Source organism: Ideonella sp. (assembly GCF_041918995.1).
In the GTDB taxonomy this organism is placed as follows: domain Bacteria; phylum Pseudomonadota; class Gammaproteobacteria; order Burkholderiales; family Burkholderiaceae_C; genus Ideonella.
Window position 1 is genome coordinate 1 of record NZ_JAYRUN010000019.1, and the last position, 54525, is coordinate 54525.

At 69.6% G+C, this 54525-nt stretch carries 55 protein-coding genes and 2 tRNA genes (1 of these 57 only partly in view); 21 read left to right on the forward strand and 36 right to left on the reverse strand.

Features of this window, described 5'->3' with window-relative positions; genetic code table 11:
* Positions 1-263, forward strand: a 263-nt coding sequence (locus ACE3UN_RS16080; protein ID WP_374675991.1) for a transposase, incomplete at its 5' end; no start/stop codon positions are given.
* A 64-nt stretch (positions 264-327) separates the two neighbouring features.
* On the opposite strand, the gene ACE3UN_RS16085 is transcribed toward ACE3UN_RS16080, so the two are convergent.
* Positions 328-807, reverse strand: a complete 480-nt coding sequence (locus tag ACE3UN_RS16085; RefSeq protein ID WP_374675992.1) for a hypothetical protein — start codon at positions 805-807, stop codon at positions 328-330.
* A gap of 153 nt (positions 808-960) precedes the next feature.
* On the opposite strand from ACE3UN_RS16085, the gene ACE3UN_RS16090 reads away from it, so the two are divergent.
* The 3 genes from ACE3UN_RS16090 (at position 961) to ACE3UN_RS16100 (ending at position 3325) form a co-directional block, all read left to right on the forward strand.
* The gene (locus tag ACE3UN_RS16090; RefSeq protein WP_374675993.1) at positions 961-1200 is read left to right on the forward strand and encodes a helix-turn-helix domain-containing protein; all 240 of its coding nucleotides are present in this window, start codon (positions 961-963) and stop codon (positions 1198-1200) included.
* 211 nt (positions 1201-1411) lie between these two features.
* A complete protein-coding gene (locus ACE3UN_RS16095; RefSeq protein WP_374675994.1) occupies positions 1412-2455 on the forward strand; it encodes a hypothetical protein in 1044 nt (347 codons plus the stop codon).
* Positions 2456-2764: 309 nt separating this feature from the next.
* Positions 2765-3325, forward strand: coding sequence for an MltR family transcriptional regulator (locus ACE3UN_RS16100; RefSeq protein ID WP_374675995.1), 561 nt, complete (start codon positions 2765-2767; stop codon positions 3323-3325).
* Positions 3326-3444: 119 nt separating this feature from the next.
* Here ACE3UN_RS16100 and ACE3UN_RS16105 read toward each other — a convergent pair whose 3' ends face one another.
* From ACE3UN_RS16105 to tolB, 10 genes are all read right to left on the reverse strand, one after another.
* Complete coding sequence (locus tag ACE3UN_RS16105) at positions 3445-4149, reverse strand: hypothetical protein (protein ID WP_374675996.1); 705 nt, start codon at positions 4147-4149, stop codon at positions 3445-3447.
* Between the two features lie 7 nt (positions 4150-4156).
* Positions 4157-5242: a DUF262 domain-containing protein gene (locus ACE3UN_RS16110; RefSeq protein ID WP_374675997.1), complete on the reverse strand. Its 1086-nt coding sequence runs from the start codon at positions 5240-5242 to the stop codon at positions 4157-4159.
* A 33-nt stretch (positions 5243-5275) separates the two neighbouring features.
* Positions 5276-5983, reverse strand: a complete 708-nt coding sequence (locus ACE3UN_RS16115; protein WP_374675998.1) for a hypothetical protein — start codon at positions 5981-5983, stop codon at positions 5276-5278.
* A 6-nt stretch (positions 5984-5989) separates the two neighbouring features.
* Complete coding sequence (locus ACE3UN_RS16120) at positions 5990-6973, reverse strand: site-specific DNA-methyltransferase (protein WP_374675999.1); 984 nt, start codon at positions 6971-6973, stop codon at positions 5990-5992.
* Between the two features lie 155 nt (positions 6974-7128).
* Positions 7129-7204 (reverse strand) — tRNA-Lys (locus tag ACE3UN_RS16125).
* 90 nt (positions 7205-7294) lie between these two features.
* Positions 7295-7370 (reverse strand) — tRNA-Lys (locus ACE3UN_RS16130).
* 61 nt (positions 7371-7431) lie between these two features.
* On the reverse strand, positions 7432-8241 hold the full coding sequence (locus ACE3UN_RS16135) for a ThiF family adenylyltransferase (protein ID WP_374676000.1): 810 nt from the start codon (positions 8239-8241) through the stop codon (positions 7432-7434).
* Positions 8242-8264: 23 nt separating this feature from the next.
* On the reverse strand, positions 8265-9065 hold the full coding sequence (ybgF, locus tag ACE3UN_RS16140) for a tol-pal system protein YbgF (RefSeq protein WP_374676001.1): 801 nt from the start codon (positions 9063-9065) through the stop codon (positions 8265-8267).
* A 4-nt stretch (positions 9066-9069) separates the two neighbouring features.
* Positions 9070-9612 carry a peptidoglycan-associated lipoprotein Pal gene (gene pal, locus ACE3UN_RS16145; protein WP_374676002.1) on the reverse strand — a complete coding sequence of 181 codons (543 nt, stop codon included), beginning with the start codon at positions 9610-9612 and terminating at the stop codon, positions 9070-9072.
* 41 nt (positions 9613-9653) lie between these two features.
* A complete protein-coding gene (tolB, locus tag ACE3UN_RS16150; protein ID WP_374676003.1) occupies positions 9654-10913 on the reverse strand; it encodes a Tol-Pal system beta propeller repeat protein TolB in 1260 nt (419 codons plus the stop codon).
* Between the two features lie 154 nt (positions 10914-11067).
* Between tolB and ACE3UN_RS16155 the strand changes: the two genes are divergently transcribed.
* The 3 genes from ACE3UN_RS16155 (at position 11068) to ACE3UN_RS16165 (ending at position 13075) form a co-directional block, all read left to right on the forward strand.
* Entirely contained in the window at positions 11068-11673 is a 606-nt protein-coding gene (locus tag ACE3UN_RS16155) for a peroxidase-related enzyme (RefSeq protein ID WP_374676004.1), read from the forward strand.
* Positions 11673-12569, forward strand: coding sequence for an aldo/keto reductase family oxidoreductase (locus ACE3UN_RS16160; RefSeq protein WP_374676005.1), 897 nt, complete (start codon positions 11673-11675; stop codon positions 12567-12569). Before ACE3UN_RS16155 ends, ACE3UN_RS16160 begins: the two co-directional genes overlap by 1 nt.
* Before the next feature lie 92 nt (positions 12570-12661).
* Complete coding sequence (locus ACE3UN_RS16165) at positions 12662-13075, forward strand: VOC family protein (protein WP_374676006.1); 414 nt, start codon at positions 12662-12664, stop codon at positions 13073-13075.
* A 28-nt stretch (positions 13076-13103) separates the two neighbouring features.
* Here the strand turns inward: ACE3UN_RS16165 and rng are convergent, their stop codons facing one another.
* From rng to ACE3UN_RS16210, 9 genes are read right to left on the reverse strand one after another with little or no spacing between them, the layout of a single operon-like run.
* Positions 13104-14585, reverse strand: a complete 1482-nt coding sequence (gene rng, locus ACE3UN_RS16170) for a ribonuclease G (RefSeq protein ID WP_374676007.1) — start codon at positions 14583-14585, stop codon at positions 13104-13106.
* A 44-nt stretch (positions 14586-14629) separates the two neighbouring features.
* Positions 14630-15250: a nucleoside triphosphate pyrophosphatase gene (locus ACE3UN_RS16175; protein ID WP_374676008.1), complete on the reverse strand. Its 621-nt coding sequence runs from the start codon at positions 15248-15250 to the stop codon at positions 14630-14632.
* Positions 15247-15717 carry a 23S rRNA (pseudouridine(1915)-N(3))-methyltransferase RlmH gene (rlmH, locus tag ACE3UN_RS16180; protein ID WP_374676009.1) on the reverse strand — a complete coding sequence of 157 codons (471 nt, stop codon included), beginning with the start codon at positions 15715-15717 and terminating at the stop codon, positions 15247-15249. Before rlmH ends, ACE3UN_RS16175 begins: the two co-directional genes overlap by 4 nt.
* Positions 15718-15743: 26 nt before the next feature.
* Positions 15744-16541 carry a ribosome silencing factor gene (rsfS, locus tag ACE3UN_RS16185; RefSeq protein WP_374676010.1) on the reverse strand — a complete coding sequence of 266 codons (798 nt, stop codon included), beginning with the start codon at positions 16539-16541 and terminating at the stop codon, positions 15744-15746.
* On the reverse strand, positions 16542-17177 hold the full coding sequence (gene nadD / locus ACE3UN_RS16190) for a nicotinate-nucleotide adenylyltransferase (RefSeq protein ID WP_374676011.1): 636 nt from the start codon (positions 17175-17177) through the stop codon (positions 16542-16544). It abuts the gene before it with no gap.
* Positions 17177-18133, reverse strand: a complete 957-nt coding sequence (hemF, locus tag ACE3UN_RS16195; RefSeq protein ID WP_374676012.1) for an oxygen-dependent coproporphyrinogen oxidase — start codon at positions 18131-18133, stop codon at positions 17177-17179. The genes nadD and hemF overlap by 1 nt, the downstream gene beginning before the upstream one ends.
* Positions 18130-18759, reverse strand: a complete 630-nt coding sequence (locus ACE3UN_RS16200) for a 1-acyl-sn-glycerol-3-phosphate acyltransferase (protein WP_374676013.1) — start codon at positions 18757-18759, stop codon at positions 18130-18132. The genes hemF and ACE3UN_RS16200 overlap by 4 nt, the downstream gene beginning before the upstream one ends.
* The gene (gene purD / locus ACE3UN_RS16205; RefSeq protein WP_374676014.1) at positions 18743-20032 is read right to left on the reverse strand and encodes a phosphoribosylamine--glycine ligase; all 1290 of its coding nucleotides are present in this window, start codon (positions 20030-20032) and stop codon (positions 18743-18745) included. Before purD ends, ACE3UN_RS16200 begins: the two co-directional genes overlap by 17 nt.
* An 11-nt stretch (positions 20033-20043) precedes the next feature.
* A complete protein-coding gene (locus ACE3UN_RS16210; RefSeq protein ID WP_374676015.1) occupies positions 20044-20769 on the reverse strand; it encodes a YebC/PmpR family DNA-binding transcriptional regulator in 726 nt (241 codons plus the stop codon).
* A gap of 202 nt (positions 20770-20971) precedes the next feature.
* Here ACE3UN_RS16210 and ACE3UN_RS16215 point away from each other — a divergent pair, with 202 nt between their 5' ends.
* The 4 genes from ACE3UN_RS16215 to ACE3UN_RS16230 all read left to right on the forward strand — a co-directional run bounded on the left by ACE3UN_RS16215 (position 20972) and on the right by ACE3UN_RS16230 (position 25130).
* Positions 20972-22525, forward strand: coding sequence for a helicase HerA-like C-terminal domain-containing protein (locus ACE3UN_RS16215; RefSeq protein WP_374676016.1), 1554 nt, complete (start codon positions 20972-20974; stop codon positions 22523-22525).
* A gap of 78 nt (positions 22526-22603) precedes the next feature.
* Positions 22604-23794, forward strand: coding sequence for a sensor histidine kinase (locus tag ACE3UN_RS16220; protein ID WP_374676017.1), 1191 nt, complete (start codon positions 22604-22606; stop codon positions 23792-23794).
* Positions 23795-23802: 8 nt separating this feature from the next.
* Entirely contained in the window at positions 23803-24693 is an 891-nt protein-coding gene (locus ACE3UN_RS16225) for a LytR/AlgR family response regulator transcription factor (RefSeq protein ID WP_374676018.1), read from the forward strand.
* A gap of 143 nt (positions 24694-24836) precedes the next feature.
* Complete coding sequence (locus ACE3UN_RS16230) at positions 24837-25130, forward strand: 2TM domain-containing protein (RefSeq protein ID WP_374676019.1); 294 nt, start codon at positions 24837-24839, stop codon at positions 25128-25130.
* On the opposite strand, the gene ACE3UN_RS16235 is transcribed toward ACE3UN_RS16230, so the two are convergent.
* From ACE3UN_RS16235 to ACE3UN_RS16245, 3 genes are all read right to left on the reverse strand, one after another.
* Entirely contained in the window at positions 25131-25727 is a 597-nt protein-coding gene (locus tag ACE3UN_RS16235; RefSeq protein ID WP_374676020.1) for a chalcone isomerase family protein, read from the reverse strand. It abuts the gene before it with no gap.
* A gap of 107 nt (positions 25728-25834) precedes the next feature.
* Positions 25835-27385: a methyl-accepting chemotaxis protein gene (locus ACE3UN_RS16240; protein WP_374676021.1), complete on the reverse strand. Its 1551-nt coding sequence runs from the start codon at positions 27383-27385 to the stop codon at positions 25835-25837.
* 169 nt (positions 27386-27554) lie between these two features.
* Entirely contained in the window at positions 27555-28025 is a 471-nt protein-coding gene (locus ACE3UN_RS16245; protein WP_374676022.1) for a hypothetical protein, read from the reverse strand.
* A 127-nt stretch (positions 28026-28152) separates the two neighbouring features.
* Between ACE3UN_RS16245 and ACE3UN_RS16250 the strand changes: the two genes are divergently transcribed.
* The 4 genes from ACE3UN_RS16250 (at position 28153) to ACE3UN_RS16265 (ending at position 34696) form a co-directional block, all read left to right on the forward strand.
* The gene (locus ACE3UN_RS16250) at positions 28153-29973 is read left to right on the forward strand and encodes a glutamine--tRNA ligase/YqeY domain fusion protein (protein ID WP_374676023.1); all 1821 of its coding nucleotides are present in this window, start codon (positions 28153-28155) and stop codon (positions 29971-29973) included.
* A 151-nt stretch (positions 29974-30124) separates the two neighbouring features.
* Positions 30125-31681 carry a methyl-accepting chemotaxis protein gene (locus ACE3UN_RS16255; protein WP_374676024.1) on the forward strand — a complete coding sequence of 519 codons (1557 nt, stop codon included), beginning with the start codon at positions 30125-30127 and terminating at the stop codon, positions 31679-31681.
* 87 nt (positions 31682-31768) lie between these two features.
* Positions 31769-33712 carry an NAD(P)-binding protein gene (locus tag ACE3UN_RS16260; protein ID WP_374676025.1) on the forward strand — a complete coding sequence of 648 codons (1944 nt, stop codon included), beginning with the start codon at positions 31769-31771 and terminating at the stop codon, positions 33710-33712.
* Positions 33713-33739: 27 nt separating this feature from the next.
* Positions 33740-34696 carry a MipA/OmpV family protein gene (locus ACE3UN_RS16265; protein WP_374676026.1) on the forward strand — a complete coding sequence of 319 codons (957 nt, stop codon included), beginning with the start codon at positions 33740-33742 and terminating at the stop codon, positions 34694-34696.
* Between the two features lie 65 nt (positions 34697-34761).
* Here the strand turns inward: ACE3UN_RS16265 and gltA are convergent, their stop codons facing one another.
* The 7 genes from gltA to ACE3UN_RS16300 form a co-directional block, all read right to left on the reverse strand.
* Positions 34762-36072 carry a citrate synthase gene (gene gltA, locus ACE3UN_RS16270; protein WP_374676027.1) on the reverse strand — a complete coding sequence of 437 codons (1311 nt, stop codon included), beginning with the start codon at positions 36070-36072 and terminating at the stop codon, positions 34762-34764.
* Positions 36073-36115: 43 nt separating this feature from the next.
* Entirely contained in the window at positions 36116-36385 is a 270-nt protein-coding gene (locus tag ACE3UN_RS16275; RefSeq protein ID WP_374676028.1) for a succinate dehydrogenase assembly factor 2, read from the reverse strand.
* Positions 36386-36404: 19 nt separating this feature from the next.
* A complete protein-coding gene (locus ACE3UN_RS16280; RefSeq protein ID WP_374676029.1) occupies positions 36405-37112 on the reverse strand; it encodes a succinate dehydrogenase iron-sulfur subunit in 708 nt (235 codons plus the stop codon).
* Between the two features lie 25 nt (positions 37113-37137).
* Complete coding sequence (gene sdhA, locus ACE3UN_RS16285; RefSeq protein WP_374676062.1) at positions 37138-38844, reverse strand: succinate dehydrogenase flavoprotein subunit; 1707 nt, start codon at positions 38842-38844, stop codon at positions 37138-37140.
* 65 nt (positions 38845-38909) lie between these two features.
* Positions 38910-39272 carry a succinate dehydrogenase, hydrophobic membrane anchor protein gene (gene sdhD / locus ACE3UN_RS16290; RefSeq protein ID WP_374676030.1) on the reverse strand — a complete coding sequence of 121 codons (363 nt, stop codon included), beginning with the start codon at positions 39270-39272 and terminating at the stop codon, positions 38910-38912.
* A gap of 23 nt (positions 39273-39295) precedes the next feature.
* Positions 39296-39748: a succinate dehydrogenase, cytochrome b556 subunit gene (gene sdhC / locus ACE3UN_RS16295; RefSeq protein WP_374676031.1), complete on the reverse strand. Its 453-nt coding sequence runs from the start codon at positions 39746-39748 to the stop codon at positions 39296-39298.
* Positions 39749-39890: 142 nt separating this feature from the next.
* The gene (locus ACE3UN_RS16300; protein ID WP_374676032.1) at positions 39891-40664 is read right to left on the reverse strand and encodes a GntR family transcriptional regulator; all 774 of its coding nucleotides are present in this window, start codon (positions 40662-40664) and stop codon (positions 39891-39893) included.
* A gap of 194 nt (positions 40665-40858) precedes the next feature.
* Here ACE3UN_RS16300 and ACE3UN_RS16305 point away from each other — a divergent pair, with 194 nt between their 5' ends.
* The 4 genes from ACE3UN_RS16305 (at position 40859) to acnB (ending at position 46564) form a co-directional block, all read left to right on the forward strand.
* The gene (locus ACE3UN_RS16305; protein WP_374676033.1) at positions 40859-41845 is read left to right on the forward strand and encodes a malate dehydrogenase; all 987 of its coding nucleotides are present in this window, start codon (positions 40859-40861) and stop codon (positions 41843-41845) included.
* A gap of 103 nt (positions 41846-41948) precedes the next feature.
* Positions 41949-42977 carry a CoA ester lyase gene (locus ACE3UN_RS16310; RefSeq protein WP_374676034.1) on the forward strand — a complete coding sequence of 343 codons (1029 nt, stop codon included), beginning with the start codon at positions 41949-41951 and terminating at the stop codon, positions 42975-42977.
* A 127-nt stretch (positions 42978-43104) separates the two neighbouring features.
* Entirely contained in the window at positions 43105-43686 is a 582-nt protein-coding gene (locus ACE3UN_RS16315; protein WP_374676035.1) for a hypothetical protein, read from the forward strand.
* Positions 43687-43972: 286 nt separating this feature from the next.
* Positions 43973-46564 carry a bifunctional aconitate hydratase 2/2-methylisocitrate dehydratase gene (gene acnB / locus ACE3UN_RS16320; RefSeq protein WP_374676036.1) on the forward strand — a complete coding sequence of 864 codons (2592 nt, stop codon included), beginning with the start codon at positions 43973-43975 and terminating at the stop codon, positions 46562-46564.
* An 81-nt stretch (positions 46565-46645) separates the two neighbouring features.
* On the opposite strand, the gene ACE3UN_RS16325 is transcribed toward acnB, so the two are convergent.
* Complete coding sequence (locus ACE3UN_RS16325; RefSeq protein WP_374676037.1) at positions 46646-47353, reverse strand: hypothetical protein; 708 nt, start codon at positions 47351-47353, stop codon at positions 46646-46648.
* 149 nt (positions 47354-47502) lie between these two features.
* Between ACE3UN_RS16325 and ACE3UN_RS16330 the strand changes: the two genes are divergently transcribed.
* Together ACE3UN_RS16330 and ACE3UN_RS16335 are read left to right on the forward strand one after the other, a co-directional pair.
* Positions 47503-48459 carry an aminotransferase class IV gene (locus ACE3UN_RS16330; RefSeq protein WP_374676038.1) on the forward strand — a complete coding sequence of 319 codons (957 nt, stop codon included), beginning with the start codon at positions 47503-47505 and terminating at the stop codon, positions 48457-48459.
* Entirely contained in the window at positions 48456-49238 is a 783-nt protein-coding gene (locus ACE3UN_RS16335; protein WP_374676039.1) for an HAD family hydrolase, read from the forward strand. Before ACE3UN_RS16330 ends, ACE3UN_RS16335 begins: the two co-directional genes overlap by 4 nt.
* A gap of 4 nt (positions 49239-49242) precedes the next feature.
* Here ACE3UN_RS16335 and ACE3UN_RS16340 read toward each other — a convergent pair whose 3' ends face one another.
* The 5 genes from ACE3UN_RS16340 to ACE3UN_RS16360 form a co-directional block, all read right to left on the reverse strand.
* A complete protein-coding gene (locus ACE3UN_RS16340; protein WP_374676040.1) occupies positions 49243-51201 on the reverse strand; it encodes a response regulator in 1959 nt (652 codons plus the stop codon).
* Positions 51194-51652 carry a response regulator gene (locus tag ACE3UN_RS16345; protein WP_374676041.1) on the reverse strand — a complete coding sequence of 153 codons (459 nt, stop codon included), beginning with the start codon at positions 51650-51652 and terminating at the stop codon, positions 51194-51196. Before ACE3UN_RS16345 ends, ACE3UN_RS16340 begins: the two co-directional genes overlap by 8 nt.
* Positions 51652-53859 carry an ATP-binding protein gene (locus tag ACE3UN_RS16350; protein ID WP_374676042.1) on the reverse strand — a complete coding sequence of 736 codons (2208 nt, stop codon included), beginning with the start codon at positions 53857-53859 and terminating at the stop codon, positions 51652-51654. Before ACE3UN_RS16350 ends, ACE3UN_RS16345 begins: the two co-directional genes overlap by 1 nt.
* Complete coding sequence (locus ACE3UN_RS16355; RefSeq protein ID WP_374676043.1) at positions 53840-54445, reverse strand: biliverdin-producing heme oxygenase; 606 nt, start codon at positions 54443-54445, stop codon at positions 53840-53842. The genes ACE3UN_RS16350 and ACE3UN_RS16355 overlap by 20 nt, the downstream gene beginning before the upstream one ends.
* Before the next feature lie 74 nt (positions 54446-54519).
* Positions 54520-54525 carry the 3' portion of a beta-ketoacyl-ACP synthase III gene (locus ACE3UN_RS16360; protein WP_374676044.1) on the reverse strand. 1119 nt of this gene lie beyond the right edge of the window, so 6 of the gene's 1125 nt are visible here — the last part of the coding sequence; its start codon lies beyond the right edge, outside the window; the stop codon is at positions 54520-54522.

The window sequence follows — 54525 nt, forward strand, 5'->3', positions numbered from 1 at the left end:
ACATCCTCATCGAGCCAGGGCGCCCCATGCAGAACGGCTACATCGAGAGCTTCAACGGCAAATTCCGCGACGAGTGCCTCAACGAGCACTGGTTCCAGAACCTCAGGCAAGCCAGGACCGAGATCGCGGCATGGCGCCGAGACTACAACGAGGTCCGGCCACACGGCAGCATCGGGCGGATACCGCCGGCCAAGTATGCCGAGGCGCTACGTCAACAAGGCAGTGACGCGGCGAGGCACTCCACCCCCACCCAGATCCATTAACCTTCAACCCCAGGACCCCTGCCGAATCACTGGTACGGCTGAAGGGGGCAGGTCACGGGAGCGCTTAGGCTGACGTCCGTCTTCCCCTGAAGATCCAACCGATGACCGCGCCGATCGCGTAGATGACTAGCAGCGGTACGACGAACCGGACTGCGAGGTTGAAGAGGTCGCCCAGCGTGTCGTAGATCGCGTTTCTACTGCGTTCCACAGCAGCGTCGAACGAGTCTTGACGAGGCGCATGGATGGTGAAGAACCCATAGGTCTTCATGCTCACCACCGAATGGCATGGCCCGTCGGACGTTAGCTCTGTGCCCCGGAATGCAGACCGCGAGCCGGACTTCGAGTAGGCAGACTCAGGTGCATCAACGTACTCCCTGCACTCAGGTGTATGCACGGCCACCCAAAGTTCGCCTCTGACCTTGTGCTTGTAGCGGATCAAGTTGATCTCCTCCGGCACGAGCACCAGGAGCCAGACCACGCTGATGACCAGCATGAAGCGCTGGAACGCGGTGGTTCGTTGGATCAGTTCCCTCAGTTTCGACACAGTCAGTTCTCTCCTATGGTTTGACAGTTGTGGTGGTGGATGAGGTGGACGCCGGCGGTCCACGGGTAGCTCCTTTCAGATGATTCTGCTGCATATGTACGGAATTCAGGACGGGGGTGGGGCGGAAGCTTGCTCAACTTATTGGGCAGGGCTTTGGAACCAGATCAGGCGTTCGGGCAGGCTCTCCGCAGCCTCCGGACCAAATGCGGATGGACACAGACCGACCTGGCTCTTAGGGCCGAGGTGGATCGCAACTACGTGTCCCTGATTGAGCTGGGGCGGAACAGTCCTAGTGTGCGGATGGTGTTCCGGCTCTGTGATGCCCTGGACGTGACGGCCTCGGATCTGCTCAAGGATGTTGAGCGGCGGATGAAGCTTCAGGCGAAAGGGTGACCCTGCACGCCGCCGAGGTGATGCGGGGCATTTTTGAGGCTCTGATTGCTCGTTGCGATGTACCGCATGACCTGCTGGACGGTTTCAGGGGTGCGGCTTTCCAGGTAGCAGCCCAGGGCTGAACTGGCGCGGCTGACCCGCGGGTAAACACCCGTCTTGGTCTTGTCGGGTTTCGCGCTCGAATCTCGTACTACGAGGTGGAGGTGGACCGATGAGAACGATGCTTTGCGGCGCAGTGATCGCCATGGCTCTATTCGCAGGTGGCGATGCGGCAGCTACAACGACCTATTCGCTGACCATCCTTGAGAACCACGGGAACATCGAAGGGCAACGATCCTCTGCCCTCGGGATCAGCCGTAAGGGTGTTGCAGTCGGTCAGTCCATTGCGAGCGACGAGGACCAAATAGTAGCCGTCAGGTGGTCCGCGAGCGGTGTTGCTGAGGCGCTTCCCAGAATTGGCACCGGGAACAATGCAGCGATTGCCGCCAATGATCGGGGTCAGGTCCTTGGTGTAGTCGATCCAACGCCTGGAGCGAATGGCGTCCCGGTCCTGTGGGAGAGCGACGGCTCATGGGCCTACCTGACACCACTAGTTGAGGGCGGGCTGTCTACCGCGAGCGGCATCAACAAGAAGGGACAGATCGTCGGCTCTAGCCAGCGCGAACCCCGGGGGCCCTATCTGGCGGTGAACTGGCGGAAAGGAGCCCCGCCGAACCCTTACCCGAATGTCCCCGGCGCATACGGATCTGCCGCGACAGCTGTGGCACTCAACGGCTGGGTTGGCGGGTACACCATGTTCAGCCTGAGCGAGCAGCGCGCCACGGTCTGGAAGGATCGCGTCCCGACCGACCTTGGCACCCTGGGCGGAACCTCATCGGCAGTCACCGCCATCAACGACGTGGGGTACGCAGTGGGCTGGTCTCGGGGCTTCGGCAACAACAACACTCGCCCGTTCATCTTGAAGGGCGGCAACTCCCTTGTCGAACTGCCGACGCTCGACGGCACGGATGCCTGGGCATACGGCATCAACAACAAGGGTGTCGCGGTGGGCTACGGCATGTCCGCTGGCACTACCCGAGCAGTGATGTGGAAGGACGGCGGGGCGATTGACCTGAATGACAAGCTCAGCGTCGCAGACAAGAGCGCGGGCTGGGTGCTTCGGTATGCGATTGGAATTGATGACCGCGGGCGCGTGCTCGGGGTTGCGTTCAACTCGACTACCCAGCACAGCCAGCCGTTCCAGCTCTCGCCGTGACATGCAGTGGCGTCGGCGGTACCCCAAGGAACTTCCTGTGCTGGCTGTCTGGCATTACTTTCTCCTGGTGACCAAGCGTTGAAACGTGGTCGTGGGCGAATCGTGAAAGCTTGAGAGTCAGGCGACGCGTGCCAGTTTTGCTGCAACTCGTTTGATATCAGACCGAGTGCTCGTGCCCTACTTCGTGCGTCAATATGGTAAACACCTTTCCTGCCGAATATCGTATCCGTATCACGAGGAACGCGTATTGAATGTTTGGCTGCGCATTTATCGGGAACGACTTCGACAACAGTACTACGAGAGGAAAACATGAACGCAAAGCATCGAGAACCACTCACCCTTGATCAATACCAAGACATGGGAGAGATGTTCTCGACCGAATCTGACAGAGGAGCCGCCGTTCTTGCAGGGAGCTTCTTGGAAGCGTATGTGGGTGACTACTTGATGAGCCTCATCGCACAAGAGAAGAAGAGTAAACAGTTTGTTGATCAGCTAACGGGTGCAAACGGAGCCTTAGCCACCTTTAGCCAAAGGTCTGCGGTCGCATACGCCTTTGGACTCATTGACAAACAAACCTTTAGCGATCTTTCACTGATTCGGAAAGTTCGCAACCATTTCGCCCACCACCCGACCGAAGCCACGTTCGATGATGACGATGCCGGCCCAGCTATCAACAAGCTGTCAGCTGCGCAGATGATCAAAACGGAGGCTATTGGGACAGAAGCAGAGAAAAATAGGTTCTGCTATCTCACCGCCTGCGGAATGACCGTCATCAACATCGAGCAGCATCGATTCCAGTTCAAGGTGTTCCAGCAACTTACAAGCAAAGGTAATGCGGCAACACAGCATCCAACAAACGATAATGCTTAGGGCGCCACGAAGGGGCGTGGAAGTTATATCTTGGACGCTCAGTTCCTGAGGTCAGGAGCGGATCATTTGCTATCAATCACGCCCGCGCGCACCATCTTTCAGCAGAAAATTGGTGCCGTTTATGCCGTCGCCGCCGCCGGCGCGAAGGCAGCGCTCATCCAACAGCTAACTGCAGCACAGTACGCATCTATCATTTGCTGCGTGAAAGCCCAAAGCTCAACGAAGGTTTCATTTGATGGAGGTTCAATCACACCACCATGACCAATTTCGTTTCTTCTCCCCACCAAGTCGTGCAGCTTTCCAAGCCTCAACGACTGAAACAATGGCGTGTCGTAAAGTCCGATTGCTTTGGCGTTAATCTCCACAACGTCAGGATTGACGTTTGACATAGTCATAACCATACTTTCGGTAGAGACAGTTGGATCGAGCGCCTTAGTTGACCAAGCATCGAGCTCTGCCAAAAAATCGCATAGTGACGCGAATTGACCTCTTTTCGGCCTCTCTGAGTCGGACACTTGAGTCTTTAGTTTGTCTGCCATACTTTTATAGAATGGCGTATGCAATAGCCAGACGGCTCTAGTGGAGCACGGTAACGCCATTGGATGTGGGGTGTTGTCGCGAACGAGACGTAGGGCGACCTCATGGCAGAGGCTAAAGCACCGTTCCCAAGCCGAGTAAAGCATCGGTGTGGCTATTAGTCTAAATGTAGGGTCGTAGGGCTCGCCTTCAGCCGGCGTGTGAAAGTCACCCATTCTTTTCAAGAGACTCAAGCATTCCACACGATTTGCTTCAATCTCTTTCTGCGCATCGGCAAGACTTAGCATGGGATTCTCACTTAAACCATGCTTTGCCCAGTTCGATTCGCCCCTGTAATTTTTTCCGCGTGTTCGAGCCAGCCCCAATAAGCGGCTTAAGCTCCGGACCTCCCACCAGTGCCTTGAGCCGGATGGCAAAAAATTCCGGGGTCAGTGATTCGATATTCTGGTACACACCCGTGGCGACGACATCAAAGAGATTTGTACTAAATCCGTGGCTCAATAGTCGAAATGCTCGACCGTCGGGAACTGCCTGATTTATCAATTCAAAGGATTTAATGACCCTTGCTTTGATATCCTCCGTCAGCTTAAATTTTCCCTCAGCGGCAAACTCCATAAAGTCATCAAGGTATTCCCGCACCTGATGCTTCAGCTTCTGCTCACTGTAGATAAGCGCTAGAAGTCTAAGGAGCATTTCCTCTACCCCCATCCTGCGGATCGACTCATCGCTTAATCCCAGACACGCTACGATAACAGGTGATTCTGCCAACTGGCGAAGTGCGTCAGGAAATTCATGACCAAGAAGGCGCGCTGTACAGTTTCTTATCTCTTGATCACCCAGGGGCGATCCAAACTTATTAAGGCGGCGAAATACCTCGTATCTAGCGTTCTTGGTGGACTCCTTCTCAAGGAGGATAACAGGAACTCGGGCGTATCGGATTGTTCTAGCCAACGTGTCAGGTAGCGTAGCTGCAGCGAACCCTTCTAGCGAGTTAACAATTCTTCCCGCAACGAGTTTGATAGGCCTCGAAATGTCGTTTTGGTCGAGTTCATTCACCTCGTCATCACCGACGTCTTTGAACCCGGGGAAATCTGCAGCGAAAAACTTCAAAACCGTACTAATGCGTTGTAACCCATCAATGACCTCCGAGCGGCCATCGTCGTTTTTCGCCAAGAACAACGGTGGTGACGGAATCGAGAGGAGAATCGATTCGATATATTGAGTTTGTTGGTCTAGATCCCACCGAAAAAGGCGTTGATAATCTGGGTTTATAACCAGATCACCGTCTTTGTACTGACCTAACAGTTCTCGCCAGGTCACAGTATAGTTGTCGGTGACGAGTTCATGTCTATACTTGTTTACGTCATCTAGAACGCTCATCATTCCTCCAATTGCTGGCAACTTCCTGCAGTACTACAGCCGTCTTTCAAAGTAGGCTGATATACGAACAAGGGCGGCTCCGTACTGCTTCTTCGTCTCAGACGCGTCGAGCCAAGCAAATGGAAACGGCTCTACATTCGTTGCAATGAAACGAAGGCAAACGATCTCATCGAATTTACCCGAGATCCGGCTGAGCAGGCGGCCTTCGGCAGCCGCCGCTTCTTGGTTTGGGTGTTTGTGTTTCTTCCCGTCGGTTGGCCACGCGCGCTCGCCCTCGAAACTGGTGTAGCTTTGCGCATAGTTGACGGCGACGATGCCCACACAGATTGGCTCGCTACCGTGTTTGCGAAACTCCTGTGCCTGGTTTTCCATATCGGAACCAACCCGGTCAAGTTGCTTAATCATGGCCTTAGCCAAGATCTTTACTTCTGCACCCAAGTGAATGTTTGCCACCTCACCTATGCTGACTATGTAGGCAGAGATCTTTGAGGGAGTTTCGCCCGGGACGATAGTGCCGAATGTCCCATCTCCTCGCCGATGCTTAAGCCCGACTGTCTTGTTAGCTGTGTTTAATACTAGATCACCAGTGTCGACTGCCACGTTGAGCTTCGGGGAGCGGCCGAGCGCCCGGAGATCATCAACGATGAATGACGCTACGTAATCGCCTTGAGTCGAATTGCGATGGAGATAGGGCTGCCCGACAAACAGCGACTCGAACGCCTTGAGGAGCTTGTAGTCCACGGTGCCTTACACAGCGTCGCGGAGGATCGTGCCTTTGATGGCGCCCATGATGGGACGCTGAGCAACGGCAGCCTGAAGAGCGTCGAGGCCCAGTCCCAAGTATGTCGGATCAATCTCGTTCGATACTGAATGACGCCCTGTTCTGTACGCCGCAATCGCCGTGGAGCAGGTACCTGCAAAAGGATCGAGCACGATGTCGCCAGCGAAGGAGAACATACGGATCAAGCGCTCAGCAAGCACCACTGGGTAGGGGGCGGGGTGTCCATTGCGTGTTGAAGCCCCGCGAACGTCAGTCCAAATCGGCTGGAACCAAGTCTGCATTTCGTCCTTGGTCAACATCGACAGCGCCTTCTGTAGCGCGGAAGGACGCCGATACTCTCCGCCCTTGCGGAGGAACAGGATGAACTCAACGTCGTTCTTAACGATGCCGCCAGGCTGATACGGCTTTCCATAGAAGCCCGCACCATTCCCCGCGGCCTCAGTCACACCGTTCGCGATCTTGTTCCAGTAGATAGGCGATAGGACATCAAGGCCTAGCTTGCGCGCCCGTACCTGTATGTCAGCGTGCAGTGGCACCACATGGTGGCGTCCAGCCTTCCTTCGCGGGAGGCAGACATCACCCACAACGCAGCAGACTCTGCCGCCAGGGGCTAGGACACGGGCACACTCAGCCCACGCCTTGTCTAGCTCCGCCAGGAAGTGCTCGTAGTCAGCAATGTGCCCCATCTGGTCGGGATGGTCCCTGTAGTCTTTCAGTGTCCAATAAGGAGGGGACGTGACAACCAAGTGCACACTCTCATCGGGCACCCACGACAGGTCTCGTGCATCGCCCAGATGAACTTTATGAGTGGTCTCGTCGAATGGAGACGGCCAAGGGACCGTACGCAGCACTGCGTTGATCTCGCGCAATCGCTGCAGATCTGCCGAGGTGTTGTCGGAAGCCGGCAGATCGTTCAAAAAATAGTAGCTATCCAGCCGCTCAGGTCTCAAGACCGCCTCCTTGTATTTGATCGCTGGGAGCCTATCACGCAGCAATCGCCGCCGACGTAGGGCTGACGCGCACTTCTCGACAGCACGCGACCATCCAAAAGCAAAAGGCACCTGACGCTTTCGCATCAAGTGCCTCGCCCCCGTGAGGGGTGTGTTGGTGGGCCCTGTAGGATTCGAACCTACGACCAACGGATTAAGAGTCCGCTGCTCTACCAACTGAGCTAAGAGCCCGGAAATCATTCGCCGCAGCTGCGCTGCGACAAGCCTTGCATTCTAGCCCAGGCTTTCGCCTCTTGGCTACACCCGCAGGGCGTGGTGTGGTGGTGGGTTGTGCAGGATTCGAACCTGCGACCAACGGATTAAAAGTCCGCTGCTCTACCGACTGAGCTAACAACCCCCCGCTCTCACGAAAGGGTCGATGGTTGAGCTCTCACCCCTCGGCAGAGCCCGCAATCATATCATTGCCTTTTCGGCTTCGGCAAGGGCTGCAGGCCCAAACCGAGCGCGATGGCCTCGGACGCCGCCGCGAAGCCGAACGGGGCCGTCACCGTGACGGCCGAGCCGTAGCCGTGGCAGTTGAGCGTGCCGTCGGGCGCCGCATCGCACGAGGCCGCGTCCTGCGGTTTGGCCACGCTTTCGCGTGAGTAGACGCAGCGCACGCCGATGGCGCCCTGCCCGGCCGGCGTGGCGCCATGCTCGCGGCGCAGCCGGTTGCGCAGCGACGCGAGCAGCGGGTCGTGCGTGGTCTCGGCCAGGTCGGCGATGGCGATGCGGTCGGGGTGGCGCTTGCCGCCGGCCGCGCCGCAGCACACGTGCGCCACCCGCTCGCGGATCGCCCAGGCCGCCATGGCCGTCTTGGCACGCACCTGGTCGCAGGCGTCGATGAGCACGTCCACCGGCCCGGGCAGCAGCGCGGGCCAGTTGCCCGCCTCCACGAACTCCTCCACCACCTGCACGGCACAGCCGGGGTGGATGTCGGCCACGCGCTGCGCCAGCGCCTGCGCCTTGGCCATGCCGAGCGTGGCACCCAGCGCCTGCACCTGGCGGTTCACGTTGGACTCCGCCACGTGGTCCATGTCGATCAGCGTCAACTCGGCCACGCCGCAGCGGGCCAGCGCTTCCACCGCCCAGGAACCCACGCCGCCCAGGCCCACCACGGCCACGCGCAGCGCGCGCAGCCGGGTGTAGGCCTCGTCGCCGTACAGCCGCCGCAGGCCGCCGAAGCGGCGCTCGAGGTCGGCGTCGTCGATGGCGGCGGGGGCGGACACGGGAGCGCCGGGCGGCGTGTGCGTCACTTCAGCGTGGCGAGCCGGTCACGCCCCGCCTGGGCCGCCTCCGAGCGCGGGTAGGTCTTCACCAGCTCGGCGATGGTGGCGCGGGCCCCCTTGGTGTCCTTCAGCTCGGCCTGGCAGTTCGCCAGCGCCAGCATGGCCTCGGGCGCACGCGGGTGGTTGGGCGAGGCCGCCACGAAGGCGCGGAAGGTGGCCACGGCCTCCTTGTACTGGCGCACGCCGTACTGGGCGTTGCCCAGCCAGTAACGCGCCGATTCCGCGTAGCCGCTCTGCGGGTAGCGCTTGAGCAGGGCGTTGAGCTGGGCCACGGCGCGGTCGAACTCGCCGGCCCGCAGCGTGGCCATGGCGTCGTCCCACATGCGCTTTTCCTCGGGCTCGGCGGTGAAGTCCTTGCCGTCCACCGACACGGGTTGCGGCTCGAAACGCCGCATGCGCTCGTCCACCCCCTGGGCGATGTCCTTCTGCCGCCGCTGCACCTCGGACAGGTCGCGCAGCATCTGCTCGTCCTGGCCGCGCAGGCGGGCCACCTCCGCGCGCAGCTGCTCGTTCTGGTTGTTCAGCTCGAGCAGGCTGCGCTGCAGGGCCTGCATCTGGTCCTGCAGCTGGCGGATCTGCGTGGTGCTCTCGGTGCGCTGCTGCTCGAGCTTGGTGCGCAGGTCGAGGATGGCCTTGCGCGCCTCGTCGTCTTCCAGGATGCCGGCGTGCGCGGCACCGGCGCAGGCCAGCAGCGCGCCGACGGCCACCGCCTGCCAGCGCGGCAGGCGGGTGCGGCTCATCGCCCGAAGGGGGTGCGTGGCCATGGGCTCAGCGGTCCTTCAGCTCGGCACGGCGGTTCTTGGCCCAGGCGGATTCGTCCGCGCCCTGCGCGGCGGGGCGCTCCTCGCCGAAGCTCACGGCCTCGAGCTGGGCTTCACCGGCGCCCACCAGCACCATGGCGCGCACCACGGCCTCGGCGCGCTTCTGGCCGAGCGCCAGGTTGTACTCGCGGCTGCCGCGTTCGTCGGTGTGGCCCTCCACCAGCATGCGCTTGGCCTTGTTGGCGGACAGGAAGCGGGCGTAGCCCTCCACCACCGGGCGGAACTCGTCCTTGACCACGAAGCTGTCGTAGTCGAAGTAGACGGTGCGGCCCAGGCCCGCGGGCGGCTGGGCGTTCTTGCCCAGGTCCACCGAGGCCACGCTGCTCTCCGCCGCGGGCTGGCCGGTGCCGGTGCCCACCGCCGCGCCGGTGTCGGGCGAGCGGGTCTCCACCGGGGCGGGCTGGTCCAGCTTGGTCGAGCTGCAGCCGGCCATCACGGCCAGCATCAGCGCCGACAGGGCGGCGGTCCCAACGTGTTTCCTCAGCGTCATGGTGATCTCTCCTTCTTCGAGGTGGTGGAATGCGCGAGTGCTCAGCGGCCCCAGGGGCCCCAGGCCGGCTCGCGGATATCGAGGCCGCTGGTCAGCAGCCGGGATTTGATGCGCCCGTCGAGGGTGCTGGTCATCAGCGTCTCGCGGCCGCCCGAGCGGGTGGCGTAGACGATGAGCCGGCCGTTGGGCGCGAAGCTCGGGCTCTCGTCGTCGGCGGTGTCGCTGATCACCTGCACGGCGCCACTGGCGAGGTCCATGGTGGTCACCTTGAACGCACCACCCTGGCGCTGCACGTACACGAGCGTGCGGCCATCGGGACTGAGCGCGGGGCTCACGTTGTAGCTGCCCTGGAAGGTGACGCGCTCCGCGCTGCCCCCGCCCACCGGCTGGCGGTAGATCTGCGGGCTGCCGCCGCGGTCGCTGACGAAGTACAGCGTGCGGCCGTCCGGGCTGAAGGCCGGCTCGGTGTCGATCGCCTGGCTCTGCGTGATGCGCCGCGGGTTGCTGCCGTCCTTGCCGATCATGAACAGCTGGGAGCCGCCGTCGCGCGAGAGCGTCACCGCGAGCTGCCCGCCGTCGGGTGACCAGGCGGGCGCGCTGTTGCTGCCCTTGAAGTTGGCCACGCGGCGGCGCGCGCCGGTCTGCAGGTTCTGCACCCACACCACCGGCTTGCGGTCCTCGTAGAAGGAGACGTAGGCCAGCTCCTTGCCGTCGGGCGACCACGCCGGCGAGATGATGGGCTCGGGGCTGGCCAGCGGCTCCTGCCCGCCCTCGCCATCGGCGTCGGCCACACGCAGCGTGTAGCGGCCACCGCCCTTGGTCACGTAGGCGATGCGGGTGGCGAACACGCCCTTCTCGCCGGTGAGCTTCTCGTACACGTAGTCGGCCAGGCGGTGGGCCGCCAGGCGCAGGTCCGCCGCCGGGACGGCCAGGCTCTGGCCGCCCAGGTCGGTGCCCTTGACGGCATCCCACAGCTTGAAGCGCACGTCGTAGCGGCCATCGGCCAGGCGGGTCACCGAGCCCGCCACCAGCGCGTTGGTGTTACGGCTGCGCAGCTCGGGGAACGAGGGCACCCCCGTCTCGTCGAGCCGCAGCGGCGCATCGACCATGCGGAAGGCGCCGCTGCGCTCCAGGTCGGCGCGCACGATGGCCGAGACGCGGTTCGCACCGCCCTGCTCCTCGTCACGCAGCGGCAGCACCGTCACCGGCACCTGGCTCGCGCCCACGCCGGAGATGTCGACGCGGAACTCCGCCCGCAACGGCCAGGCGGCCGTTGCACCCAGGGTGCCGAGCGCACCCATCCAATGTCGTCGGGACCACATAAGCGCAGATCGAGTCATGTCAGCAGACGAAGGTTCCACGGAGGACGCGGACAGGGGAAGCCAAGCCGCGGGATTCTAGGCGGCCCTACCATGGGCGGCTGTCCACACGCCCCCGACCGAGGAGACGAGCCGCATGAGCGCCCCCGCCACCCCCTCCCCCGCCCCGGCGATCAGCCGGTTCCCGGTGCCCGCCCTGCCGGATCTGCCCGACGACCTGCGCGAGCGCATCCTCGCCGTGCAGGAGAAGGCCGGCTTCGTCCCGAACGTGTTCCTGGCGCTGGCGCACCGGCCGGACGAGCTGCGCGCGTTCCTGGCCTACCACGACGCGCTGCTGCTCAAGGAGGGCGGGCTGACGAAGGGGGAGCGCGAGATGGTCATCGTGGCCACCTCGGGCGTGAACCGCTGCCTGTACTGCGTGGTGGCCCATGGCGCGATCCTGCGCGTCTACGAGAAGAAGCCGCTGCTGGCCGACCAGCTCGCCACCAACCACCGCAAGGCGGACATCTCCCCGCGCCAACGCGCGATGCTGGATTTCGCGATGAAGGTGTGCCGGCATGCGGATGAGATCGAGGAGAGCGATTACGAGGCCTTGCGTGCCCACGGTTTCACGGACGAGGACGCCTGGGACATCGGCGCGATCACGGCCTTCTTCGGCCTGTCCAACCGCATGGCCAACCTGATGGCCTTGCGGCCCAACGACGAGTTCTACCTGATGGGCCGCGTGCCTAGGCAAAAGTGATGCCCACCCCGGCTGTCCCGACCCTCTCGCCGCTGGTGGCGGGCGCCTGGCGCCTGGCCGACTGGGACTGGCGCCCGGCGCAGCGCCTGGCCTGGATCGAAGGGCTGGTCGAGCGTGGCCTGACCACCTTCGACCATGCGGACATCTACGGCGGCTACCGGGTGGAGTCGCTGTTCGGCGACGCACTGGCGCTCGCCCCCGGGCTGCGCGAGCGCCTGCAGATCGTCACCAAGTGCGGCATCGTGCTGCCGGGCGCCGGCCGGCCGGCGCACGTGGTGCCGCAGACGCACTGCTACGACACCTCGGCCGCGCACCTGACCGCCTCGGTGGAGCACAGCCTGCGCGCGCTGCGCACCGACCGCATCGACCTGCTGCTGATCCACCGGCCCGACGTCCTGATGGACGCCGACGAGGTGGCCAGCTGCTTCGAGAGCCTGCGCCGGGACGGCAAGGTGCTGCACTTCGGCGCCTCCAACTTCACGCCCGCCCAGTTCGAGCTGCTGCACAGCCGCATCGCCCTGGCCACGCACCAGGTGGAGTGCTCGCCGCTGCAGCGGGCCGCCCTGCACGACGGCAGCTTCGACCAGGCGCAGCGGCTGCGCCTGCGGCCCATGGTGTGGTCGCCCCTGGCGGGAGGCCGTCTCTTCCACGAGGACTCGCCGGCCGCCCACCGCGTGCGCTGGGTGATGGGCGAGATCGGCGCCCGGCTGGGTGGCGTGAGCGCCACCACCCTGGCCATCGCCTGGCTGCTGCGCCTGCCCTGCCGGCCCCATCCCGTCATCGGCTCGCGCCGGCTGGAGGCGGCCGACGAGGCGCGCGCCGCCCTCGACCTGCGGCTGTCCGCGGACGACTGGTACCGCATCTGGACGGCCGCCGCGGGCCACGAGGTGCCCTGAGGGCACGCCTGCCCCTGTCTGGCGCAGGGGCTTGAGCGCGGCCCGCTGCGGGCGTATGGTGACCGCCCGCCCCACCCCCACAGGAGATGACCATGAGCCTGGAGGCCTACCTGTTCTTCCCCGGCACCTGCGAGCAGGCCGTGCGCTTCTACGAGCGCGCGCTCGGCGCCGAGGTGGAATCGCTCATGCGCATGTCCGACAGCCCGGAGCCCGCGCCCCCCGACTGCGCCGACATGCCGGGCGATGCGATCATGCACGCCAGCCTGCGCATCGGCGACCGTCGGCTCATGGCGTCCGACGGGCCGCCTGGCGACGGCGCGGCGTTCAAGGGCTTCTCGCTGTCGGTCACTGCGCCGGACGACGCCGGCGCGCGCCGCATGTTCGACGCGCTCGCCGAGGGCGGCCAGGTGCAGATGCCGCTCGGCAAGACCTTCTGGTCGTCCTGCTTCGGCATGCTCACCGACCGCTTCGGCGTCGGCTGGATGGTCAGCGTCGACGAGGGCTGAGCGCCCCGCCGGCGCGGGGCCGCGCGCCTCACATCAGCACGATGTCGTACTGCTCCGGGCTGAACGACGGCTCGGCGGACAGCGAGATCGGCTTGCCGATGAAGGCGGACAGGTCGGCCAGGTGCGAGCTCTCCTCGTCGAGCAGCATCTCGACCACCGCGGCGCTGGCGACGACGCGAAACTCCTTCGGGTTGAACTGCCGCGCCTCGCGCAGGATCTCGCGCAGCACGTCGTAGCAGACGCTGCGCGCGGTCTTCACCTGGCCCCGGCCCTGGCAGGTGGGGCACGGCTCGCACAGCATGTGCGCCAGCGACTCACGGGTGCGCTTGCGCGTCATCTCCACCAGGCCCAGGCCGGTGAAGCCGCTCACGGTGGTCTTGGTGCGGTCGCGCGCCAGCTGCTTGCGGAACTCGGCCAGCACGGCCTGCTGGTGGTCCTCGCGGGCCATGTCGATGAAGTCGACGATGATGATGCCGCCCAGGTTGCGCAACCGCAGCTGCCGGGCGATGGCCTGCGCCGCCTCCAGGTTGGTCTTGAAGATCGTGTCGTCGAAATTGCGCGCGCCGACGTAGCCGCCGGTGTTCACGTCGATGGTGGTCAGCGCCTCGGTCTGGTCGACGATGAGGTAGCCGCCGCTCTTGAGCTCGACCCGGCGGGCCAGGGCGCGGGCGATCTCCTCTTCCACGCCGTACAGGTCGAAGATGGGGCGCTCGCCGCGGTAGTGCTCGAGCTTGGCCGCCGAGGTGGGCGTGTACACCGCACCGAAGGCCTTGAGCCGGTCGTACTGCAGGCGCGAGTCGATGCGGATGGACTGCGTGGACTCGGTGGCCATGTCGCGCAGCACACGCTCGGTGAGGCCCAGGTCCTGGTGCAGCAGCGTGCCGGCCGGCTGCGCCAGCGCGCGCTGGCGGATCTGCGCCCAGGTCTTGCGCAGGTAGTCGATGTCGTCGGCCAGCTCGGCGTCGCTGGCTTCCTCGGCGTTGGTGCGCAGGATGAAGCCGCCCCCGCCGCCGTCCTCCGGCCGGCCGACGAGCGCCTGCATGCGCTGGCGCAGCTGCTCGCGGGCCTCGACCGAGCCGATTTTCTGCGAGATGCCGATGTGGTTGTCCTGCGGCAGGAACACCAGCATGCGGCCGGCGATGCTCACCTGCGTGGACAGCCGCGCGCCCTTGGTGCCGATCGGGTCCTTCACCACCTGCACGGTGAGCGTCTGGCCTTCGAACACCTGCTTCTCGATGGGCAGCAGCGGGCCGTGGTCATGGCCCGGGTTGCGTGGGTGCTGGCCGGCGGTGTGCAGGTCGGCCACGTGCAGGAACGCGGCGCGCTCCAGGCCGATGTCGATGAAGGCGCTCTGCATGCCGGGCAGCACGCGGGCCACCTTGCCGAGGTAGATGTTGCCCACCAGCCCACGCTCCAGCGTGCGCTCGATGTGCAGCTCCTGGACGGCGCCGTTCTCGATGAGGGCCACCCGCGTCTCCTGCGGGGACCAGTTGATCAGGATGTCGTGCATGGGGCGGTGCAGCGCCCCTGCGCCATCGTGGGGTGGGCCGCGCGTCAGGCGCGCCAACCGGCGCGGCGCAGCAGCTGGGTGGTCTCGTAGAGGGGCAAACCCATGATACCGGAGTAACTTCCGGCGATGCGCTCGATCCAGCCCGCCAGCGCACTCTGGATGGCATAGGCGCCGGCCTTGCCAAAGGGCTCGCCGCTGGCCACATAGGCCGTGATGACGTCCTCCGGCAAAGGCGCGAATCGCACAGTGGACGCGCTCACGGCCACATGGGAGCGGCGTCCGTCCCACACCGCCACGGCCGTCATCACGCGGTGGCTGCGGCCGGACAGGCGGCGCAGCGTGTCGGCCGCCTCGGTGCTGTCGGCCGGCTTGCCGAGGATGCGGCGGCCGAGCGCCACGGTGGTGTCGGCGCAGAGGATGGGCGCGGCGGGCCAGGCACGTGCCGTGAGCCGTGCGCGGGCCGCCGCCAGCTTGGCGCGGGTGACACGCTCCACGTACTCGCGCGGCGGCTCACCGGCCTGCGTGGCCTCCAGCGCCTCGGCGTCCTCGTCGTCGCCGGGCAGCAGCAGCGCGTGGCGCACGCCGATCTGCGCCAGCAGCTGGCGCCGGCGCGGGCTCTGCGAGGCAAGCCAGATGCCGCCGGGCGGCAACACGGTGTCGTTCATTCGCGGTGGTAGGGGTGGCCGATGGCGAGCGACCAGGCGCGGTACAGGGCCTCGGCCAGCAGCACGCGCACGAAGGCGTGCGGCAGCGTCAGGTCGGACAGGCGCAGGCTGTCGTCGGCGCTGGCCTTCAGGGCCGGGTCCAGGCCGTCCGGGCCGCCGATGAGGAACACCACGTCCCTGCCCTCCCCGCGCCAGGCCGCGAGGCGCTCCGCCAGCTGGGTGGTCGTCAGGCGCGTGCCGCGCTCGTCCAGCAGCACGCGGCGCGCGCCCTTGGGGCAGGCGGCCTCCAGCCGCTGCGCCTCGGCGGCCATGAGCTGGGCGGCGGTCTTGCCACCACTGCGCGGCTCGGCCTTCACCGCCTTGAGCTCCAGCCGCATCTCGGGCGGGAAGCGCTTGGCGAAATCGTCGTAGGCCGCGTCGGCCCAGGCCGGCTGGCGCTGGCCGACGGCGGCGATCAGCAGGCGCACCGGGCGGGCCTGTCAGCGCCGCCCGCTCAGGCGCCGCGGGTCTTGCGGGCAGGCGCGGCCTTCTTGGCCGGTGCCGCCTTCTTCGCGGGCGCGGCCCGCTTGGCAGGCGCCGCCTTCTTCGCCGCCACGGTCTTCACCGGGGCCGCCTTCTTCGCGGGCGCGGCACGCCTGGCCGGGGCCGCCGGGCTGGCGGCCGCCGGGCGGGCAGGTGCCTTGGCCGCCGCCTTCTTGGCCGGGGCGGTCTTGGCCGGCGCTTTCTTGGCCGGCGCTTGCTTGGCCGCCGGGGCCAGGCCGCCGCTGCTCACCTTGCGCGCCTTGGGCGCCGGCTTGGCGAGCGCAGCCTGCCCGGCGCCGGAGCTGGCCGTCGCGGCGGCCTTCTTCGCCGGCGCCTTGGCCGCCGACTTGCGCGCCGGCTTGGCGGGGGCCTCGTCCTCGTCGTCGTCACTCACCTCGCTGGCCTTGGGCAGCGAGGTCTTGGCACCCGCCAGCTTGAGCTTCACCGGCTTCTCGCCCCAGATCTCCTCCAGGCGGTAGTAGTCGCGGATGGCCGGCTGCATGATGTGGGCGACGGCGGCGCCGCAGTCCACGATGATCCACTCGCCGTTGTCCTCGCCCTCGGTGCGCAGCACCTGCATGCCGCTGGCCTTCACCGCGTCGCGCACGCTGGCCGCCAGGGCCTTGGTCTGGCGGTTGCTGGTGCCGGAGGCGACGATCACGCGCTCGAACAGCGGCGACAGGTGCTCGGTGTTGAAGACCACGATGTGCTGGGCCTTCACGTCCTCGAGGCCATCGACGATGGCGCGTTGCAGTTTGCGGATGTCCATTCAGGGGCGGCCGGGATCGGCGCGGTAGAGCTGGTGTTGGTCAATATAGCCCGCGACCGCCTCCCCCACCAGCGGGGAAACGGGTTCGCCGGCGGCCACGCGGGCACGCACGTCGGACGACGAGATGTCCATCCGGGGCAAGGGAATCGCCTGCCAGGCGATGGAACGGCCGGCCCAGGCCGCGGGCGGCTCGGGCGGCTGCCCGGCACGCGCCGCCACGGCCAGCGTGGCCAGCCCAGGCAGGTCGTCGGCCTGGTGCCAGGTGTCCAGGCGCGCGAAGGGGTCGGCACCGAGGACGAGGAAGAGCTGGGCGCCCGGGCACTCGGCAGCCAGCTCGCGCAGGGTGTCCACCGTGTAGCTGGGGCCGGTGCGGTGCAGCTCGCGGGGGTCCACCACCAGCCGGGGCTGGCCCTCGATGAGGCGGGCCAGCATGGCGGCCCGGTGCGCGCCAGGCGCCAGCGTGCGGTGGGCCTTCTGCCAGGGCTGGCCGGCGGGCACCAGGCGCAGCTCGTCCAGGCCGAGGGCGTCGCGCGCCATGCAGGCCAGCGCCAGGTGGGCGAGGTGCGGCGGGTCGAAGCTGCCGCCATACACGCCGAGGCGGCGCGGCCGTGCGGGCGCTGGCGCGTGAGGCCGCATCAGCCGCCGTTCACCCAGTCGCGGGGCCGCAGGAAATCGTCGTACAGCCGGGCCTCGGGCGTGCCCGGCTCCGGCTGCCATGCGTAGCGCCAGCGCACGATGGGCGGCATGGACATGAGGATGGCCTCGGTGCGCCCGCCCGACTGCAGGCCGAAGAGGGTGCCGCGGTCGAACACGAGGTTGAACTCCACGTAGCGGCCGCGGCGGTAGGCCTGGAAGTCGCGCTCGCGCTCGCCATAGGGCGTGTCGCGGCGGCGGGCCACGATGGGCGTGTACGCCGCCAGGAAGGCGTCGCCCACGCCGCGTGTCATGGCGAAGCTGCGCTCGAAGCCCAGCTCGTTGAAGTCGTCGAAGAAGACGCCGCCCACGCCGCGCGGCTCCTGGCGGTGCTTCAGGAAGAAGTACTCGTCGCACCAGCGCTTGAAGCGCGGGTGCAGGTCGTCGCCATAGGGCGTGAGCGCGTCGCGGCAGGTGCGGTGGAAGTGCACCGCGTCCTCCTCCACGCCGTAGTAGGGGGTGAGGTCCATGCCGCCGCCGAACCAGACCACCGGCGCCTGGCCGGCCGGCTGCGCGGCGAACAGGCGCACGTTCATGTGCACCGTGGGCACATGCGGGTTGCGCGGGTGCAGCACCAGCGACACCCCCATGGCCTCGAACGGTGCCCCGGCCAGCGCGGGGCGATGGGCGGTGGCGGACGCCGGCATGGCCGCGCCACGCACGTGGCTGAAGTTGCAGCCGCCGCGCTCGAAGAGGTGGCCCTCCTCGATGAGCCGCGAGATGCCGTCGCCCTGCAGCCGCTCCCCCTCGGGCCGCACCCAGGCGTCGCGCAGGAACGGCTGGCCGTCGAGCGCCGCGAGCGCGTCGACGATACGCTCCTGCAGGCCGAGGAAGTAGGCGCGTGCAGCGTTCGCGTCGAAGGCCGCCTCCGAGGGGACGGGGGCCAGGGGGGCACTCATGCGGGACGGTCCTCTCGCAGGCTGATGGGCGCGGCCAGCGCGGGCCGGCAGCCCTGGACGGGCGCGTACGCGGCGGCGATGGCGGCCAGGTCGGCTGCCGCGTCGCCGCTCAGCCGCAGGTAGGCCAGCACGCCGACGCGCCGCTGGCGGTAATCGAAGAACGCCAGGCCCAGCGGCACGCCCGCCTGCAGCGCCACCTGGTAGAAGCCGCTGCGCCAGTGCGGGGTGAAGCTGCGCGTGCCCTCGGGCGCCAGCGCCAGCCACAGCGCCTGGCCGGCCTGGCGCGCAGCGTCGAAGCGGGCGACCATGTCACCCACGATGCCGCGCGCACCGCTGCGGTCCACCGGGATGCCCCCCACCCAGCGCAGCCAGCGGCCGAACACGGGCACCCGGAACAGGCTGTCCTTGCCCCAGAAGGCCACGTCCAGCCCCATGGCCCACTTGGCCAGGATGCCGACGATGAAATCCCAGTTCGAGGTGTGCGGGTAGGCGATCAGCACGCCCTGCGGGCCGGGCAGGCCGTCGAACTGCAGGCGCCAGCCGGCCAGGCGCAACACCCAGCGCGCCAGCCGGCTGCCGCGCGGGGCCGGCAGCCGCTGGGTGAGGACCTCAACGCTTGATGGCACGGTGTCCGATGTCGGAGCGGAACTGCGCGCCGTCGAAGCGGATGGGCTGCACCGCCTCGTAGGCGCGCTGCTGGGCCGTGCGCGCGGAATCGCCGAGCGCGGTGACGCACAGCACGCGGCCGCCGGTGGTGACCAGGCGGCCGTCCTGCAGCGCGGTGCCGGCGTGGAACACCATCACGTCGTCGCTGCCGGCCGGGTCGGCGGGCAGGCCGGTGACCACGTCGCCCTTGCGCGGGCTGGCCGGGTAGCCGGCAGCGGCCATCACCACGCCGAGCGCGAAGCGCCGGTCCCACTGCAGCTCGACCTGGTCCAGCGTGCCCTCGCAGGCGTGCACCAGCACGTCGACCAGGTCGCTCTTCAGGCGCATGAGGATGGGCTGGGTCTCGGGGTCGCCCATGCGGGTGTTGAACTCCAGCGTCTTGGGCTGGCCGTTCGCGTCGATCATGAGCCCGGCGTAGAGGAAGCCGGTGAAGGGCACGCCGTCGCGCGCCATGCCCGCCACGGTGGGCAGGATGACCTCGTGCATGGCGCGGGCGTGCACGTTGGGCGTCACCACGGGCGCCGGGGAGTACGCGCCCATGCCGCCGGTGTTGGGGCCGGTGTCGCCGTCGCCGATGCGCTTGTGGTCCTGGCTGGTGGCCAGAGGCAGCACGTTCTTGCCGTCCACCAGCACGATGAAGCTGGCTTCCTCGCCCTGCAGGAACTCCTCGATGACCACACGCGCGCCGCCCTCGTTGTGCACCACACCCAGCGTGTGGTCCTCGAGCATGAAGCGCACGGCCTCGTGCGCCTCGTCCAGCGTCATGGCCACCACCACGCCCTTGCCCGCCGCCAGGCCGTCGGCCTTGATGACGATGGGCGCGCCCAGCTTGTCCACGAAGGCGTGGGCCGCCGCCGGGTCGGTGAAGGTCTCGTAGGCCGCGGTCGGGATGCCGTGGCGCTTCATGAAGTCCTTGGCGAAGGCCTTGGAGCTCTCGAGCCGGGCGGCCGATTGCGTGGGCCCGAAGATGCGCAGGCCGCGCGCACGGAACACGTCCACCACGCCCTGCGACAGCGGCGCCTCGGGGCCCACCACGGTGAGCTGGACCTTCTCCGCCTGGGCGAAGTCGGCCAGGGCCTGCGGGTCGGTGAGGGCGACGTTGGTGAGCCGCTTGTCCAGCGCGGTGCCGCCGTTGCCGGGGGCCACGAAGACCCGCTGCACCTTCTCGCTGGCCGCGAGCTTCCATGCCAGGGCATGTTCGCGGCCGCCGCCGCCGATCACCAGGACGTTCATGGTCGAAGGCCTTACTCGTTGATCTCGGCGTTATGGAAGACTTCCTGCACGTCGTCCAGGTCTTCCAGGACGTCGAGCAGCTTCTGCATGCGCGCGGCGTCGTCGCCGGCCAGCTCGATGGTGTTCTCGGCGCGCATGGTCACCTCGGCGATCTCGGGCTTCAGGCCCTTGGCCTCGAGCGCGTTCTTCACGGCCTCGAAGTCGGCCGGTGCGGTGAGCACCTCGATGGAGCCGTCGTCCCCTGTGACCACGTCCTCGGCGCCGGCTTCCAGCGCGACTTCCATCACCTGGTCTTCGGACGTGCCCGGCGCGAACACCAGCTGGCCGCAGTGCTTGAACTGGAACGCCACCGAGCCTTCGGTGCCCAGGTTGCCGCCGTGCTTGCTGAAGGCATGACGCACCTCGGCCACGGTGCGCACGCGGTTGTCGGTCATGCAGTCGACGATGATGGCCGCGCCGCCGATGCCGTAGCCCTCGTAGCGAATCTCCTCGTACTGCACGCCCTCGAGGTTGCCCGTGGCCTTGTCGACGTTGCGCTTGATGTTGTCGGCCGGCATGTTGGCCGCCTTGGCCTTGTCGATCGCCAGCCGCAGGCGCGGGTTCATGGCGATGTCACCGCCGCCCTGGCGGGCCGCCACGATGATCTCTCGGGTGAGGCGGGTCCAGACCTTGCCGCGCTTCTCGTCCTGGCGGCCCTTGCGGTGCTGGATGTTGGCCCATTTGGAATGACCGGCCATGGGTGCTCCTGGGGAATCCTGGGAAGTCGCCCGCCGACGCCCGGCGCGCGGGCTGTGCTCGCATGAGGGTGCGAGGGCGCGGGGGCTCGTCGGGGGACGAAGGGAACCGGGCATTCTAGCCGGGGGGCCGGGTGGCCGGCCCGCCCGCGCCGGCGGCGATAGACTCGCCGACGCCTCCACCGCCTGCCCCGAGCACCCCACGATGGCCGATCCCATCCTCGTCGCCTGCCACGGCGACACCGCCTGCCACCTGCTGCCCGCCCTGGCCAACCGCCACGGCCTGATCACCGGCGCCACCGGCACCGGCAAGACCATCACCTTGCAGAAGCTGGCCGAGAGCTTCTCGGCGCTCGGCGTGCCGGTGTTCATGGCCGACGTGAAGGGCGACCTCACCGGGATCAGCCAGGCCGGCACGGTAGGGCCCAAGCTGGCGGCCGTGCTGCAGGAGCGCGGCCTGGAACCGCCGGCCCCTGTGGCCTGCCCCACCACCTTGTGGGACGTCTTCGGCCAGGCCGGTCACCCCGTGCGGGCGACCGTGAGCGACATGGGCCCGCTGCTGCTGGGCCGCATGCTGGCCCTGAACGAGACGCAGGCCGGCGTGCTCAACCTGGTGTTCAAGATCGCCGACGACCGCGGCCTGGCCCTGCTGGACCTGAAGGACCTGCGCGCCATGCTGCAGCACGTGGGCGACAACGCCAGCGAGTTCACCACCGAATACGGCAACGTGAGCGCCGCCTCGGTGGGCGCCATCCAGCGCGGGCTGCTGCAGATCGAGCAGCAGGGCGGCGACCGCTTCTTCGGCGAGCCCATGCTGGACATCGCCGACTTCATGCAGACCACGGACGGCCGTGGCGTGGTGAACATCCTGGCCGCCGACCAGCTGATGAGCTCGCCCCGGCTGTACGCCACCTTCCTGCTGTGGATGCTGTCGGAGCTGTTCGAGACCCTGCCCGAGGTGGGTGACCTGGACAAGCCCAAGCTGGTGTTCTTCTTCGACGAGGCGCACCTGCTGTTCAAGGACGCGCCCGCCGCGCTGGTCGAGCGCATCGAGCTGGTGGTGCGGCTGGTGCGCTCCAAGGGCGTGGGCGTGTACTTCGTGACGCAGAACCCGCTGGACATCCCCGACAGCGTGCTGGGCCAGCTGGGCAACCGCGTGCAGCATGCCCTGCGCGCCTTCACCCCCCGCGACCAGAAGGCGGTGAAGACGGCGGCCGACACCATGCGGCCGAACCCGGGGCTGGACATCGCCGCCGCCATCACCGAGCTGGGCGTGGGTGAGGCGCTGGTGAGCTTCCTCGACCCCAAGGGCCGCCCGTCGGTGACCGAGCGCGTGTACGTGCTGCCGCCGGGCAGCCAGATCGGCCCCATCACGCCGGCCCAGCGCCAGGCGCTGATCCAGGGATCGCTGGTGGCCGGCGTCTACGAGAAGCTCGTGGACCGCGATTCCGCCTACGAGCAGCTCAAGGGCCGCGCCGCCGCCAGCGGCGAGGTGGCCGGCGAGATGGCGCGCCGGGCCGGCGACGCGGCCAGGGACGCCGCCACCGGTGCGGCGCAGGACGCCGGCGGCGGCCTGCTGGGCGGCCTGTCCGACCTGCTGTTCGGCTCCACCGGGCCCCGAGGCGGGCGGCGAGAAGGCCTGGCCGAAGCAGCCGCCAAGAGCGCCATGCGCTCGGTGGGCTCGGCCGTGGGCCGGGAGATCGTGCGCGGCGTGCTCGGGTCCCTCCTGGGCGGCACCAGCCGCAGCCGGCGCCGCTGACCGGGCGTCTCGCGCGCACCGGGCGCCGGTCGTCGCGCGGGACGCCACCGGCGCACGGCCGGCGCACACAATCGCCCGATGTCCGCCCCCGACCCCGGCCTCTCCCTCCCGCCGACCCGCGCCGCCCGGCTGCGTGCCGCGGTGGTCGACCGCGGCCTCCATGTGCTGCGCCACCTGTTCGGCGCGCTGGCCATCGGGACGGTGATCGCGGTGCTGCTCACGCTGCTGTACCAGCAGCACTTCGGCTACACGCTGCTGTACTCGTGGAGCATCGCCGTGGCCTGCAGCCTGTTCATCGACGGGCTGCGCCATGCCGCCGCCGCCTGGGTGCACCGTCGCGGCCCGCCGCAGCACGGCGACATGCCCACCGACTGGCCAGGCTGGCGCTGGATGGCGCTGGTGCTGCCCGTGGGCACGCTGCTCGGCCTGGTGGTGGGCGCCGAGGTGGTGAACCTGCTGCTGGGCCAGCCCGGCTGGCGGGCCTTCCAGGGGCGCCATGGCACCACGCTGGCCATGCTGATGATCTCGCTGGTGCCAGGCGTCACCGCCACGTTCTACTTCCGCGCCAAGGCCGACCTGCGGGCGGCGCAGACACACGCCGAGGCCGCCCGACGCATGGCTGCCGAGACCCGGCTCAAGCTGCTGGAGTCGCAGCTCGAGCCGCACATGCTGTTCAACACGCTGGCCAACCTGCGCGCGCTCATCGGCGTGGACGCGGTGCGTGCGCAGGAGATGCTGGACCGGCTGATCGCGTTCCTGCGCGCCACCCTGCAGGCCAGCCGCAGGCCGTTCCACCCGCTGGCGGCCGAGTTCGAGCGCCTGGCCGACTACCTGGCGCTCATGCAGGTGCGCATGGGCACGCGGCTGCAGGTGCAGCTGGTGCTGCCGCCCGACCTGGCCCGCGCACCCGTGCCGCCGCTGTTGCTGCAGCCGCTGGTGGAGAACGCCATCCAGCACGGCCTGGAGCCGCAGCGCGGCGGTGGCCAGCTGCGCGTGGAGGCCTGGCAGGACGGCGACGAGCTCGTCGTGCAGGTGTCGGACACCGGCATCGGCCCCGAGGCGGCCGCACGCCAGGCCGCCGCCGACCGCCCGGCGGGCGGCTTCGGGCTGACCCAGGTGCGTGAGCGGCTGCAGGTGTGGCACGGTGCGGCGTCCCGGCTCTCGCTCGCACCCGGCCCCGCCGGCCAGGGCGGGACGGTGGTCACCCTGCGGTGGCCCGCCCGCCCGCCAGCCGACGACGAACGCAGCGCCCCCGCCTCCCCGCCCTGAGCCCGTCCATGCCCCCCCACGACATCCCCTCCACCGCCCCCACCGACCCCAGCGCCTGGGCCGCCACCTCCGTGCTGGCCGAGGACGAGCCCCTGCTCGCGCAGGCCCTGGTTAGCGAGCTCGCGCGGGCCTGGCCCGGCCTGCGGCTGGTGGCGCGGGCCGAGGACGGCCCGAGTGCGGTGGAGCAGGCCCTGGCCCACCTGCCCGACGTCCTGTTCCTCGACATCCGCATGCCCGGCTGCAGCGGGCTGGAGGCGGCCCAGGCCGTGGTGGAGGACTGGCCGGCCGACCGTGCGCTGCCGCTGATCGTGTTCGTCACGGCCTACGACCAGTACGCGCTGCAGGCCTTCGAGGCCGCTGCCGTGGACTACGTGCTCAAGCCCGTGGCCCCCGCCCGCCTGGCCGCCACCTGCGACCGGCTGCGCACGGTGCTGCGTGGCCGCGCGCCCGGCCCGGGCGGCACCGCCGTCACCGCCGCGGCCCACGCCGGCGACCCGCTGCTGGAACGGCTGCGTGCCCTGCTCGGCCCGGCCGGCATGGCCACGATGCCCCCGGCACCCGCCCCCGAGACGCTGCAGGTGATCGCCGCGTCGTCGGCCGGCGGCGCGGTGGTGGAGATAGTGCCCGTGCAGGACGTCGTGTACTTCGAGGCGGCCGACAAGTACGTGCGGGTGCTCACGGCACACGCCGAGCACCTGATCCGCACGTCCTTGCGCGAGCTGCTGCCGCGGCTGGACCCGCAGCGCTTCTGGCAGGTGCACCGTGGCACGGTGGTGCAGGTGCAGGCCGTCGAGCGTGCGCTGCGCGACGAGGCCGGCCGCGTGCAGCTGGTGCTGCGCCAGCGGCCGGAGCGGCTGAGCGTGAGCCGCCTGTACGCGGCCCGGTTCAAGGGCATGTAAGGAGGCCGCGCGCCGCCGTTCACGCCGGCCGGCGGCGGTTCACGACGCGGGCTCACCAGCCGTCGCGCGGCGCTGGCCCGGCCGGCGGGGGGTGGGCACGATGACGCCATCGACCCCTTCCACCCCCTCACGAGGAACCCGCGATGCCGACCGCCACCCCCGCCGCCGCCGACGACGAACTGATGGAGCGCGCCCGCAAGCGCGTGGGCATGAAGCTCGGCTTCTACACCCATGCGCTGGTGTTCGTGCTGGTGAACCTGGGCCTGTACGCCCTGGACACGTTCCAGGGCGGCCACCGCTGGAGCCACTTCCCGCTGTGGGGCTGGGGGCTGGGCCTGGCCATCCACGGCATCGTCACCTTCCTCGGCCTGCGGGGCGAGGGCGTGCGCGACCGCATGCTGGCCGAGGAGGTGGCGCGGCTGCGCCGCCGGGGCTGATCAGCCCTTCTCGCCCAGCAGCGCCGTCTTCAGCGAGGAGTCGGCCGGCTTGTCGCCCAGCCAGATCTTGAGCACGGCGTTGTAGAACGCCACGTCGGGGATCGGCTCGGACAGCGACTTGCCATTCAGCGTCATCACCATGCCGGTGCCGGGCACCCAGTCGGAGATGAGCACGTCGCCCTTCTTCAACTGGCCCTGCGTCGCGAAGATCTCGCCGAAGCGGGTCATCTGGCTGACCAGCTTGGTCTTCTCCGCCTTGTCGGTGTTCTTGTTGATGCCGGTCATGAAGGCCTCGCCGAAGTCCTCGCCACTGATGTCGCGCATCGTGACGATGGTGAAGCGGCGCGGCCCGTCCAGCGCCAGCACGTCGGCCGTGGTGGTCTTCTTCTGCGGCAGGTACAGGCCCAGCACGTAGACCTTGAAGCCAAAGCGCGTGCGCACGCCGGCGCCGTTGAGCTTCAGGTCCTTGCCGGCCACCTTGGCGGCATCGTCGAGCTTCACGCCCTCCACCTCGGCCGCGGCAGCGGGCAGGGAGGTGGACAAGGCAGCCAGCAGGCCGGCCGCCAGGCACAGCAGGGTGGACCTCTTCGCGTTCATGCGGTCTCCGTCAAAGGCAAGGGATGAGGCGCCCGGCGTGCGGCCGGGCATGGGTCAATGTAGCCGGGGGCACCCGCGCCCTGTCAACAGAATGGACCCTCGGGTGCTCAGGCGTCGAGCTTGAACAGGCTGACCGTCTGCTCCAGCGTGGCGGACTGGTGACGCAGCGATTCCGCCGCCGCCGCCGCCTGCTCCACCAGGGCGGCGTTCTGCTGGGTGGAGCCGTCCATCTGGTCGATGGTGCGGCTCAGGCCCTCGATGCCGGCGCTCTGCTCCTGGCTGGCGGCGCTGATCTCGCTCATGATGTGGGTGACGCGGCCCACGCTGGCCACCACCTCCTCCATGGTGGTGCCCGCCTGGGCGACCAGCTGGCTGCCCTGGGCGACCTTCTGCACCGAGTCGCTGATGAGGCTGCGGATCTCCTTGGCCGCACCGGCCGACCGCTGCGCCAGCGTGCGCACCTCGCCGGCCACCACCGCGAAGCCCCGGCCATGCTCACCCGCGCGCGCCGCCTCGACCGCGGCATTGAGCGCCAGGATGTTGGTCTGGAAGGCGATGCCGTCGATCACGCCGATGATGTCGCCGATGCGCTTGGACGAGGCGTCGATGGAGCCCATCGTCTGCACCACCTGGGACACCACGGCGCCGCCCTGGCGGGCCACCTCGGAGGCCGAGCGCACCAGGGCGTCGGCCTGGCGCGCGTTCTCCGCGTTCTGCCGGACGTTGCTGGTGAGGTCCTTGATGGAGTGGGCCGTCTGCTGCAGGGACGCCGCCTGCTGCTCGGTGCGCGAGGACAGGTCCATGTTGCCGCTGGCGATCTGCGCAGACGCCGCCGCGATGGACTCCGTGCCCTGGCGGACATTGCCCACGATGCGCTGCAGGCACTGGTTCATCTCGTCCAGCGCCGCCATCAGCTGGCCGGTCTCGTCCTGGGTGCGCGCCTGCACGCGGCTGGTCAGGTCCCCGGCAGCCACACGCTGCGCGATGGACACCGCATGCCGCAGCGGCACGGTGATGCTGTGGGTGGAGACCCAGGCCACGGCCAGGCTGAGCAGCGCCGCGCCGGCCGCCACGCCCAGGATGATGAACAGCGTCTGCCGTGCCTGCGCCTCGGCGCTGGTCCGCGCCTCTTCCATCTGGGCGTGCTGCTGGGCAATGAACTGGTCGAGCGCAGCGAAGTACTTGAGCTGCACGGGTCGGATGGCGAAGAGGAACTTCACCATGGCCTCGTCCTTGCTGTCCTCCGCCACGAGGCGGGAGAAGGCCACCTGGGCGGGCTTGAACTTGTCCCGCAGCGCCGCGATCTCCGCCAGCTGCTTCTGGCCGGCCTCGTCGGTGATCAGGGTCCGGAGCGAGGTGAACGTGGCCTCGCTGGCCTGCATGACCCGCTCGATGTTGGCCAGCTCCTTCTGGATCTGGCCGGGGTCGGTCATGATGAGGATGTTGCCCATGTTGCGCGACACCTCGTTGAGCTCGGACTTGATCTGGCCGGCCACCACCGTCTTCTGGTAGCGGTCGCCCACGAGCCGGGCGATCTCGTCGCTCAGGCCGCCGATCCGCATGGCCGCGAACGCCGCCATGACGCCGAAGACGGCGATGACCACGCCAAACCCCAACGCCAGGCGCTGGCCGATCTTCAGCCTGTTGAATTGCCCCATCTTTCGCCTCTCCGACAGCCGCGCGCTGCTCGTCCGCCGAGGGCGGCTGACTGGCAGCGCTGCAGCGATTGTCGGCAGCCCCCTCGCGGGGCTTGAGGCCGATCTGGCGGGGGATCGTCCGGCAATTCACACCGGACGCCCGCGCGGCGCCCCCGGGGGGGCGGCGGGCTCAGCGCACCTGGCGGTCGCTCACCCGAGCGGTGGGCTGGTAGGGACCCGGGCGGCCGTCGTGGTGGTGGCCATGGCCGGGCCGCACGACGACCGGGGCGCGGTAGTGGTGGTGGTGGTGCCGCACCACAACCGGCGCGCGGTAGACCACCGGGCGCGGCGCGACGACCACGGGGGCGGCATACACGGGCGGCGCGTAGACGGGTGCCGCATACACCGGCGGCGGCGCATACACCACCGGCGCAGGCACATAGGCCGCGGGCGGACGGTAATGGTGGTGGTGCCGATGGTGGCCACCGCCGCCGATGACCGTGCCCACCTGCACGCCCGGGGCGATGGGGGCACTGATGCCGATGGACCAGTTGACGCCGGCGTGCGCCGGCAGGGCCACGGCGCCCGCGCCGAGGCAGGCGGCCAGCGGGGCGGCCACGGACGCGGCGCGACGGGCGGTGTGCAGCAGGCGGGTGAACATGACCATCTCCTTGTGGGTTCCTCGGGGGATGCGCCTCCAACGCCCTGCCGGGAACCGCCGTTGACGGGACCCGGCGGCCCAGGTGTAACGGCTCGTCGCGGCACCCCCTGGCTACACTCTGGCTGCCATGAGCGACAAGCCTTCTTCCCCTGCCCCCTCCCCCGCGGCCGCCGAGCCGGCCCGCGCGGGCAACTTCCTGCGCACGCTGATCGAGCGGGACCTCGCCGCCGGTACCTACGACGGCCGCCCATTCGGCGGCAGCCCCGGCGACGCGGCGCACCACGCCGCCGGCCAGCCGGACCCGGCCCGCGTGCGCCTGCGCTTCCCGCCCGAGCCCAACGGCTACCTCCATGTGGGCCACGCCAAGAGCATCTGCCTGAACTTCGGCCTGGCCCGCGACTACGGCGGCGTGTGCCACCTGCGCTTCGACGACACCAACCCCGAGAAGGAGGAGCAGGAGTACGTCGACGCCATCGAGGAGATGGTGCGGTGGCTGGGGTGGAACTGGGAGGCCTTCGGCACGCCCCACCTCTACTACGCCAGCAACTACTTCGATTTCATGTACCAGGCGGCCGAGCACCTCATCGAGCGCGGCCTCGCCTACGTGGACGAGCAGACGCCGGAGCAGATGCGCGCCAGCCGGGGCGACTTCACCACCCCCGGCACCGACAGCCCCTACCGGGCCCGCACGCCGGCGGAGAACCTGGCGCGCTTTCGCGAGATGCGCGACGGCCTGCATGCCGACGGCAGCATGGTGCTGCGCGCCAAGATCGACATGGCCTCGCCGAACATCAACCTGCGCGACCCCGCCATCTACCGCATCCGCCGCGCCACCCACCACAACACGGGCGACCGCTGGTGCATCTACCCGATGTACACCTACGCGCACCCCATCGAGGACGCGCTGGAGCGCATCACCCATTCGATCTGCACGCTCGAGTTCGAGGACCAGCGCCCGTTCTACGACTGGCTGCTGGAGCGCCTGGCCGAAGGCGGCCTGCTGGCCCACCCGCTGCCGAAGCAGTACGAATTCGGCAGGCTGAACCTCAGCTACGTGATCACCAGCAAGCGCAAGCTCAAGCAGCTGGTCGACGAGCAGCATGTGCACGGCTGGGACGACCCGCGCATGCCCACCCTGGCCGGCATGCGACGCCGCGGCTACACCCCGGCATCGATCCGCAAGATGGCCGACGACTCCGGCGCCAGCAAGACCAACATCTGGCTGGACTACTCCGTGCTGGACATCGCCCTGCGCGACGACCTGGACCCGCAGGTCGGCCGCGCCATGGCGGTGCTGGACCCGCTGGCGCTCAAGCTGACGAACTGGGCAGAGGTGTTCGGCTCGGCCGACCACCGCGAGCCCTGCCAGGCGCCCGTGCATCCGCACCACCCCGAGCGCGGCCAGCGGCAGTTCAGCCTGGGCCCGCAGCTCTGGATCGAGCGGGAGGACTTCGCCGAGGCGCCCCCCAAGGGCTTCTTCCGCCTGTTCCCCGGCAACCGGGTGCGCCTGAAGTACGGCGTGGTGGTGGAGTGCACCGGCTGCGAGAAGGATGCCGACGGCCGGGTGACCGCCGTGACCGCCACGGTGGTGCCCGACACCAAGAGCGGTACCCCCGGGGCGGACGCGATCAAGGTCAAGGGCGTGATCACCTGGGTGGGCGCGCACGACGGCCTGGCGGCGGAGCTGCGCCTGTTCGATCGGCTGTTCTCCGAGGCGCAGCCCGACGCGGGGGGGCGCGACTTCCTCAGCGTGCTCAACCCGGCCAGCAAGCAGGTGGTGCAGGGTTATGTGGAGCCCTCGCTGGCGGGAACCGCCGCCGAGACCCGGCTGCAGTTCGAGCGGCATGGGTACTTCATCAGCGACCGGATCGACCACCAGGCCGATCGCCCCGTGTTCAACCGCATCACCGGGCTGAAGGACAGCTGGGCCAAGCCGGCGGCACGCTGACCGGCCGTTGCGATTGCACCGGTCTGGTGCGCTGCAGCCAATTGCGTGGAGGAGGCGCCGCATATTCCCCATACGGGGTGGGGTAAATCGGCGCATGCTTGGGGTCAACGGGGCCAACGACGGCCCCCTCCACCTCCTGAAGCAGTCCCCCATGCGCCAGAACCTGCCCGTCACCCAGCGGGAGCACCCGCTGCCCGCCGACATCACGCTGATGTCCACCACCGACCCGGCGGGGCGCATCGCCTATGCCAATGCGGCCTTCATCGCCGCCAGCGGCTTCGAGGCCGCCGAGCTGGAGGGGCAGCCGCACAACATCGTGCGGCACCCCGACATGCCCGCTGCGGCCTTCGCCGACATGTGGGCCACGCTGAAGGCGGGGCAGTCCTGGACGGCCCTGGTGAAGAACCGGCGCAAGAACGGCGACCACTACTGGGTGCGCGCCAATGCCACCCCGCTGCAACGCGGCGGCCGGACCACCGGCTACCTGTCGGTGCGCACCCCCCCCTCACGCGAGGAGATCGAGCAGGCGGAAGCGCTCTACACCCGGATGCGCAGCGGCCAGGCGGCCCACCTTCGCCTGCACAAGGGGGTGCTGGTGAGCCGCCACCGCTGGGCCCCCGGCACGGTGCTGAAGACGCTGCCCGTGCGCTGGCGCGTGGCCGCCGGCCTGCTGGGCGCCGCCATCGGGGGCACGGCGACCGCGGCCGCCTGCGGGCTGGCGGGCGGCGACCTGGCCGCCGTGGCGGCCGGCGTGGTGGCGTCCACCGCCGTGGCCGGCTGGTGGATCGACCGGCAGGTGGTCGCCCCGCTGCAGGCGCTGCAGCGCCATGCGCAGCGGGTGGCCAACGGCGAGCCCGAGGCGGTGCGCGTCGACCGCGTGGACGAGATCGGCATGGCCTTCCGCGCCGTGAACCAGCTGGGCCTGATGCTGCGCTGGATCATGGCCGACGTGACCGAGCAGGTGGCCACCTTCGTGCAGGCGAGCAGCGAGATCTCGCAGGGCAGCCACGACCTGAGCGTGCGCACCGAACAGGCGGCGGCCCACCTGCAGCAGACCGCCTCCTCCATGGAACAGATGAGCGAGACGGTGCAGCGCAACGGCGAGACCTCGGGCCAGGTGGCCCAGCTCGCGTCGCAGGCCACCGAGGCGGCCGCCCAAAGCCGGCTGGCGGTGGAGCGCGTGGACAGCACGATGCGCGGCATCACGACCTCCTCGCAGCGCATCACCGACATCATCGCCGTGATCGACGGCATCGCCTTCCAGACCAACCTGCTCGCCCTGAACGCCGCCGTCGAGGCCGCGCGCGCCGGCGAGCAGGGCCGCGGCTTTGCGGTGGTGGCCGGCGAGGTGCGGGGCCTGGCGCAGCGCAGCGCCGAGGCGGCCCGCCAGATCGCCAGGCTCATCTCGGACAGCAGCGAGCGCGTGCAGGAAGGGGCCCGCGAAACCGCCGCCGCCGGGACCGCCATGCAGGGCATGCTGCTGCAGGTCAACCAGATGCGCGAACTCATCGACCGCATCAGCCTGGCCTCGCGTGAACAGTCCATCGGCATCGACCAGGTGAACACCGCGGTCTCCCAGCTGGACCACCACACCCAGCAGAACGCCGCGCTGGTGGAGCAATCCGCGGCGGCCGCCCAGGCGCTGCACCACCAGGCCGAACGCCTGGTGCGCGCGGTGTCGGCGTTCACGCACCGCGGTGCGGCCTGAGGGCCCTTGCCGCACGGGTGCGGCATGCCATGATGGCGGCGATGGGCCGGCGTCCGCGGCCCGCTGCCGCGCGTCGGCCCGCACCGCATGCCCCTGCTCTCCTCCGGCCCCCTGCCCGACGGCATCACCCGACGCGACCTGGTCCATGGCCTGGGGGCCGCCTGCTGCCTGCCGTCGGCCCTGGCAGCCGGGGCCGTGCCGGCCGCGGCCCCGGGCTGGCAGGGGCAGACCGATGCCACCCTGGCGGCGTCCCATGCCGCCCGCGACGCACCCGCCAGCCGGGACGGCGTGGTGGAGCTCGATCCGGAGACCGAGGACCTGGTCGTCGTGGGCGCGGGCCTGTCGGGCCTGGCGGGGGCGCACTGGTTCCGCCAGCATGCCGGGCGGCCGGTGCGCATGCTGCTGCTGGACCCGCTGCAGGAGCCGGGCGGGCACGCGCAGCGCAACGAGTTCGTCGCCCGCGACGGCACCCGCCTGGTGGGCTACGGCGGCTCGCAGTCGCTGGACAGCCCGTCGCTGTTCTCCGCGGCCACCCGCACCCTGCTGGCGGACCTGGGCATCGACCTGCAGCGTTTTCCCACCGAGCTGCACGACGGCGGCTGGGCCGCGCGCCATGGCCTGACCCAGCGCGCGCTGTTCTTCGAGCGCGAGCGCTGGGGCGCGGACGTGCTGGTGCGGCATGGCGCACAGGCGTCGCCGGCGGACTGGCTGCCGGACACCCCCCTGTCGCCGGCCACGCAGGCCGGCCTGGCCGCGTTGTGGGGGCCGCCGCGGGACGTGCTGCCGGGACTGCGGACACGGGCCGCCCGACGCAGCCACCTCGCACGCATCACCTACCGGGAACTCCTGCGCGCCCACTGGGGCGTGGACGAGGGCGTGGTCCGCTTCCTGGCGGGGGACACACGCGGCTACTTCGGCGTGGGCGTCGACGCGACGAGCGCGCTGGATGCCTGGGCGGCGGGCCTGCCGGGATTCGACGGCCTGGACCTGGGCGACGGGCCGGACCCGCGCCTGTCGCCCAGCGGCCGGCAGATGAAGGCAGGCAGCGACTCCTACGTCTACCATTTCCCGGACGGCAACGCCGGCGTGGTGCGCGCCCTGCTGCGTTCGCTCGTCCCGGCGTCCCTGCCCGGCCAGGGCATGGACGCCCTGGTCGACACGCCACTCGACCGAGGCCAGCTCGACCGCGCCGGGGCCCCGGTGCGCCTGCGCATGGGTGCCACCGCGCTGCGGGTGCGCCACCGCGGGCCGCCCGCCAGCGCCGAGTGGGTCGAGGTCGACTACGTGGACGCCGCCGGCCGCCGGCGCCGCGTGCGCGCCCGCCAGGTGCTGCTGGCCTGCTGGCACCGGGTGGTGGCCCGGCTGACCGACGAGCTGCCCGCTGCGCAGGTGCGTGCGCTCGACGACCAGGTGAAGGTGCCGCTGGTGTACGCCACCGTCCTGCTGTCGAACTGGCGGGCCTGGCAGCGCGCCGGCGTGCGCAGCCTGTCGCCGGTCGACGGGTTCTGGGGCGACGTGTCGCTGGACTTCCCCATGCGCCTGGGCAGCCAGCGCCCGCCCGAGTCACCGGACTCGCCCATCCTGCTGCACCTGGGCAAGGTGGTGGTGCCGGGCAATGGGCAGCCGGCCCGCCAGCAGGCCGCGCAAGGCCGCGCCGAGCTCATGTCCTGGTCCTTTGCCGACGTGGAGGCGCGCATCCACCGGCTGCTCTCGGCGGCGCTCGGGCCCTTCGGCTTCGACGGCGCCCGGGACATCGAGGCCATCACCCTGAACCGCTGGGCCCACGGCTACGCCTACGAGTACATGCGGCCCTGGGACCGCTTCTGGCCCCGCGGGCCGCTGCCCTGCGAGCTGGCGCGGCGCGGCTGGGGCCGCGTGGCCATCGCCAACAGCGACGCCGGTGCCTACGCCTACGCCCACGGTGCCATCGACCAGGCGGCACGCGCCGTGCAGGCGCTGCTGCCGCACGCCCGCCTGCCGGCCGGTCACCCGATGCCCGGCCCCGACCCCCGCCAGATCGGATTGGCCTGACCCTTCTTCTTGTCTGCTTCCGTCCCCATGCCCACTGCACCTCGATCGCCCCACCGTCCCGGCGCGGCCCGCCGCCCGGCGTCCTCCATCACCTGGCAGCACGCCGCCTGGCTGCTGCTCGTGGCCGCGGCCCCGGCGGCCGCCGCCGACGCGGCCGCCACCGCCGCCGAGCCGCCCACCTCGGCCTCGGAGGCCGGGGACGACGCCGAGGAATGGGGCCGCCAGCCGCCCCCCCTGTGGACGGTGGGGCTGTTTGGCGTGGCCGCCGACCATGCGGTGTACCCGGGCGCCGCGCGTCGGGCCCGCAATGCCACGGTGCTGCCCTTCGTGACCTACCGCGGTCCGGTGCTGCGGCTGGAGGGCGGCACGGCCGGCGTGCGCGCCCTGCGCCGCCCCCGTGCCGAGCTGGATTTCAGCGCCGCCGCGGCGTTCGGGTCCGACGGCGTGGACAAGGGGGCCCGGGCCGGCATGCCGGCCATCGGCACCCTGGTGGAGATCGGCCCCAGCCTGCGCGTGAACCTGGGGCCGCTGCCGGAGGATGGCCGGCCCACGCCCTGGCGCCTGGACCTGCCGCTGCGCTTCGTGTTCGACGCGGACCGGGATTTCGAGCCGGCCGGCGTGTCCTTCGAGCCACGCGTCAGCTACCGCCTGGCGCCCGTCATGGGCTGGACCCCCAGCGTGCACGCGGGCCTGCTGTTCGGCAGCCAGCGGCTGAACAGCCTGTTCTACGAGGTGGCGCCCGAGTACGCGACGCCGACCCGCCCGGCCTACGAAGCGCAGGGCGGCCTGGTCGCCAGCCGCGTGGGCACGTCGTGGTCGCGCCTGCTGCTGCCCAGCCTGCGTCTCGGGCTGCATGCGAGCGTCGAATCCGTGCGCGGCGCCGCCAACGAGGACAGTCCGGTCGTCGGTCGCAGCGTGGACCCCACCTTCGCCGTCACGCTCACCTGGACCGCGTGGCGCTCCGAAGAAGCCGGCGTGCGCTGAGGCCATGAAAAAGGCCACCCGGAGGTGGCCTGTGTCGTCGGTCGGCGCCGCGGCGCCGCCGCCGGTCAGCGCTGGTTCAGCGGCTTCACGTCGCGGTGGGCGGCACCCACGTACAGCTGGCGCGGGCGACCGATCTTGTACTCGGGGTCGCCGATCATCTCGTTGAGCTGGGCGATCCAGCCCACGGTGCGGGCGAGCGCGAAGATGGCGGTGAACAGCGGCACCGGGATGCCGATGGCGCGCTGCACGATGCCCGAGTAGAAGTCGACGTTCGGGTACAGCTTGCGGGCGACGAAATAGTCGTCCTCCAGCGCGATGCGCTCGAGTTCCATCGCCAGCTTGAACAGCGGGTCGTTCTGCAGGCCCAGCTCGTTGAGCACCTCGTGGCAGGTCTCGCGCATCAGCTTGGCGCGCGGGTCGTAGTTCTTGTAGACCCGGTGGCCGAAGCCCATCAGGCGCACGCCGGAGTTCTTGTCCTTCACCTTGGTGATGAACTCGCCGATGCGCGCCACGCCCCCCTGCTTCTGGATGTCGTAGAGCATGTTCAGGCAGGCCTCGTTGGCGCCGCCGTGGGCCGGGCCCCACAGGCAGGCCACGCCGGCGGCGATGGCCGCGAACGGGTTGGTGCCCGACGAGCCGCACAGGCGCACCGTGGAGGTGGAGGCGTTCTGCTCGTGGTCGGCGTGCAGGGTGAAGATGCGGTCCATGGCCCGCACCAGCACGTCGTTCGGCTTGTACTCGGCGCACGGCGTGGCGAACATCATGCGCATGAAGTTGCCGGCGTACGAGAGGTCGTTCTTCGGGTACACGTAGGGCTGGCCGATCGTGTACTTGTACGCCATGGCCACCAGCGTGGGCATCTTGGCGATCAGGCGGATCGCCGCGATCTCGCGGTGCTCGGGGTTGTTGATGTCGGTGCTGTCGTGGTAGAAGGCCGAGAGCGCGCCCACCAGGCCGGTCATCACCGCCATCGGGTGAGCATCGCGGCGGAACCCCCGCAGGAAGAACTGCATCTGCTCGTTGACCATCGTGTGGTTGGTCACGCGGGCAGTGAACTCTTCCTTCTGGCTGGCGTTCGGCAGCTCTCCGTACAGCAGCAGGTAGCAGGTTTCGAGGAAGTCGCAGTTCACCGCGAGCTGCTCGATGGGGTAGCCGCGGTACAGCAGCTCGCCCTTGTCGCCATCGATGTAGGTGATGGTCGAGTTGCACGACGCGGTGGACAGGAAGCCCGGGTCGTAGGTGAACTTGCCGGTCTGGCCGTAGAGCTTGCGGATGTCGATCACATCCGGGCCGATCGTGCCCTTGTAGATCGGCAGGTCCATGTTGGGGCTGCCGTCAGAGAACGACAGGGTGGCTTTCACGTCGGACGGGGTCATCGTCTGTTCCTTTCGGGGCAAATCTTCGTTGTTCCGGCGCGGGTCAGCCGGGCTGGCGCATCAGGGCCAGCACTTCCTTCACATCGTCGCGGTCCAGCTCGCCCTCGGGCTCCTTGCGGGCGAGCAGCAGGTCCAGCAGGTCGTTGTCGGACAGGTCCATCAGGCCCTGCAATCCACGCACCTGATCCTCCGTCAGCCCGGCCTCGTGCCGGCGGAAGAAGCGCTCGACGAACAGGTCGTTCTCGAGCAGCCCGCGCCGGCAGCGCCACTTCAGGCGGCCGAGGTCGGCGGAGGACAGGACGGCGGCGGGCATGGTGGACGGGGGCGTGTCGTCAGGCCGCCCGGCGGACCATCAGTTCCTTGATCTTGCCGATCGCCTTGGTCGGGTTCAGCCCCTTCGGGCAGACGTCGACGCAGTTCATGATCGTGTGGCAGCGGAACAGGCGGTACGGGTCTTCCAGGTTGTCCAGTCGCGCGCCCGTGGCCTCGTCGCGGCTGTCCGCGATGAAGCGGTAGGCCTGCAGCAGGCCGGCCGGGCCCACGAACTTGTCCGGGTTCCACCAGAAGCTGGGGCAGCTCGTGGAGCAGCTGGCGCACAGGATGCACTCGTACAGGCCGTCGAGTTCCTCGCGCTCCTCGGGCGACTGCAGGCGCTCCTTCTCGGGGGGCGGCGTGTCGTTGACGAGGTACGGCTTGATCGAGTGGTACTGCTGGAAGAACTGCGTCATGTCGACGATGAGGTCGCGCACGACGGGCAGCCCCGGCAGCGGGCGCAGCACCACCTTCTTCGGCAGCGAGCGCATGTTGGTCAGGCAGGCCAGGCCGTTCTTGCCGTTGATGTTCATGGCGTCCGAGCCGCACACGCCTTCGCGGCAGGAGCGGCGGAACGACAGGGTCGGGTCGACGGCCTTCAGCTTGAGCAGGGCGTCCAGCAGCATGCGCTCATGGCCATCGAGCTCGATCTCGATGGTCTGCATGTAGGGCTTGGCGTCCTTGTCCGGGTCGTAGCGGTAGATCTCGAAAGTGCGCTTGTCGCTCATGATCGTGTCGTTTCCGGCGGGGGCCTCAGAACGTGCGGACCTTCGGCGGCACGGATTCCACCGTCAGGGGCTTCAGGTTCACCGGCTTGTAGTCCAGGCGGTTGCCTTCGGAGTACCACAGCGTGTGCTTCATCCAGTTCGCGTCGTCGCGGTTCGGATAGTCGTTGTGCGCGTGCGCGCCACGGCTTTCCGGGCGGGCGGCGGCGGAGATCATCGTGGCTTGGGCGGCCTCGATGAGGTTCTCCACCTCCAGCGCCTCGATGCGCGCGGTGTTGAACACCTTGGAGTTGTCCTTCAGGCCGATGGACTTCACGCGCTCGGCCACCTGCGTGATCTTGGCCACGCCCTCTTCCATGCTGGCCTGCGTGCGGAACACGCCGGCGTGCTTCTGCATGGTCGCGCGGATGTCGTTGGCCACGTCCTGGGCGTATTCGCCGTTCTTCGCGCCTTCCAGGCGCGCCAGGCGGGCCAGGGTGCGCTCGGCGGCGTCAGCCGGCAGCGGCTTGTGGTTCTTCTGCTTGAGCGCGCTGGCCACGATGTGGTTGCCCGCCGCGCGGCCGAACACCACCAGGTCGAGCAGCGAGTTCGTGCCCAGGCGGTTGGCGCCGTGCACCGAGACGCACGAGCACTCGCCCACGGCGTACAGGCCGTTCACCACCTCGTTGGGGTTGCCGTTCTTCGGCACCACCACCTGGCCGTTCACGTTGGTCGGGATGCCGCCCATCTGGTAGTGGATGGTCGGCACCACCGGGATCGGCTCCTTGGTGATGTCGACGTTGGCGAAGTTGTGGCCGATCTCGTACACCGAGGGCAGCCGCTTCATGATCGTCTCGGCACCCAGGTGGGTCATGTCGAGCAGCACGTAGTCCTTGTTGGGACCGCAGCCGCGACCTTCCTTGATCTCCTGGTCCATGGAGCGCGAGACGAAGTCGCGCGGTGCCAGGTCCTTCAGCGTGGGCGCGTAGCGCTCCATGAAGCGCTCGCCGTTGCTGTTGCGCAGGATCGCGCCTTCGCCACGGCAGCCTTCGGTCAGCAGCACGCCCGCGCCGGCCACGCCGGTGGGGTGGAACTGCCAGAACTCCATGTCCTCGAGCGGGATGCCGGCACGCGCCGCCATGCCCAGGCCGTCACCGGTGTTGATGAAGGCGTTGGTCGAGGCCGCGTAGATGCGGCCGGCGCCCCCGGTGGCCATCAGCACGGTCTTGGCTTCCAGGATGTGCAGGTCGCCGGTTTCCATCTCGAGCGCCGTCACGCCCACCACGTCGCCGTCGACGTCGCGGATCAGGTCCAGCGCCATCCACTCGACGAAGAAGTTGGTGCGCGCCTTGACGTTCTGCTGGTACAGCGTGTGCAGCAGCGCGTGGCCGGTGCGGTCGGCCGCGGCGCAGGCGCGCTGCACGGGCTTCTCGCCGTAGTTGGCGGTGTGGCCACCGAAGGGACGCTGGTAGATGGTGCCGTCCGGGTTGCGGTCGAACGGCATGCCGAAGTGCTCGAGCTCGTACACGACCTTGGGCGCTTCGCGGCACATGAACTCGATCGCGTCCTGGTCGCCGAGCCAGTCGGAGCCCTTGACGGTGTCGAAGAAGTGGTAGTGCCAGTTGTCCTCGCTCATGTTGCCGAGCGAGGCGCCGATGCCACCCTGCGCCGCCACCGTGTGCGAGCGGGTGGGGAACACCTTGGACAGCACGGCCACGTTCAGGCCGGCGAGCGACAGCTGCAGCGAGGCGCGCATGCCGGAGCCACCGGCCCCGACGATCACCACGTCGAACTTGCGTTTGGAAATCGAGGCGGCCACGTTCAGAGTCTCCACAGCACTTGGATCGCCCAGCCGGCACAGCCGACCAGCCACACGATGGTGAACACCTGCAGGGCGAGCTTGAGGCCCACCGCCTTGATGTAGTCCATCCACACGTCGCGCATGCCGACCCAGGCGTGGTACAGCAGCGAGAGGATGACGACGAAGGTGAAGACCTTCATCCACTGGGCGGCGAAGATGCCGGCCCACTTGTCGTAGCCGAGCGGCTCGCCCACCACGACCTGCAGCAGCAGGACGACGGTGAACAAGGCCATCAGGATGGCCGTGACACGCTGGGCAAGCCAGTCGCGCAGGCCGTAGTGCGCGCCCACGACGAGGCGCTTGGAACCGTGGTTGATTGCCATGGGGTGAGAGTCCTTGCGGGCGGTCAGTACAGGCCGAACAGCTTGGCGCCGAGCACCGCCGTCAGCACCAGGCTGATGACGAGCGTGGCGACGGCGGACTGCTTGCCCTGGGCCTTGGACACGCTGTGCGTGGCGTCCATCCACAGGTGGCGCACGCCCGCGGTGAAGTGGTGCAGGTAGCCCCAGATCAGCGCCAGCGTGACGAGCTTGACGAACCAGGCGGGCAGGAAGCCCAGACCGGCCAGGTAGGCGCTGCGGAAGGATTCGTACGAGATCTCCGAGGTGACGCTGACGTCGAACAGCCAGATCACGAAGGGCATCAGCAGGAACATCAGCACACCGCTGATGCGGTGCAGGATGGACACGATGCCCGCTGCGGGAAGCCGGTAGTTCGGCAGGTCCGACAGGGCGTGGATGTTGCGGAATTCGGGTCGCTTGGCGGAGAGAGGGGGGGGCGTTCCGGGCGTGCTGGCCATGGGGGGTCCTTCAGGCGTCGACCTGCGGTCTTCGGGGTTGTCGCTCTTGACGGGCGTAATCGCAGTGAAACCGAATGATTCTATTGCAGCGCAACAAGCTTTCGCCGGGCTTGCCTGCATGGCACCGACGTGGCCATCGGCTTCAACTCAGCTCGTTGCGGTAGTAGTGGCTGGCGGTGTTGTACAGGCCCCGACGCAGTTCCACGGCCTGGTCTCCGTAGGTGCGCGACAGCCGCTCCACGCTGAGCAGCGGGTAGCCGGGCGGGACCTGCAGCAGGCCGGCCGACACGGCATCGGCGGCGACCGCACGGATCTTCTCCTCGGCGCGGATCATGCGCACGCCGAACTCGGTCTCGAACAGGCCGTACATGGGCCCGGCGTACTGGGCCAGCCGCTCTGCCGTGAGCCCCTTGAACGGCGCCGCGGGCAGCCAGATCTCGTCGAGCACCACGGGCACGCCGTCGCGTCCCAGGGTGCGCCGCAGCAGCAGCGCCGGCTCGCCGGCCTTCAGGCCCAGGGCACGCGACACCTCGGCGGGCGCCCGCATGCGCCGGCAGTCCAGGAAGTGGCGCTCCCACCCCGTGGCCTCGCCGTCGTCGGAGGTCAGGCGCAGGAAGCGGTACTGGATCTTCTCCTCGGCATGGGTGGCGACGAAGGTGCCCTTGCCCTGGCGGCGCACCAGCAGGTTCTCGGTCGCGAGCTCGTCGATCGCCTTGCGCACGGTGCCCTGGCTCACGCGAAAGCGCGAGGCCAGGTCGAGCTCGCTGGGAATGGCCTCGCCCGGCTTCCATTCGCCGTCCTGCAGGCTCTTGACCAGCAGCGCCTTGATCTGCTGGTACAGCGGGCTGAAGGCCGGCCCGGCGGGCAGCGCAGGGCTGTCGGCGTCAGCGGCGGGCGGCGGCGGTTCGGGCAGCATGGGGACCGGATTGCAGCACGGGCGCTGGCCCGCCGTCCACCGGAACTGTGTCTTATATAAGACATAAGAATAGCAGAATCCAAGGGTCAACCCGGAGCCAGCCGGCTACACTTGCGGCTTCGCCCGCCCGGCCTGCGCAGCCGGTACGCGCGCGACGCCCGGATTCCCTTTCCATCCCCTTCGGAGACCTCACCATGAGCAAGAAGCCCGTCCGCGTGGCCGTCACCGGCGCCGCCGGCCAGATCGGTTATGCCCTGCTGTTCCGCATCGCCTCCGGCGAGATGCTCGGCAAGGACCAGCCCGTGATCCTGCAGCTGCTGGAGATCCCGGACGAGAAGGCCCAGAAGGCGCTCAAGGGCGTGATGATGGAGCTGGAGGACTGCGCCTTCCCGCTGCTGGCCGGCATGGAAGCCCACGCCGACGCGATGACCGCGTTCAAGGACACCGACTACGCCCTGCTGGTCGGCGCGCGCCCCCGCGGCCCCGGCATGGAGCGGGCGGACCTGCTGGCCGCCAACGCCCAGATCTTCACCGCCCAGGGCAAGGCCCTGAACGCCGTGGCCTCGCGCAACGTGAAGGTGCTGGTGGTGGGCAACCCCGCCAACACCAACGCCTACATCGCGATGAAGTCCGCCCCGGACCTGCCGGCCAAGAACTTCACCGCCATGCTGCGCCTGGACCACAACCGCGCCGCCAGCCAGATCGCCGCCAAGACCGGCAAGCCGGTGGCCGCCATCAAGCAGCTGGCCGTGTGGGGCAACCATTCGCCCACGATGTACGCCGACTACCGCTTCGCCACCATCGACGGCGCCTCGGTGAAGGACATGATCAACGACCAGGTGTGGAACAAGGACGTGTTCCTGCCCACCGTCGGCAAGCGCGGCGCGGCGATCATCGAGGCCCGTGGCCTGTCGTCGGCGGCCTCTGCCGCCAACGCCGCCATCGACCACATGCGCGACTGGGCCCTGGGCACCAACGGCGAGTGGGTCACCATGGGCGTGCCAAGCAATGGCGAGTACGGCATCCCCAAGGAGATCATGTTCGGCTTCCCGGTCACCTGCCAGAACGGCGAGTACAAGATCGTCGAAGGCCTGCCCATCGACGCGTTCTCGCAGGAGTGCATCAACAAGACCCTGGCCGAGCTGCAGGGTGAGCAGGACGGCGTGAAGCACCTGCTGTGATGTCGAGCCCGGCGCCCGCCCCGCGGGCGCCGGTTTAAGCTGTGCGGCCCGGGCCACGCGCAACCAAAGTATCCGCGGCGCCCGGCCCGTTCCATTTCGTGCCATGCCCATCGACGACCCCCTGCACCCGAGCCGCGCCCTGCTGGACGCTGGCGAAGCCTCCCTCCCGGACCTGCCCGTGTGCGACCACTACTGCGGGGTGGAAGCGCGCATGCGCAAGAGCCTGCAGCTGCAGGCCGAGCTGGGGCCGGCCTTCGACGTGACGCTCGACGGCGAGGACGGCGCGCCGGTGGGCGGCGAGGTGGAGCACGCCCAGCTCATCGCGGAGCTGGTCGATTCGCCGCTGAACGCCCATGGCCGCGTGGGGGCCCGCGTGGTGCCGGTGGACCACCCCGCCTTCGAGCCCATGCTGGAGGCGCTGCTGCCGCGCGCCGGCGCCCGGCTCGCGTACCTGATGGTCCCCAAGCCGAACCGCGCGGCCGACATCGACCGCGCCGCCGCGGCGGTGGATGGCGTGCTGGCCCGCGCCGGCATCACCCGCGTGCTGCCGCTGCATGCCCTGGTGGAGACCCACGGTGCCCTGCGCGAGGTGCAGGCGCTGGCTGCCCACCCGCGCATCGAGTCCCTGTCCTTCGGCCTGATGGATTTCGTGTCGGCCCACCGCGGCGCCATCCCGCAGTCGGCCATGGGCGCCGAAGGGCAGTTCGAGCATCCCCTGGTGCTGCGCGCCAAGCTGGAGATCGCTGCCGCCTGCCACGGCCACGGCAAGGTGCCCTCGCACTGCGTGGTCACCGAGTTCAAGGACACGGGGGCGCTGCAGGCCGCCGCCGAGCGGGCGTCCCGCCAACTGGGCTACCTGCGCATGTGGAGCATCCACCCCGACCAGATCCGGCCGATCCTGGATGCCTTCGCCCCCAGCGTCGCCGAGGTGGACCAGGCCATCGAGATCATCACCGCGGCACGCGCGGCGCACTGGGCCCCCATCCGCCATGGGCACCGGGGCCGCGAGCAGCTGCACGACCGCGCCAGCTACCGCTATTTCTGGCAGGTGCTGCAGCGCGCCCATCGCACCTCGTTTGCCGGCGGCCCGCAGCTGCCGGCCGAGGTGCGGCTTGCCTTCTTCGAAGCGTGACATCCTTCGCGCCGGCCGGGCCGAGGGCATCCCGCGATACGTTCGGTCACCCCTGCGCCGGCCCTGCCGGACACAATTCCGCCCGTTGACCAGGGCCTTTTGCGCCCGCTGCCACGGAGTCTTCCCCATGCGCCAGATCCTCGCCCCGCTCGTCACCGCCCTGGCCGCCCTGGCCCTGGCCCCCGCCGCCAGCGCCCAGACCGCGGCCACCCCGGCGGCCAAGCCCGCCGCCAAGCCGGCCAAGCCCACCGCCGCCAAGTCCGCCAAGCCTGCGGCCAAGCCGGCCGCCAAGCCCGCCGTGGAAGAGCCGCTGCCGCCGGCCGGAGGCGAGCAGAACGCCGCCGCGTCCATGGCCCACTTCGGCGACTACCAGTGCGAGTTCAACCAGGCCGTGCAGGTCTCCATGAACGAGAAGTACCCGGGCTACGTGGATGTGCGCCACGGCAAGGTCGTCTACACGATGAAGCCGGTGCTGTCATCGACCGGCGCGCTGCGCATGGAGGATGTGCGGGGCCAGACGCTGATGCTGCAGATCGCCCACAAGTCCATGCTGATGGACGTGCAGGCCGGCCGTCGCCTGGTCGACGAGTGCGTGCACGAGAAGCAGGCGTTGGCGAAGAAGGCGGCCGAGAGCCAGCCGGCCGTGAGCCTGATGGGCGGCACCCCGGCCGGCGCCGCCGGCGCCACCGCGGCCCCCACCCCGCGCTGATCCGTCGCTGATCCTGGTGTGGAGGCCTGGCCCTCCCGCCCGCCGCCCGGCCCGCGCGCCGGGCTTTTTTTCGCCCGTTCAGGCGCTCGCCGCCCGCCGCGCCGGCCTTCGCGGCGGATCGGCCGTGTCGCACAATGCCCGATGGTGCCGCGGTGGTGCCCGCGGCCGGCCGCCCCCAGGCCGCCCGTCGGCCGCCGCCGCCTTGGCAAGTCTTATATAAGATATAAAATATCTCGGAAACCCTCGGCCACCCGGCCAACCCGCCTCGTCCCCCCAGGAGCCGCCCATGCTGCAAGCCTATCGCCAACACGCCGCCGAGCGCGCCGCTCTCGGCATCCCGCCGCTGCCGCTCGACGCCAAGCAGACCGCCGAACTGATCGAACTCATCAAGAACCCGCCGGCGGGCGAGGACGCCTTCCTGCTGGATCTGCTCACGCACCGCGTCCCCCCGGGCGTGGACGATGCCGCCAAGGTCAAGGCCAGCTTCCTGGCCGCCGTGGCGCATGGCGACGTGTCGGTGGGCCTGATCTCCAAGGCCCGCGCCACCGAGCTGCTGGGCACCATGGTGGGCGGCTACAACGTGCACCCGCTGATCGAGCTGCTCGACGATGCCGAGGTGGCCCCGGTGGCCGCCGCCGCGCTGAAGAAGACGCTGCTCATGTTCGACTACTTCAACGACGTGGCGGCCAAGGCCCGCGCCGGCAACGCGCACGCCAAGGAAGTGATGCAGAGCTGGGCGGACGCCGAGTGGTTCACCTCGCGCCCGGAAGTGGCCCAGAAGATCACCGTCACGGTGTTCAAGGTGCCGGGCGAGACCAACACCGACGACCTGTCGCCCGCGCCGGACGCCTGGAGCCGCCCGGACATCCCGCTGCACTACCTGGCAATGCTGAAGAACACGCGTGAAGGCGCGGCGTTCAAGCCCGAGGAAGACGGCAAGCGCGGCCCGATCCAGTTCATCGAGGACCTCAAGAAGAAGGGCCACCTGGTCGCCTACGTCGGCGACGTGGTGGGCACCGGCTCCTCCCGCAAGTCGGCCACCAACAGCGTGATCTGGGCCACCGGCCAGGACATCCCGTTCGTGCCCAACAAGCGCTTCGGCGGCGTCACTCTGGGCGGCAAGATCGCCCCCATCTTCTTCAACACGCAGGAAGACTCGGGCTCGCTGCCGATCGAGGTGGACGTGTCGCGCCTGGAGATGGGCGACGTGGTCGACGTGCTGCCCTACGAGGGCAAGATCCTGAAGAACGGCGAGCTGCTCGCCGCCTTCGCCCTGAAGAGCGACGTGCTGCTCGACGAGGTGCGCGCCGGCGGCCGCATCAACCTGATCATCGGCCGCTCGCTCACGGCCAAGGCGCGCGAGTTCCTTGGGCTGCCTGCCTCCACCACCTTCCGCCTGCCCAAGCCACCGGTGGACAGCGGCAAGGGCTTCACGCTGGCGCAGAAGATGGTCGGCCGCGCCTGCGGCCTGCCGGAAGGCCAGGGCATCCGCCCGGGCACCTACTGCGAGCCCAAGATGACCACCGTCGGCAGCCAGGACACCACCGGCCCGATGACCCGCGACGAGCTGAAGGACCTGGCCTGCCTGGGCTTCTCGGCCGACCTGGTGATGCAGTCCTTCTGCCACACCGCGGCCTACCCGAAGCCCGTGGACGCCAAGATGCACCGCGAGCTGCCGCCGTTCATCAGCAGCCGCGGCGGCGTGGCCCTGCGCCCGGGCGACGGCGTGATCCACTCCTGGCTGAACCGCCTGCTGCTGCCCGACACCGTGGGCACCGGCGGCGACTCGCACACCCGCTTCCCCATCGGCATCTCGTTCCCGGCCGGCTCGGGCCTGGTGGCCTTCGCGGCCGCCACGGGCGTGATGCCGCTGGACATGCCCGAATCGGTGCTGGTGCGCTTCAAGGGCCAGATGCAGCCCGGCGTCACCCTGCGTGACCTCGTGCATGCCATCCCGCTGTACGCCATCAAGCAGGGCCTGCTCACCGTGGCCAAGCAGGGCAAGAAGAACATCTTCTCCGGCCGCATCCTCGAGATCGAGGGCCTGCCCGACCTGAAGGTGGAACAGGCCTTCGAGCTCAGCGACGCCTCGGCCGAGCGCTCCGCCGCCGGCTGCACGATCAAGCTCAACCAGGCGCCGGTGACCGAGTACCTGAAGAGCAACGTGGTGCTCATGAAGAACATGATCGCCAACGGCTACGAGGACGCCAAGACCCTGCAGCGCCGCATCGAGAAGGTGGAGGCCTGGCTGGCCGACCCGCAGCTGCTGGAGGCCGACAAGGACGCCGAGTACGCCGCGGTCATCGAGATCGACCTGGCCGACATCAAGGAGCCGATCGTCTGCTGCCCGAACGACCCGGACGACGCGAAGTTCATGTCCGAGGTGGCGGGCACCGCCATCGACGAGGCCTTCATCGGCTCGTGCATGACGAACATCGGCCACTTCCGGGCGGCTGCCAAGCTGCTGGGCGGCGCGCGCGACATCCCGGTCAAGCTGTGGGTGGCACCGCCCACCAAGATGGACCAGGACGAGCTGATGAAGGAGGGCCACTACGCGGCCTTCGGCGCCGCCGGCGCACGCACCGAGATGCCGGGCTGCTCGCTGTGCATGGGCAACCAGGCGCAGGTTCGCGAGGGCGCGACGGTGATGTCCACCTCCACGCGCAACTTCCCCAACCGCCTGGGCAAGAACACCAACGTGTTCCTGGGCTCGGCGGAGCTCGCCGCCATCTGCTCCAAGCTCGGCCGCATCCCGACCGTGGCGGAGTACCACGCCGAGATGGGCATCGTGAACCAGGACGCCGGCAGCATCTACCGCTACATGAACTTCGACCAGATCGACGAGTACGTCGAGACGGCCAAGTCCGTGGCGGCCTGACGGACGGCCCGCCGAGGGGCCTGGCCCCAGAAGACAAGCGGCGCCCGAGGGCGCCGCTTTTTTGCCTGCGTCAGGCGGTGCTCACTTGCCCGCGCGGATGGCCTTCTCGTCGTCCTCACGGTAGCGCCGGTCGCCACAGTTCAGCTTCCAGTCGACGCGCTTGTCTTCGTAGGCGTTGGCTTCGTCCTCGAGCGCCTTGTTGCGGGTGTTCCAGTCGGTGGCGCGCCGGTTTTGCGCCTGACTCCGGGCGTTGACCGCCTCGACCTCGCTCGCGAGGTCACCTTGCAGCTTCTCGCTCTCAGCCTTGTTCGCGGCGTCCAGGCGCTGCAACTCCACCTTCTCCTTTTCCAGTTCACGGCGCTTGCGGTCGGCCGCAGCGCCCCCGCGGCTGTCCTGGGCAAGGTCAGACATCTTGGAGTTGAACGCCTCCACCCGTTGCCCATACTCCTTCATGCGCTCATTGAAGTCACGCACCGCCTCGTTGCGGGCTTTGACTTCCTCGTGCTTCGTCTTGAGCGCCTCGTTCTCGGCCTGGATGGCGTCACGCTCCTGGTTCATGGTGACGCGGCGCGCCTCCAGGCTCTTGCGCTGGGCATCGAGCTCGTCCTGCTGCTTCATGCACGCACGCAGTTCGTCGCGTGTCATCACCTTGCCGCCGGCCTTGGTGCTGCCGCCCAGGGTGCGCGTGCCGTCCGCCTGGGCCAGCACGCTGCCGTGGGTGCCGAGCAGACCGGCCAGCAAGGCCACCAGGGGCAAGGGCCGGCACAGCCGCCGAGTCGTGGAAACCATATGCATACCTCTGTCAGGATCCGGCCAGGGCCGGTGATTGAACAGGCGGCCGGCGGATGACCGGCACGCCCTGAAGCGGCGTCGTGGCGCCAAGCCGCGCATGATGCCACTGACCGTAGACTGCGGGCCCCAGACGCCACGGAAAGCACATGTCACAGAGCATCCACGACTTCCACGACGACCCGCGCAACGCCGACATCCGGATCTGGATCAACGGCACGCTGAAGTCGCGCGTTGACGCCACGGTCTCCGTCTTCGACAGCGGGTTCGTGCTAGGCGACGGGGTGTGGGAGGGCCTGCGGGTGGTGCAAGGGCATCCGGTGTTCCTGGAGGCTCACCTGGACCGGCTGTACGAAGGCGCCAAGGCGATCGCCCTGCGCATCGGGCTGACGCGCGAAGAGCTCACGCGGGCCATCTACGACACGCTGGCTGCCAACGGCATGGACGATGGCGTGCATGTGCGGCTGATGGTCAGCCGGGGGGTGAAGCGCACGCCCTACCAGGACCCCCGCGTCACCGTGGGCCCGGCCACCGTGGTGATCCTTCCCGAGTGGAAGCTGGCCAAGCCCGAGACGCTGGCGCAGGGGCTCAAGCTGTTCACCGTGCATGTGCGGCGCGGCTTCCCCGACGTGCAGGACCCCAAGCTCAACAGCCACAGCAAGCTCAACTGCATCACCGCCTGCATCCAGGCCACGGAGGCCGGCGCGGACGAGGCGCTCATGCTGGACCCGCATGGTTTCGTCGCGACCTGCAACTCCACCCACTTCTTCATCGTGCGTCGGGGCGCGGGCGGCCCCGAGGTGTGGACGTCCACCGGCGACTACTGCCTGGGCGGCATCACCCGCGCCAACGTGATCCAGGTGTGCCGCGAAGCGGGCATCCCCGTGTTCGAGAAGAACTTCAGCCTCACCCAGGTGTACGGCGCGGACGAGGCCTTCTGCACCGGCACCTTCGCCGGCGTGGTGCCGGTGAACGCGGTGGACGGCCGGCGGCTCGACGAGCACGGGCTGCCGGGGCCCATGGTGACCCGGCTGCAGGGCCTGTACCGCGAGCTGGTGCAGCGCGACGTGCAGGGGCGGCGCGACCTGCAGGGGCGCGGGCGGTGAGCGCCTGCGGACAAGGTGCCGCGCCCGCGCCGCTGCGCGTGGCGATGTGGAGCGGCCCGCGCAACATCTCCACCGCCATGATGCGGGCGTGGGAGAACCGCGGCGACTGCGCCGTCTCGGACGAGCCGCTGTACGCCGCCTACCTGGCCGCCACGGGGCTGGACCACCCGGGCCGCGACGAGGTCGTCGCCCACGGCGACACCGACGCGGCCCGCGTGGCCCGCGCGCTGAGCGAGGGGCCGGTGCCGGGCGGCCAGCCGCTGTGGTACCAGAAGCACATGACCCACCACCTGCTGCCGGGCATGGACACGCGGTGGGTGCACCGGCTGGTGAACGTGTTCCTCATCCGCGACCCGGCGCAGGTGGTGGAGTCGTACCTGAAGTCGCGTGCCACCGTGGCGCCTGCCGACATCGGCCTGCTGCAGCAGGCCGAGCTGTTCGACGCGGTGGCCCAGCGCCGCGGCGAGGCGCCCCCGGTGATCGACGCCGACGATTTCCTGCGCGATCCCGCCGCCCACCTGCGGCGCCTGTGCGAGCGCCTGGGCGTGCCCTTCACCGACCGCATGCTGCGCTGGCCCCCCGGCCGGCGCGAGAGCGACGGCATCTGGGCGCCGCACTGGTACGACGCCGTCTGGCGCTCGACCGGCTTCGAGCCCTGGCACCTGCGGCAGCCGCAGCTGCGGGGCCCTGCGCTGGCCGTTGCCGAGGCCTGCCGCCCGGCCTACGAGTCGCTGCGCGCGCACCGGCAGCAGCTGCCGTCCGCGGCCCCGCCCCGCTGAGCGCTCAGCGTCCGCTCAGCAGGGCCTGCAGCACGTGGTGCAGGCGGGCCGGGTCGACGGGCTTGACCAGGTGCCGGGCCACCCCTGCCTCGCGGGAGCGCGCCATGTCCTGCGCCGCGCCGTAGCCGCTGACGGCCACCACCGGCACCCGGGCGCCCACCGCACGCGCGATGTCCGCGCCGCTGCCGTCCGGCAGGCCGATGTCGGTGACCACCGCATCCACCGGGTTCGCCTCGCACGCCCGCAGGGCGGCGCCCACGCTCGGCGCATGCGTCACCTGGTAGCCGTACTGCTGCAGTGACAGGCGCAGGGACTCGGCGGCGTCCGGGCTGTCCTCCACGAGCAGCACCCGCTGCCCCCGCGCCAGGGGCGCCTCGGTGGCCGGGGCCGTGTCGGCGGCCCCGGCCTCCACGGCACAGGCACCCGGCAGTCGCAAGGTGAAGGTGGCGCCGCGGTCGCGCCCGTCGCTGTCCGCGCGCAGGTGGCCGCCGTGTTCGGCCACCAGGCCGTGCGCGATCGCCAGCCCCAGCCCCAGACCGCCGTACTGCCGCGAGACCGTCTCGTCCGCCTGCTCGAAGGCCGTGAACAGGCGGGGCAGCGCCTCCGGCGCGATGCCGATGCCCGAGTCCGAACAGGCGAGCAGCACGTCGCCGCCCTCGCACCACGTGCGCACCCGCACCTCGCCGTCGGGCGGGGTGAACTTCACCGCGTTGCGCAGCAGGTTCCACACCACCTGCTGCAGGCGCGCCTCGTCGCCGGGCACCACCGGGCGCGGTGCATCGAGCTGCAGGCGAAGCGCCAGGCGCTTGTCGCGCACCGGGCCGTCGAGCGTCTCGCACACCGTGCGCACCACCTGGTGCAGGTCCACCTGGCCCGGCCGCAGGATCAGCTTGCCGGCGGCCAGTGCCGTCAGGTCGAGCAGGTCCTCGATGAGCCGCGCCTCGAGCGCGACGTTGCGCTCGATCATGGGCAGCAGGTGGGCGTGGGCCGCCGGCACGGTGGCCGAGCGCGCCAGGATGTGGGCGGCGGTGGCGATGGGCGCGAGCGGCGTGCGCAGTTCGTGCGAGAGCATCGCCAGGAAGCGGTCCTTGGCACGGTTGGCCGCCTGGGCCTCGTCCCGGGCCGCCCGCAGGCGCGCCTCCTGCTCATGCGCTGGCGTGGCGTCGTGCAAAATCTTGCAGAAGCCGGTCGCCGCGCCGGCCGCGTCGTCCAGCGGCACCACCAGCCCCTGGGCGAAGAAGCGGCGGCCGTCCTGCCGGCACATCCAGCGGGCGTCGTCCGCCTTGCCGCTGGCGCGGGCCTGGCGCAGCTCCCGGGCCGGCACGCCGGCGGCACGGTCCTCCGGCGTGAACAGGCAGTCCACCGGCTGGCCGACCACCTGCTCGGCGCGCCAGCCGAAGATCTCGGCGGCCGCGCGGTTCCAGGTGCGGATGCGCCCGTCCGCGTCGAGCAGCAGCACGCCATAGTCGCGCAGCGCGTCGACGACCCGGCCCAGCACCGCGTCGGCATGTCGCGCCTGGCGTTCCGCCTCGCGCCGCGCCCGCCTGTCGGCGCGCTCGCGCAACGCGCGGTCCACCACCAGGGGCAGCCGGGCGAGCCGGCCCTTGCTCACGTAGTCGGTGGCCCCCAGGCGCATCAGCTCCACGGCGTTCTCCTCGCCGATGACGCCGGAGACGAAGACGAACGGCACCTCGGGCGCCTCGTGCCGGGCGATCTCCAGCGCATCGCGGCCGTCGAAGCCAGGCAGCTGGTAGTCCGAGAGCACGATGTCCCAGCCGCCTTCGCGCAGCGCGCCCACGAAGTCGTTCTCCTGCATCACCTGGCGCACCACCGCATCGGGGTGGCTGCGCGCGAGGTGGGCGATGAGCAGTTCCGCGTCGAAGCGCGAGTCCTCCAGCAGCAGCACCCGCGTCAGCCGCTGGCCGGACTGCACCGGCGGCGCGAGGATGTCGTGTTCACTCATGGCGACGGGGCGACTTGACGGAGCCCGGCGGCGGCTCGTTGAGCACCGCCCAGAAGATGCCCAGCTCGGCGATGGCGGCGACGAACTGCTTGAACTCCACCGGCTTGACGACGTAGGCGTTGACACCCAGCTCGTAGCTGCGCAGCACGTCCGACTCCTCCTGCGAGGAGGTGAGCATCACGACGGGCACCGCGCGCAGCGCGTCGTTGCCGCGCACGGTGGTGAGCACCTCCAGGCCGTTCACCTTGGGCAGCTTGAGGTCGAGCAGCACGACCGCCGGGTTGCCCTCGGGCCGGCTGGCGTACTCGCCCTGGCGCAGCAGGTAGTCGAGCGCCTGGGCGCCGTCGCGGGTGATCACCACGTCGTTGGCGAGCTGGCTGCGTTCCAGCGCCACCAGCGTGAGCTCCAGGTCGCGCTTGTCGTCCTCGACGAGCAGGATGGGTTTGAGCATCAGCGATCCTCCACGGCAGGGGGCTCGGGCGGCGGCAGCACGAAGCCGAAGCGCGCGCCCTGGTCGGGTTCGCCATGGGCCCAGACGCGGCCCCCGTGGCGCTCCACGATGCGGCGCACGATGGCCAGGCCGATGCCGGTGCCCTCGAACTCCTCGGCGGCGTGCAGCCGCTGGAACACGCCGAAGAGCTTGTCGACGTACTTCTGGGCAAAGCCCACGCCGTTGTCGCGGATCTCCAGGCCCACGTCCCGGTCCTGGCGCACAGCCACCACCTCGATGCGCGGCGCCGGCCGGCCGCGCGTGTACTTCACCGCGTTGGCCAGCAGGTTGCGCACGGCCACCTTCAGCAGAAAGGCGTCGGCCCACAGCGTGGGCAGGTCGGCCGCCACCTCCCACTGCACGGCCGGTTCCGCCGAGGCGCGACGGCACTCGTCCACCAGCTCGGCGACCATGCGGCCGCCGTCCACCGGGCCCCTGTGCAGCGCCGAACGGCCCAGGCGGGAGAAGTCGAGCAGCGCATCCACCAGCTTGCCGGCAAAGGCGGCCGCCTCCTTCACCTGGCCCAGGTAGCGCACCGACCGCTCGGCCAGGCGGCCGGCCTCGTCCTCCAGCACCAGGTCCACGTACCCCGCGATGTGCCGCATCGGGGCCCGCAAGTCGTGCGACACGGTGTAGGAGAAGGCCTCGAGCTCCTTGTTCAACCGCGCCAGCTCGGCCATCGCGCCGGCCATCTCTTCTGCCCGGCGCAGCACGATGCCGATCAGCGCCTGGCGCAGTTCCTGCGCCGCGGCCAGGGTGGCCGGCTCCCAGGGCAGCGAACGGCCACGCACCGATTCGCACCAGCTCGCGAAACTGGCGCGCGGATGCAGCCGGCCGTCCGCGACCTGCATGGGCTTGTGGGGGTTGCCGGCCCAGCGCACCTGCCGCACCTGCTCGGCCCGGAACCACAGGATCTGGTGGCGGTGCACCTCGGAGATGGCGATCACCAGCGCGCCGGCCCAGGTGCCGTCCACCTCGGCCAGGGCGCCACCGGCCTCCTGCAGCCGGTCGGTGCACACGAGCTGCCGCCGCTGGGCAGCCGCCCAGCGGGACAGCGCCTGCACCTGCGGCTCCGGCGGCGTCTGGCCGGCCAGCCAGCAGCGCGTGTCCAGCACCACCGCGGCGCCATCGGCCTGCGCCAGCCGCAGCAGCGGGCCGGGCTGGTCCACCAGCTGCTGCAGGGTGGCGTCGCTGTCCGTCAGCTGGGCCACCAGATCGAGCGTCAGCTGCCTCAGCTCGAGGCGGCGGGCCACCTCGGCGCGCTCCTCGTGCGCCTCGATCTGCATGGACAGCAGCCGGCCGAGGTGCTCGCAGGTCAGCCGGGTCGCCAGGTCCAGCCGGTGGGGCGAGCGGTCGTGGCAGGACACCAGGCCCCACAGCCGGCCCCGCACCACCAGCGACACGGACATGGACGCCGCCGTGCCCATGCGGCGCATGTACTCCAGGTGCACCGGCGACACGCTGCGCAGCGCGGCGAAGCCCAGGTCCAGGCCGCGCGGATCGAAACCCGAGTCCACGGCGCGCAGCGGCACGGGCCGGTAGTCCGCGTCGGGAATGAGCCGGATGTGTTGCTGCAGGTACAGCGCACGGGCCTGCGCCGGGATGTCGCTGGCCGGAAAGCGATGGCCGATGAAGCGCTCGTAGCCCGCGTCGGCCTGTTCCGCAAGCACTTCGCCGTGGCCGTCGTCGTCGAACCGGTAGAGCACGCAGCGGCCGAAGCCGGTGAGGCGGTGCAGCTCGGCCACGGCGATGCGCGCCAGCGCCTGCACGTCGCCCGCGCGCTGCAGCGGCGGCAGCACGCCGCGCGCCAGCGCCGACAGGCTGCCGGGCAGCGACCGGGCATCGGCCGCAGGCTCGAACTCCAGCACCAGGGCACCGCCGCTGCGGTGCACGGTGGCGTCCCAGAGCTGCCCGGCCATGTCCACGCCACCCAGCGGCTCGGCCGCCTCGCCGGGCGGCGGCAGGGGCGAGGGCAGGCTCCACGGCGGGCGGTCGAGCAGGCGGCGCCAGACCGTCTCCTCGGGTGCGTTGGCGCTCACCGCCAGCGCGCGCGTCGGCTCGTCGGCGGCCAGCACCAGCATCCAGCCGTGCGGCTGGATGGCGGCCGGCACGCGGATCGGTTCGTTCGCGCAGTCCGCCAGCAGGTCCTCAGGCCGCAACCCGTTCATCCAGCAAGCAGGCAAAGGTGCCGATCAGGCGGTCGAAGGTGGCGCGTGCCGCCACACAGGCGTCGGCGGCCGCGGCGCCGCTGGCGGGCACCTGGGCCTCCAGCAGCGAGAGGTAGTCGCGCCAGTGGGCCGCGGTGGCCGGCCCCCAGCCGTGGAAATACGCCGTGCCGCACGCGGGCGTGAGGCCGAGCTGGGCCGCAGCGCGCCGCGCGATGAGCTGCCCGCCCAGGGCCGAGCCCGCCAGCACGTACCAGGACCCGAAGGCGGCGGCCGGCGAACCCAGCGGCAGGCGAGGCAGGTCGGCGTGGGGCAAGGGCCAGCGCGGCAGGCCGAGCGCACGCAGGTCTGCGCGCACGAAGCCCAGGCGTGATCGCGCCAGGAAGCGGCCGGCCACCGGCAAGGGCAGCACGGCGGCGACCTGGGGTTCCCAGTGGGTGAGAAAGGCCTCGAAACCCTGGAGCACGCGACCGTAGCGGCCGGCGTCCAGGGCGTCGTCCAGGCGCAGCAGCGCCTCGATGGTGTCGTGCCGCCGCTGCGTGCACTCGCGCAGCGCGGCGTGGATGCTGGCCTGCGCGGCATGCACCATGGGAAGCCCTCCGAACCGGTGCCGGACCGCCATGGCCCGGCTTGCGGCGAGGTGGGCAAGCCGCGTGCCGGCCGTCAGCC

What these genes read in the sequence shown, in the direction of transcription:
- ACE3UN_RS16095 (WP_374675994.1), top strand. Translation starts at nt 1,412, where the DNA reads ATGAGAACGATGCTTTGCGGCGCAGTGATCGCCATGGCTCTATTCGCA.
- ACE3UN_RS16100 (WP_374675995.1), top strand. Translation starts at nt 2,765, where the DNA reads ATGAACGCAAAGCATCGAGAACCACTCACCCTTGATCAATACCAAGAC.
- ACE3UN_RS16105 (WP_374675996.1), bottom strand. Translation starts at nt 4,149, where the DNA reads ATGCTAAGTCTTGCCGATGCGCAGAAAGAGATTGAAGCAAATCGTGTG.
- ACE3UN_RS16110 (WP_374675997.1), bottom strand. Translation starts at nt 5,242, where the DNA reads ATGAGCGTTCTAGATGACGTAAACAAGTATAGACATGAACTCGTCACC.
- ybgF (WP_374676001.1), bottom strand. Translation starts at nt 9,065, where the DNA reads ATGGCCACGCACCCCCTTCGGGCGATGAGCCGCACCCGCCTGCCGCGC.
- pal (WP_374676002.1), bottom strand. Translation starts at nt 9,612, where the DNA reads ATGACGCTGAGGAAACACGTTGGGACCGCCGCCCTGTCGGCGCTGATG.
- tolB (WP_374676003.1), bottom strand. Translation starts at nt 10,913, where the DNA reads ATGGGTGCGCTCGGCACCCTGGGTGCAACGGCCGCCTGGCCGTTGCGG.
- ACE3UN_RS16155 (WP_374676004.1), top strand. Translation starts at nt 11,068, where the DNA reads ATGAGCGCCCCCGCCACCCCCTCCCCCGCCCCGGCGATCAGCCGGTTC.
- ACE3UN_RS16160 (WP_374676005.1), top strand. Translation starts at nt 11,673, where the DNA reads ATGCCCACCCCGGCTGTCCCGACCCTCTCGCCGCTGGTGGCGGGCGCC.
- ACE3UN_RS16165 (WP_374676006.1), top strand. Translation starts at nt 12,662, where the DNA reads ATGAGCCTGGAGGCCTACCTGTTCTTCCCCGGCACCTGCGAGCAGGCC.
- rng (WP_374676007.1), bottom strand. Translation starts at nt 14,585, where the DNA reads ATGCACGACATCCTGATCAACTGGTCCCCGCAGGAGACGCGGGTGGCC.
- ACE3UN_RS16175 (WP_374676008.1), bottom strand. Translation starts at nt 15,250, where the DNA reads ATGAACGACACCGTGTTGCCGCCCGGCGGCATCTGGCTTGCCTCGCAG.
- rsfS (WP_374676010.1), bottom strand. Translation starts at nt 16,541, where the DNA reads ATGGACATCCGCAAACTGCAACGCGCCATCGTCGATGGCCTCGAGGAC.
- nadD (WP_374676011.1), bottom strand. Translation starts at nt 17,177, where the DNA reads ATGCGGCCTCACGCGCCAGCGCCCGCACGGCCGCGCCGCCTCGGCGTG.
- hemF (WP_374676012.1), bottom strand. Translation starts at nt 18,133, where the DNA reads ATGAGTGCCCCCCTGGCCCCCGTCCCCTCGGAGGCGGCCTTCGACGCG.
- purD (WP_374676014.1), bottom strand. Translation starts at nt 20,032, where the DNA reads ATGAACGTCCTGGTGATCGGCGGCGGCGGCCGCGAACATGCCCTGGCA.
- ACE3UN_RS16210 (WP_374676015.1), bottom strand. Translation starts at nt 20,769, where the DNA reads ATGGCCGGTCATTCCAAATGGGCCAACATCCAGCACCGCAAGGGCCGC.
- ACE3UN_RS16215 (WP_374676016.1), top strand. Translation starts at nt 20,972, where the DNA reads ATGGCCGATCCCATCCTCGTCGCCTGCCACGGCGACACCGCCTGCCAC.
- ACE3UN_RS16220 (WP_374676017.1), top strand. Translation starts at nt 22,604, where the DNA reads ATGTCCGCCCCCGACCCCGGCCTCTCCCTCCCGCCGACCCGCGCCGCC.
- ACE3UN_RS16225 (WP_374676018.1), top strand. Translation starts at nt 23,803, where the DNA reads ATGCCCCCCCACGACATCCCCTCCACCGCCCCCACCGACCCCAGCGCC.
- ACE3UN_RS16230 (WP_374676019.1), top strand. Translation starts at nt 24,837, where the DNA reads ATGCCGACCGCCACCCCCGCCGCCGCCGACGACGAACTGATGGAGCGC.
- ACE3UN_RS16235 (WP_374676020.1), bottom strand. Translation starts at nt 25,727, where the DNA reads ATGAACGCGAAGAGGTCCACCCTGCTGTGCCTGGCGGCCGGCCTGCTG.
- ACE3UN_RS16240 (WP_374676021.1), bottom strand. Translation starts at nt 27,385, where the DNA reads ATGGGGCAATTCAACAGGCTGAAGATCGGCCAGCGCCTGGCGTTGGGG.
- ACE3UN_RS16245 (WP_374676022.1), bottom strand. Translation starts at nt 28,025, where the DNA reads ATGTTCACCCGCCTGCTGCACACCGCCCGTCGCGCCGCGTCCGTGGCC.
- ACE3UN_RS16250 (WP_374676023.1), top strand. Translation starts at nt 28,153, where the DNA reads ATGAGCGACAAGCCTTCTTCCCCTGCCCCCTCCCCCGCGGCCGCCGAG.
- ACE3UN_RS16255 (WP_374676024.1), top strand. Translation starts at nt 30,125, where the DNA reads ATGCGCCAGAACCTGCCCGTCACCCAGCGGGAGCACCCGCTGCCCGCC.
- ACE3UN_RS16260 (WP_374676025.1), top strand. Translation starts at nt 31,769, where the DNA reads ATGCCCCTGCTCTCCTCCGGCCCCCTGCCCGACGGCATCACCCGACGC.
- ACE3UN_RS16265 (WP_374676026.1), top strand. Translation starts at nt 33,740, where the DNA reads ATGCCCACTGCACCTCGATCGCCCCACCGTCCCGGCGCGGCCCGCCGC.
- gltA (WP_374676027.1), bottom strand. Translation starts at nt 36,072, where the DNA reads ATGACCCCGTCCGACGTGAAAGCCACCCTGTCGTTCTCTGACGGCAGC.
- ACE3UN_RS16275 (WP_374676028.1), bottom strand. Translation starts at nt 36,385, where the DNA reads ATGCCCGCCGCCGTCCTGTCCTCCGCCGACCTCGGCCGCCTGAAGTGG.
- ACE3UN_RS16280 (WP_374676029.1), bottom strand. Translation starts at nt 37,112, where the DNA reads ATGAGCGACAAGCGCACTTTCGAGATCTACCGCTACGACCCGGACAAG.
- sdhA (WP_374676062.1), bottom strand. Translation starts at nt 38,844, where the DNA reads ATGCGCGCCTCGCTGCAGCTGTCGCTCGCCGGCCTGAACGTGGCCGTG.
- sdhD (WP_374676030.1), bottom strand. Translation starts at nt 39,272, where the DNA reads ATGGCAATCAACCACGGTTCCAAGCGCCTCGTCGTGGGCGCGCACTAC.
- sdhC (WP_374676031.1), bottom strand. Translation starts at nt 39,748, where the DNA reads ATGGCCAGCACGCCCGGAACGCCCCCCCCTCTCTCCGCCAAGCGACCC.
- ACE3UN_RS16300 (WP_374676032.1), bottom strand. Translation starts at nt 40,664, where the DNA reads ATGCTGCCCGAACCGCCGCCGCCCGCCGCTGACGCCGACAGCCCTGCG.
- ACE3UN_RS16305 (WP_374676033.1), top strand. Translation starts at nt 40,859, where the DNA reads ATGAGCAAGAAGCCCGTCCGCGTGGCCGTCACCGGCGCCGCCGGCCAG.
- ACE3UN_RS16310 (WP_374676034.1), top strand. Translation starts at nt 41,949, where the DNA reads ATGCCCATCGACGACCCCCTGCACCCGAGCCGCGCCCTGCTGGACGCT.
- ACE3UN_RS16315 (WP_374676035.1), top strand. Translation starts at nt 43,105, where the DNA reads ATGCGCCAGATCCTCGCCCCGCTCGTCACCGCCCTGGCCGCCCTGGCC.
- acnB (WP_374676036.1), top strand. Translation starts at nt 43,973, where the DNA reads ATGCTGCAAGCCTATCGCCAACACGCCGCCGAGCGCGCCGCTCTCGGC.
- ACE3UN_RS16325 (WP_374676037.1), bottom strand. Translation starts at nt 47,353, where the DNA reads ATGGTTTCCACGACTCGGCGGCTGTGCCGGCCCTTGCCCCTGGTGGCC.
- ACE3UN_RS16330 (WP_374676038.1), top strand. Translation starts at nt 47,503, where the DNA reads ATGTCACAGAGCATCCACGACTTCCACGACGACCCGCGCAACGCCGAC.
- ACE3UN_RS16340 (WP_374676040.1), bottom strand. Translation starts at nt 51,201, where the DNA reads ATGAGTGAACACGACATCCTCGCGCCGCCGGTGCAGTCCGGCCAGCGG.
- ACE3UN_RS16345 (WP_374676041.1), bottom strand. Translation starts at nt 51,652, where the DNA reads ATGCTCAAACCCATCCTGCTCGTCGAGGACGACAAGCGCGACCTGGAG.
- ACE3UN_RS16350 (WP_374676042.1), bottom strand. Translation starts at nt 53,859, where the DNA reads ATGAACGGGTTGCGGCCTGAGGACCTGCTGGCGGACTGCGCGAACGAA.
- ACE3UN_RS16355 (WP_374676043.1), bottom strand. Translation starts at nt 54,445, where the DNA reads ATGGTGCATGCCGCGCAGGCCAGCATCCACGCCGCGCTGCGCGAGTGC.